The sequence below is a fragment of the Mesorhizobium sp. M4B.F.Ca.ET.058.02.1.1 genome (assembly GCF_003952505.1).
Classification (GTDB): Bacteria; Pseudomonadota; Alphaproteobacteria; order Rhizobiales; family Rhizobiaceae; genus Mesorhizobium.
Window position 1 is genome coordinate 1,227,527 of the sequence record NZ_CP034450.1, and the last position, 55,692, is coordinate 1,283,218.

The following is a 55,692-nucleotide window of genomic DNA, read 5'->3' on the forward strand; positions in this document are numbered from 1 at the left end:
ATCGAGCCGACATGGCGCTCGTAGAGGCCGGCGACCACCTCAGCCACCTCGTTGCCCTTCGGAGTCAACGAGACGCGGACCGAACGACGGTCGATGCGCGAGCGCTGGTGGTTGATGAAGCCGAGGTCGACCAGCTTCTTCAGGTTGTAGGAGACATTCGAGCCGAGATAGTAGCCACGCGAGCGCAGTTCGCCGGCGGTCAGCTCCGAATTGCCGATGTTGAAGAGCAGCAGCGCCTGGATGGCGTTGATGTCGGAACGGCCGTTGCGGTCGAACTCATCCTTGATTACGTCAAGCAGGCGGCGGTGCAGGCGCTCCACCAGCTGCAGCGATTCCATGTAAAGCGAACGGATCGCCTCGCGGCGGTCGTCGGATACGGTGGCGGTCTTCGCCGCCGGACGCGAATTGATCATTGTCTTTGCCTCTCGTTTGTCGCCCGGTGATTTTTTTGTTTTTCACCTTGATCGCGACACTATCGAATACTCATAAAATTCGACTTAAACGCCAAGGCTAACAAGAGCTTACCGGTAAGAGGTTTCGAAAGAGGCTTAACGAACGGTCACCCCAGCAAGGACAATTAACCTAAAGATTTAGCCACCGGTTTCGGACGGGAATCGGCATGCCGGGATCGGGCCGCGGCGACGGGCGATCTACCGCCGGGCCCGCAGCTTCTGCAGCCAGATCGCAACCCGGAAGATAATGTAGAGCACCGCCACCGTGGCGTGCGAGGCGATGATCAGCGGCCGATGGCCGAACAGATCGGGAAAGCCGGCATACATGACGATCTCGGTCGCCGCGCAGATGAACCAGATCACCGGCCCCCAGGAGGCCAGCATCCACAGGCCCGCGGCGGCGAAGGGAAAGAACACGGCGAGCATCACCGCCGCCACCTGCCAATGCACCGGCATCAGGTCGAAGCGCCAGAGCGCGCCCGGGTAGAAGCCGATCAGCCGGATCCAGTAGAGGATGCCAAACAGCAGGCAGTAGCCGGCGATGACGCGCTGGAACCAGGCGAAAATGATCTCGGTTGTCGAGGGCTGCAGCACGACGCGCCTGGAGGTGACTTCGCTCACAGGTCGAGCTCCCGCTCGCCGAGGGGCGCGAAATAGGCATCGACATCGGCGAAGCTCACCGCGTCGAGACTGGCCGGGCGCCAGCGCGGAGTCGAGCCCTTGTCGATGATGGCGGCGCGGATGCCTTCGTAGAAGTCGTGACCGGCCAGCATGCGGTTGAGGATGCGGAACTCCATCTTCATGCACGCGTCCATCGACATGGTCAGCCCGGCGCTGATCTGGCGCCAGGCCACGTGCAGGCTGGTCGGCGAGCGCGTCCTGATCGTCGCGAGCGTCGTTGCGGCAAACTCGTCGGAGGTTGCGGCCCGATCGAGGCTGGCGATGATATCGGACAAAGACGGTTGCGCGAAATGGCGGGCGATCGCTTCCAGCACCAACCGGTCCGTCTCACGCCTTGCCGGGACGAAAAAGCTGCGCAGCACCGATTCCGGGTCGCCGGTGGCGCAGAGCCGGTCGAGGAAGCCGGCCTGGTCCTCGGCCTTGATGGTGTGGGTGGCAAGCCCCGACCACAGCGCGTCGCCGTGGCGAATCCGGGTTCCGGTCAGCGCCAGATACATGCCGAAACTGCCGCCGAGGTCCGGCAGTAGGTGGCTCGCACCGACATCGGGGAAGAAGCCGATGCCGACCTCCGGCATGGCGAACTGGGCGTTCTCGGTCAGCACGCGCTGCGAGCCGTGGAAGGAAATGCCGACGCCGCCACCCATGACGATGCCGTCGATCAGCGCGACATAGGGCTTCCTGAAGGCGTTGATGCGGGCGTTGAGCCGGTATTCGTCGGCAAAGAAGTCGACCGGCGGCCGCCCGGCACGGCCGGCCTCATAGATGTGCAGGATGTCGCCGCCGGCGGAGAACGCCCTGCCCTCGGCCTTGACGATCACGACATCGACGCCGTCATCGCGCTCCCAGGCTTCGAGCGCCTTGCCAAGCGCCTTGACCATGGCGTGCGTGACAGCGTTGAGCGCCTGCGGCCGCGTCAGCGTAACGACGCCGGCCCTGCCCAACCGCTCGAAGCGAATTTCGTCGCCTCCGCCAAAATCCATCGTAAGAGAATCCTCCCCCGCGCCTGCGGGATTTGAAGTGCTAAGCGGCGACTGGGCGAACGTCAATTGTCGGGCGCGGGCAGAGATGACTGCGCTCGTTCGAATTGCCACAGGCTGCCTACCACACGAAGGGGATCAACGCCTTGGTTCGCCTGGCATAAGCAGGAAATTCATTGGGGAACTGCACCGCAAGGAGCCGGTCTTCGGCGCCGACGCGCCAGAGAAAAAGCGAGCCCAACAGGATAAGCAGGAAGATAAAACCGCCGCCCACCACGATCGCTGATCCGATACCTGCGACCATGCCGCCTGTGTACATGGGATGACGCACGTAGCGGTACGGGCCGGAAGTCACAAGTTCATGGTCCTGCTTGGCCGAGACGGTCTGGCTCCAGTTGCGGCCAAGGCTTTGTCGCGCCCATACCAGGAATGCCATGCCAGCAAGGGTGACGACGACACCAATGCCGGCTAAAGCCGGGCCCACGGGCGCGAAGTTGACGAATGCGAACGCCCGCAGATGCGGAAGCAGGAAGGCCACTATCACAGCGAACAGCAAGGCGAAGCTTTGCAGCAAATGCGGCCGTGTATCGCGCTTCACACCCGCCGCTTGAATGGTGAGATAGACGATCAGCAGGATCCAGGCGGCATAGATGAGCCAGATGAAGATCATTGCTCGCTCCTTCGATTGGCCATGCCGGTCCAGCGTGGCGCACGGATGCCCCATGCCGGCGGCCATGCGGCGCAAAGCAACCGACTTGGCCGCTGTTGGCGCCCGGTGCTAGAAGATGGCCACGTTGAACTGGATGGCAAGACATGACCGGGCCTTCTCGTCTCATGGCTGCAACGATCTGCCTGATCGCTCTTTGCCTCATGTCTGGTGCTGCTCTGGCCGCGACGGAAGCGCTCTACCAGTCGCAGACGATCGTCACCGGCACCGGCGAGGTCAACCGGAAGATCGGCTTCAGGGATTGCCTGGACAAAGTGCTTGTGAGGGTCTCGGGCGATCAGCGGCTGCCGGGCAAACCGGAGATGGCGGCGCTGCGCGACAAGGCAGGCGATTTCGTCGAATCCTTCCGCTACCACGACCGGCTGGAAGGCATCCCCGTGCATGACGAGCAAGGCACGCATGACCGGCCGCACGACCTCACCTGCCTCTACAAGCCCGCTGTGATCGACAAGGTGCTGGCCCAGCTTGGCAGCAAGCCTTGGCTCGGCGAGCGACCGACGGTCGCGGTTTTCCTGATGGCCGAGCAAGGCACGCGGCATTTCGCGCTGAGCGCCGATGACGAGCGCGGCGAGGCGATGCGCGAATCCTTCATCAACGCCACGGGGCCGCTGCTGATGCGCATCGCCTTCCCGCCGGGGTCGATGATTTCCGGGATGGACGAGAAGGCGCTGCACACCACCGACATGGCCACGCTCGACGAGCTGGCGAGGAAGGCCGGCGCCGACCAGGCGCTCGCCGGCAGCATCGTATGGAGCGACAAGGACCTGGGCTGGATCGCCGACTGGCGGCTGGCCGATGGCGGCAAGACCTATCGCTGGCAGGTGCGCGGCGTCAGCTTCGACGAGGCGTTCCGTGTCGCCATGCGGGGCGCGGCGCAAGTGCTGTCGGGCAATGGGCAGCCCTGAGAGGTCGGCGCTGCCCCCTTCTCCCCGTCAACGGGGACAAGGAAGGCTGGCACAATCGTGTCGCATTGGTCTGTCGGGAGACCGCGTGTTAAAACCGGTCAAACGAGAGTTGACGCGATGAACAAATTCACCCCCGCAAAGCCTGCCGGCGCGCGCAGCGTCGACGAGATCACCGGCAGCCGGCGGCTGAGGCGCATGCGCAAGGCCGACTGGTCGCGGCGCCTGGTGCAGGAGAACCGTCTTTCGGTCGACGACCTTATCTGGCCGATCTTCGTCGTCGACGGCAAGGATGTGCGCGAGCCGATCGCCGCAATGCCCGGCGTGTTCCGCCTGTCGCTCGACCTCGCGGTCAAGGAGGCCGAGCGTGCGGCCAAGCTCGGCATTCCGGCGATCGCCACTTTTCCCAATGTCGAGCTTTCGCTGCGCGACCAGACCGGCTCGCACATCCTCGACCCGGAAAACATCATCAACCGCGCCACCCGCGCCATCAAGCATGCGGCGCCGGAGATCGGCATCATCACCGACGCCGCGCTCGATCCGTTCACCAGCCATGGCCATGACGGCATCCTGCGCGACGGCATTATCGTCAATGACGAGACGGTTGCGCAGGTGGCGGCGGCAGCCGTCATCCAGGCCGCGGCCGGCGCCGACATCATCGCGCCGTCGGACATGATGGACGGCCGCATCGGCGCCATCCGCGACGCGCTCGACGCCAACGGTTTTCAGGACGTGGCGATCATGTCCTACGCGACGAAGTTCGCCTCCGCCTTCTACGGCCCGTATCGCGAGGCGGTGGGCACGGCCGGCCTGCTCAAGGGTGACAAGAAGACCTACTATCTCGACCACGCCAATTCCGACGAGGCGCTGCGCGAGGCCGAGCAGGACCTCGCCGAAGGGGCCGACATGCTGATGGTGAAGCCCGGCCTGCCCTATCTCGACATCATCCGCCGGCTGAAGGACGAACTGCAAATGCCGACCTTCGCCTACCAGGTGTCGGGCGAATATTCGATGATCAAGGCGGCCGCCGCCAATGGCTGGATCGACGGCGAGAAGGCGATGCTGGAATCGCTGCTTGCGCTGAAACGCGCCGGCTGCGACGGAATCCTCACCTATTTCGCGCCAGAAGTGGCGGCGATGCTGAAGGGATAGCCGACATTGCTGCGGGGGCTGGGCAAGCATCTCAAATCATTGTTCGTTGCCACCCCACGCGGCGATACTACTACGCCGGGCTATCACGCCTACGTCACGCTCCATGACTGGATTGTGCCGAGTTCCAAGCTGTCCAGTGCTATCGGGCCGCTTTCGGGAAAGCATCAATCCGCGCTCGACACCGCATGGGCCGAACTGGAGAACGGCCTGGCGGGCTGGAGGACGAAACATCTCATTCAGGCGGCTGATCTCGCCGCGGAAATCCGCAACGGCCCGTCGGCGCCCGACCTCGCCAATACCGTTGTTTCCATTCTCGTCGATCACTCCGGATCGATGCGCGGCCAAAAAATGCTCTACGCCGCCGCTTCCGTCGACATTGCACAGGAGTTCCTGAGGACGCTAGGCATCAAGGTCGAGCTCCTGGGCTTCACCACGCGCGCCTGGCGCGGTGGGTACTCACGGCAGACCTGGGATGCAGATGGCCGGCCCAAAAATCCGGGCAGGCTGAACGACCTGCTTCATATCGTTTATCGGGAGGCCGACGATATGCGTCAGGGCAGTATCGGTCATGCTCTCAAGGTGATGTTGCGGCCGGACCTGCTCAAGGAAAATATCGACGGCGAGGCCATCGAATGGGCAGCCGACCGGCTGCGGAAACGTCCCGAGCGCCGGAAAATACTGCTCGTCGTGTCGGACGGGGCGCCGGTCGACGATTCCACGCTTCACGCAAATGGCCCTCGCTATCTCCAAGACCATCTCTTTCAAGTGGCGGTGCAACTGGAGACAGCCGGAGACGTTGAGTTGCTGGCGGTTGGTTTTGGTTCCTATGTCGACAACTCCTATCGAGTGTCAACGAATTGCGAGGCACCCGATGAGCTCGGCAGAACCATGTTGATGGCATTGCAGCGCCAGCTTGTCGCCGGTGGAACGATGTCTGCCGGTGACACGGCGGACGAGGTTGGTAGTTCGCCGTCGCCGAACTGATCATTCTCCTGAACTTGCCGGGGCGCGATCCGCATCCATCCGCGCACCAGATACCGCTTGCAATACGCAATCAGTTAGACTAACCACTAACTGCTTGCAAAATACAACTGGTTATGAAGGAGGTAGCATGTCCAAGCTTCGCGTCAGTGCATTCACCCTGTCGCTTGACGGCTTCGGCGCCGGTCCGGATCAGGATCTCGCCAACCCGCTCGGTATCGGCGGCGAGAACCTGCACAAATGGATGATCGGCACCCGCTTTTTTCGCAAGATTGTGATGGGCAAGGACGGCGGTACCACCGGCACGGACGACGCGTTCGCCACGCGCAGCTTCGAGAATGTCGGCGCCTGGATCCTCGGCCGCAACATGTTCGGCCCGATCCGCGGCGAATGGCCGGACGAGACCTGGAAGGGCTGGTGGGGCGACAACCCCCCTATCACGTGCCGACCTTCGTGCTGACGCATCACAAGCGGGCGCCGATCGCCATGGAAGGCGGCACGACCTTTTACTTCGTCACCGACGGCATCCACTCGGCGCTGGAGCAAGCCAGGGAGGCGGCTGGCGGCAAGGATGTGCGGGTCGGCGGCGGCGTTTCGACCATCCGACAATATCTGCACGAGAAGCTCATAGACGAGATGCACCTAGCGGTATCGCCGGTGCTGCTCGGCAAGGGCGAGCATCTTTTCGCCGGCCTGGACATGCCCGGCCTTGGCTATCGCTGCACCGAGCAGGTGGCAACGCCCCTCGCCACGCATGTGGTGATTGAGCGGGCGTGATTACAGCTCTTTCTCCCCGTTCACGGGGAGAAATGCCCGGCAGGGCAATGAGGGGCCGCGCTGCCGGTTGAAGATTGGCGACAAGCCGCTGACGGCGAACTAAGGCTCAATTGCTGACGTCGGCGCCGCCCCTCATCCGCCCTTCGGGCACCTTCTCCCCGTAAACGGGGAGAAGGAAAAAAGATGCTCAATACTTCTCCGGCACGTAAAGCTCGCGCGGCAGCACCTGGCGCTCGTATTCGGGATTGAAGACGCGCTCGGGCAGCGTGATCTCCTCGTGCGGAACCTCCTCATAGGGAAACTGCTGCAGCAGATGGTCGATGCAGTTCAGCCGGGCGCGCTTCTTGTCGTTGCCCTCGACGATGAACCAGGGCGCCTCGGGGATGTTGGTACGGGCGAAGGTCTCTTCCTTGGCCTTGGTATACTGCTCCCACCGCACGCGCGACTGCAGGTCCATCGGCGACAGCTTCCACTGCTTCATCGGGTCGTGGATGCGCATCAGGAAGCGCATCTGCTGCTCCTCGTCGGTGATCGAGAACCAGTATTTGACCAGCGTTATGCCGGAGCGCACCAGCATGCGTTCGAATTCCGGCACGTCGTGGAAGAATTCCTCCACCTGGTCCGGCCCGGCAAAGCCCATCACCCGCTCGACGCCGGAGCGGTTGTACCAGGAGCGGTCGAACAGCACGATCTCGCCGCCGGCAGGCAGATGCGGCACGTAGCGCTGGAAATACCACTGCGACTTCTCGCGCTCGGTCGGCGCCGGCAGCGCCACGACGCGGCAGATGCGCGGATTGAGCCGCTGGGTGATGCGCTTGATGACGCCGCCCTTGCCGGCCGAGTCGCGGCCTTCGAAGATCACGACGACCTTCTTCTTGTGGTAGGCCACCCAGGACTGCAGCTTGATCAGCTCGGATTGCAGCCGCAGCAGGTCACGGAAATATTGCTGCCGCTCGATCGAAGGCGGATGCGAATCCTTGTAGATCTTGGCGATCTCCAGCGACAGCGCCGGCTCCGATAGCTCCAGTTCGTAGTCCTCGTCGAGCGTGTCGGCGAGTTCGGCTTCCAGCCAGTCCCTGGCTCCGGAATTCGATTTCAGTTCGTTCATCGTGCTGCTCCGCGTGCCAGCCTGCCATGTGTGGTGGGATGACACCCTGCTGCCGCGCGCCATCCTGAGCCGACTTCAATAAAGGCCGGCAATGACGGTTTTATTGCAATACCGTCGCTTGAGATTTGAACGACCGCTCGCCGCGACAGGGCGACAAACCGGTGAACTTGTCCTACAAATATGCGTTCTCATTCGGGCAGCCCGCTCGTGGCGCCTCTCCCAATGCAATCGCGAGGATCTCAAATGGAATACCGCACACTCGGCCGTTCCGGGCTGAAGGTTTCGACGTTGACGCTCGGCACCATGACCTTCGGCGGCGCCGGCGCCTTCGCGGCGGTCGGCAAGACCGACCTCAATGAAGCGAGCCGGATGATCGATCTCTGCATCGATGCCGGCATCAACCTCATCGACACCGCCAATGTCTATTCGAACGGGATTTCGGAAGAGATCATCGGCGAGGCTCTGGGCGGCAAGCGCAAGGACGACGTGCTGATCGCCTCCAAGGCGCGCATGCGCATCGGCAAGGGTCCCAACGACGAGGGCCTGTCGCGCCATCACCTGATCCGCGAGTGCGAGAAGAGCCTGAAGCGGCTGAAGACCGATGTCATCGACATCTACTTCCTGCACGAATGGGATGGCGTGACGCCGCTGGAGGAGACGATTGCCGCGCTCGACACGCTGGTGAGCCAAGGCAAGATCCGCTATGTCGGCTGCTCGAACTATTCCGGCTGGCAGGTGATGAAGGCGCTCGCCATCAGCGACAGCAGCCACCAGCCGCGTTTCGTCACCCAGCAGATCCACTACACGCTCGAGGCCCGCGAGGCCGAATACGAGCTCTTGCCTATCGCGGTCGACCAGGGGCTCGGCGTGCTGGTGTGGAGCCCGCTCGCCGGCGGATTGCTCAGCGGCAAGTACGACCGCAACAGCCCAACCGCCCGCCAGCTCGGCGGCTGGTCGGAGCCGCCGATCCGCGACCAAGACCGGCTGTGGCAGATCGTCGACGTGCTCGTCGACATCGGCAAGGCCAGGGGCGTATCGGGCGCGCAGGTGGCGCTCGCCTGGCTGCTCGGCCGGCCGGCCGTCTCGTCGCTGGTGATCGGCGCCCGCAGCGAGGCGCAGCTCAAGGACAACATCGCCGCCGCCAGCCTGACTCTGTCCTTCGACGAGCGTGCGCGGCTCGACGCCGTCAGCCGGCCGCCGGTCCTCTACCCCTATTGGCACCAGCAGCTGACGGCCAAGGGCCGCTTCGGACCGGCCGACCTGGTGCTCGACCGCAGCGATATCTGAGGGGCCGCAACGGGTCAGCCGGCGATGAAGCGCCAGACTTCGGGATCCGGTTTGACCTGGCCGCTCAGCACGAAATATTTGTAGAGGACGAGCAGCGAGATCGCCTGTTCGTCCCGCTCGTTGCGGAATTTTCGGCAATAGGCGTTGGCGGCGGCGACGATGCGTTCGGCCTCGGCCGGGTGCCTTTCGAAATGACGCACCTTGTCGGCGAGATCGGAGAAGTCAGGCGCCAGCTGCACATAGTGGACACCGGCCCTGACCTCGCTTTCGGTGAACCAGGTCTCGTAAGTCGGTGGCGGCATCAGGCAGAGCGAGTTCGAGCTCATGATCCATTTGAGGTTGGTCGCGACATCGTTGCCTTCGAGCGAGACAATGTAGCGGTAGCGCCGCTGCTCATCGATGGTGAGATAGGGTTTTTGGTATTCGGCCTTCGCGTCCTTTTTCGGCGTCCCGACATCGCAGATCGGCAAGTGGCGCACCGCATCGAGGAACCGCGTGCGGATCGGGTTGTTGAGATCGCCGCGCCAAACCACCAACGGACGCTTGTCGGCGAAGGGCTGCCGGTCGGCGGGCATCTGGAAGTGGCGGAACTTGTCCAGCTTCATCAGCACCGCATTGCCGTTGCCGTCCATGATCGGCCGGTCCTTGACGATCGCCGGCATCTTGGGAACGTCGATGACATCGCCAAATTCGAGGTCGATGAGCAGCACCGGATCAAAATAGCGGGCAAATTCCTTGAGGTCGTAATAATACATGCTCGGCGAGAACGGCAGCCGGCTGACCGGCACCGCTGCCGGGCTCGGCACAAAGGGCTGCTGCAGCCTGTTATAGAAGTTCACCCGCTCGCGGACCGAGCCGTCCGACCGCCGTGCCTGCTCAAGCCATCCCCTCAGCCGGTGGCGGAACAGCGCCTGCGGAGCGAGGTCGCGCGCGAAGTTGCGCGCGTAGTAAAACACCTTGGCTGCGGTTCGGAGAGGCGTGGCCATCGTTGGTCACCTGGACTGGGGGCAAAATGCTCTTAGCATCAGTCCGTCGAACTTTCACACTGCAAACTGCACGGCACCGCCGGCCGGCCGAGAGCCGGCTGGGTTGGCGGGCGCAATGCCGCGCAAGCCATTGTGCGGGTGACGGTTCAGTCCAGGGCGATGGTCGCGATCACGCGGCGACGACGGCGAAGCCCCGGGCCCGCAGGCCGCGCCGGTCGTCGCGCAGCGACGTCACCAGCCGGTTGCGGCTGCCGACGATATGGGCTGAAAGCAATCGCGCCGCCGCTTCCGCATCGCCCACCCGCACAGCCGCCAGTACGGCATGATGCTCCGCCCATGCGCGGCCGAGTGCCGCCTCGTCGCGTACCTCCAGCCAGCGCGCGCGGGAGAGCCTGGTCATCGCATCGCGCACCGCCCGAAACAAGAATTCGTTGCCGGAGAGCCTGGCCAGCTCGATGTGGAAATCCATGCCGATGCGGCGCCATTCCTCGCGCGGAGTGCCTGCATCGCAGGACTCCAGCATCGCCTCGATGGCGTCGACGGCGCTTCTGTCCTCCAGCAGGCAGGTCAGCCTGACGGCGGCCACCTCGACCGCCTCGCGATAGACGGCGATTTGTTCGAGTTCGGCCAGATTGATGGGCGAGACCGTCCAGCCGCGCCCGTCGCGGCAGATCAGCCCTTCGGTTTCCAGCCGCAGCAGCGCGGCCCTGACCGGCGTGCGCGAGGCGGCGAAGCGGCTCTCGATCCAGCGCTCGGTCAGGCGCTCGCCGGGCCCGATCTCAAGACCGAGGATCATCTCGCGAAGCTGCCGTTCGACGCTCTGCATCTGCGACATGGCGGTTCCGTTCGTATGGCCGCATTGACAGCGGCAGGGTTGAGGTCCATGACGGATACCAGCTTGGTATCCCAAATTGGTATCCGTAACAACCCCACCATGGCACGGGCATGAGATGAGCAAGAACGGCAGCGAACAGGGCGGCTACAACGTCCACTGGCGGCGCAATCTCGCCGTCTGCTTCGCGGGCTCGTTCAGCACGCTCATCGCCATGACCTTGCTGCTGCCCTTCCTGCCGCTCTATGTCGAGCAGTTGGGCGCCGAGGGCCATGCCGCGATCGTGCAATGGTCGGGCATCGCCTACGGTGCCACCTTCTTCGCGGCCGCCCTTGTGGCGCCGCTGTGGGGACGGCTGGGCGACCGCTACGGCCGCAAGCTGATGCTGGTGCGTGCCAGTTTCGGCATGGCGATCTGCATGTCGCTGACCGGCATGGTCGAAACCGTCTGGCAACTGGTTCTGCTGCGCCTGCTGATCGGCTTTGCCGGCGGCTATTCGTCGGGCTCGACCATCCTGGTCGCCATGCAGACACCGAAGGAGCGTTCCGGCTGGGCGCTGGGCGTGCTCTCGGCCGGCATCACGGCGGGTGGCCTGGTCGGGCCGCTGCTGGGTGGCGCATTGCCGCCGGTGATCGGCATCCGCGCCACCTTCCTGCTGTCGGGCGGCGTCATCTTCCTCGCCTTCCTGGCGACGACCTTCCTGATCAAGGAGACCCCTCGCCCGGCGGCGGCCAAAACTGGAGCTGCGTCAAAGCCGAAAAGCGGCTGGTCGCAGATCCCCGACAAGCGCCCGGTCGTCGCCATGCTGGCGACCGGCATGCTGCTCGCCTTCGCTACCATGTCGATCGAGCCGATCATCACTGTCTATGTGCAGCAGCTGATCGAGGACGAGAGCCGGGTGACCTTGGTCGCCGGGGTGGTCATGTCGGCGGCGGCGCTCGGCGCCATCCTGTCGGCCTCGTGGCTGGGCAAGCTCGCCGACCGCATCGGCCACTGGAACGTGGTGATCGCCGCGCTTGCCATCTCGGCCCTGCTGTTGATCCCACAGGCCTTCGTCACAGAGGGCTGGCAGTTGATCGGTCTGCGCTTCCTGATGGGTCTGGCGCTGGGCGGGCTCCTGCCCTGCATCACCAGCGTCATCCGCCACAACGTGCCGGACGGCGTCGGCGGCAATGTGCTGGGCCTGTCAATCTCGGCGCAATATGTCGGCCAGGTGGCCGGGCCACTGCTCGGCGGCTTTGCCGGAGGCCATTTCGGCATGCGCTCGGTATTCCTGGGAACATCGCTGCTGATGGCCGGCGGCGCGGCCTACAACTGGATTGTCCAGTCGCGGCGCACGCGCAACATACTGGCGCAAGCCGGCAGTTCCTGACACGTTCGCCTTTTGCGGATAAACCCACCCGATGAACGGCAAGCTGAAGGACTGGGCGCGCACGATCAAGCAAGACGTGCACGCGATCTATCTCGCGGCCGGTGATGCCCGTACGCCTTGGTATGCGAAGGTGCTGGCGCTATGTGTCGCCGGCTATGCCCTGTCTCCAATAGACTTGATTCCCGACTTCATCCCGGTGCTGGGATATCTCGATGACGCAATCATTGTGCCGCTCGGCATCCTGGCCGTGCTGAAGATGATTCCACCGGAGGTCATGGCAGAACATCGAGCCGCTGCCGCGCTTGCGGGAGAGCGCCCGGTGAGTCGGGTAGCCGCAGTCGTCATCGCTTCCGTCTGGGGCGCATCTGCCACACTGGCGGCCTGGCTCGGCTATCGCTACTTCATCGGCTGAGTTCGCGACACCATCCGCGCTTTCACTACATCGGTCGTATGGCAGGAGGCACCCCCATATGGGCACAACTGAACAAGCAGCTAGCGGAGGCAGCCGCATCTTCGTTCTTGCCGGCGGCCTCTGCGGCGCGGCGGGCGTGGCGCTGTCGGCCGCGGCCGCGCATCTGGGCGGCGGCTTCGTCGGCACGGCGGCGTCTTTCCTGCTCATGCACGCGCCGGTCTTCCTCGCCGTCGGGCTGATCGGCGCCGACCGCGCCCTGCGAATCGCAAGCCTGGTCCTGCTTTTCGGGCTGGTGCTTTTCTGCGGCGATCTTCTCGCCCGCGACTTCCTGGGTTCGCGGCTGTTTCCGATGTCGGCGCCGATCGGCGGCACCCTCCTGATTGCAGGCTGGCTGGCGATCGCCGGTTCGGCCCTCGTCCTGCGTCGCGCCTGAGACCGGCGCTCAGTCCTGCCGGCGCTCGCGCCTTGCCAGCCATTCGCGACTGCGCACGGCCGGCCCTGTGAGGCGCCGCCGCTCCGGCCGCTCGGACGCCGGAGAGATGCCCCAATAGTTGCGATAGATATCCTCGAACAGATGGTTCATCGGATGCATAGCTTTGTTCCTCTGAATTGAATCGATCCAATCGATCGACGTGAAAAAGACCGACCGCTCAGCCGCGCTTGCGATCCACGATAAAGCGCGGCTCGCGCCTCCATGGACTTGCCTTGCCGCGGCGCTTCTCGCTGAGCGCAGCCGAGGCAATGCCCCAATCGTTGCGGTAGACGTCCTCAAACAGAAAGTTGACCGGATGCATCGCACCCTCCTTCCAAACTCGCTCCAATCGGCCGAATTGCCAACTTGGATCGATTCAAACATAGGCCATCCGACCTGGGAGTCAAGCGGAATTTGAATCGATCCAAGAAAAATGATATTGGACCGGAGATCGATCCCCGTCCATGTAGTGCGGCGTGGGAGGTCCGGGAGAACAGACATGGCATCACTCATCGAAGGCCAGGCACGCCCCATCCGGCTGGCCGATATCGCCAAGGCGGCCGGCGTCTCGCATGGCACGGCCTCCAACGTCTTCAGCCGCCCGGAGATCGTGCGCGCGGAAGTGCGCGAGCGGGTCAAGGCGGTGGCCGAGGCGATGGGCTATGCCGGACCCGACCCCAAAGGCCGGCTGCTGCGCGCCGGCAAGGTCAATGCGATCGGCGTCGCATCGACCGAGCCCCTCTCCTATTTCTTCGACGACCCTTTCGCGCGCGTGATGATGGCCGGTATCTCCGAGGCATGCGACGCCACAGGTGCCGGCATTGCGTTGGTATCGGCTCAAAATGACGAAAAACTCGCCTGGAACATCCAGAGTGCCCTGGTCGACGGCTTCATCCTGTTCTGCATCGAGGGAGGCCCTCGCCTCGTCGAGCTGACGCGCGAACGCAGGCTCCCCTTCGTCGCGCTCGCAGTCGGCTTCGATGACGACACCATCTCGATGATCGGTATCGACAACGTCGCCGGCGCAAGGCTGGCCGCGCGTCATCTCAGCGAACTTGGGCACCGCCGCTTCGCCGTTCTGTCGCTGCCTTTCGTTGACGGCAGCACCGGTCTTGTGACGCCCGGGCGGCTCGGGACGGCGCTCTACACCGCAACGCGCGACCGACTTGCCGGCTATTTCGAGGAGCTTTCCCGCTTCGGCATCGACACCACCAAGGTGCCGGTCTACGAGACCGAAAACGAGGCCGCCTCCACCAGGGCCGGCCTCGAAGCCATCTTCGCCAGCGGCGAGCCGCCCACAGCGATCCTGGCGATGTCCGACCGCATGGCCATGGTCGCGGTCGACTGGCTGACCGGGCGGGGTCTGAATGTCCCGGGGGATGTCTCGGTCATCGGTTTCGACGGCGTTCCGGACGGCCTGCTGTGCAGCCCTCGGCTCACCACGATCGCCCAGCCGATCGCCGAGATCGGCCGTCGGGCGGCGCGAATGATCCTCAATTTCGACGGCTCAGTGCGACGCGAGATGCTCGGTGTCGAACTAATCGTCAGGGCATCGACCGGACCGGCGAGGCCCTGACCGACCTCACCGATTCCCCGCCGCCATCGGCTGGACGCCGAAAGACGCACGCGCTGGCACCTCGCCGCGGGCCGGCTTCTTGCCCGATGAACCGATGCCGGACAGCCATTCGAGATAGAACGCGAGCGCGAACTGCATGGCGATGCCGGCCGATATCAGCAGGGTGTCATAGGCGAGGCCGCCCGGATTGATCAGCTTCAGCACCTGCGCCACCATGGCGAGAACCGTGCCGGTGATGAACACAGGCAACGAGCGCTTGCCGAGGATGGCGAGCGGATGGTCGGGGCTGGTGCGGAACAGGTTCGAGACAGCCGGCAGCGCGACGATGAGATAGCTCACCGCCAATATGTGCAGGAGCCTCGGCAGCGACAGGAATGTCTTGTCGAAGCCGGTCAGCACCACCGGCAGATCGAGCCAGGATATCCGGCCCCAGAGCGGACTGTGCACCCAGACGAGCGCCGTCAGTACATAGGCGGCGGCGGCTCCGAGCAGCCAGCGATTGACCGGAATCACGCCGCCGCGCCTGACATGCAGCATGGCGGCCAGGCCGATGTTGAACAGGAACTGCCAGGACAGCGGATTGAGGAACCAGAAACCGGGCTCCGGATAGTTGGGCGGCGCGATCTGCCAGATGCCGACGACTAGCCACAGGGCTCCCGACAGAACAAGCGCCGGCACCGGCCGGTAGCTGATCAAAAGCAGGAAGGCCGGCGCCAGCAAAAGCAGCACCGCGTAGACCGGCAGGATGTTGTTGTAGCCGAGCTGGTGACCGAGCGTGACGATGCCGACCAGGACTTCCGGTGTGTTCTTCATCAGCGGCTCGATGTTGATCAGTTTCAACAGCTCAGGCCGCCTGGCGAACACCGCGGCGGCGCAGAACAGCGCCATCACCGCCATGGTCGTGACGATATGGGCAACATAGAGGACGCCGGCGCGCCGCCACATCTTCAGCGTCGCCAGCAGCCGGCCTCCGGACTGGAATTTGCTGCCGTAGGCGAGCGCGACCGACATGCCGGAGATCAGCACGAAGGCTTCAGCCGCGTCCGAGAAGCCGAAATTCTTGTAGGTCAGCGTCTCGAACATCGTGCCGGGCACATGATCGATGAAGATGGTGAGCAGCGCGAGCGCGCGAAACACATCGATACGCGTATCGCGTCCGGGCGAAACTGGCATGGTCATCGACAAAAGGCCTCAAAGCTGGTCGTTCATTGGGGCAATGCGACCCCCGGCGCACCGCTTTGATTCCTCCCGTGGCGGAGTGTATCGGCGCAGAAACGGTCTGAAGTAAGCCTGGTTCAATCAACTTTCGCGGAGCAAGAAAATATTCCGTTTTGAAGCCGGCAAATCAACGAATCTATCATAAAATCAAAAGGATATAAGCGTGTCCGAATATACCGGCAAAACTGCCGTCCTGCGTGACTTGAGCTTCCCTTACCGCTTCACACAGCCAACAGAGGCAAGCGGCGAATGCCTGTTCCTGCTACACGGATCAGGTGTCGATGAAACCACGCTGGTGCCGCTGGCGAAACAGATTGCGCCGGATGCCGCACTGGTCGCCGCGCGCGGTCGAATCCCACAAGAGGACGGCTTTCGCTGGTTCGAGCGGATCACGCCGACCAGCTTCGAGCAGGCCAGCATCCGCACGGAAACGGACGCCTTCGCGACGTTCGTTGCCGAGGCGACGAAGCGCCACGGGCTCGATCTCTCCCGCGCAGCCTTCCTCGGCTATTCGAACGGCGCCAACCTGGTCTCGAGCCTGATGCTGCTTCATTCCGGTCTCGTCCGGCGGGCCGCGCTTTTGCGGGCCATGCCGGTGTTGGCCGAGACGCCGCCGACGGATCTCGGCGGCACAAAGGTGCTGATGATCGCCGGCGCCGCCGACCTCACTTACGGTCCCTTCGCGCCGGCGCTGGTGATGCTGCTAAGCCAGCGCGGCGCCACGGTCGACGCAAGGATTATCACATCTGGGCATGAGATCGGCGATTCGGATGCGACGATCGTCAGGCAATGGCTGGCGGATCCAACTGCTGTCGCGTGAGCCCGGTCAATTCCATCGAATCCTTCACCGGTGGCCAGCATTTCGCCATTTCGCACTCCAGCGACGGGCCACTCCCTCTTCCATTGTCCACAGCGCGGACATATCTCTGTCACGAACTGTCTATCGAGATACTGTTCACTGAGGGGGAGGTCTAGATGACCGACAAGAACAGCGTCACTCTGCTCGACGACACCTCGACATTGCCGGCAATCGTGGCCAATCCGTCCGAAGTGGCTCGGATTGAAGGCACGATCGACGTTGGCGACCGCGCAGCGATCTCGGTCTATGGCGACCGCGCCCAGCAGTCTGTCAGCGACTTTGCCGACAAGATCCTCGCCCAGATCCGCAACCGCGATCTCGGCGACACTGGCACGCTGCTCACCGATATCATCATGAAGGCCAAGAACCTCGACCCCGCCTCGCTGAAGGAAGAAGGGTTCCTGAGCAATTTGTTTTCCTCATTCAAGGCTCGGCTCGAACGCTTCAAGGAGAAATACGAGGACGTGGCGGGGCAGATTGACCGCATCGGACTGGAGCTCGACCGTCACAAGGATACGCTGAGGCGCGACATCGCCGTGCTCGACGACCTGCACGAGCAGACCAAGGACTCCATCCTCAAGCTGGATGCCTATGTCCAGGCCGGCAAGAAATTCGTCGACGACTACCGGGCCAACGAATTGCCCAAGCTGAAGGCCGCGGCCGAAGCCAAAGGCAGCGATGCCGGCGGCACGCTGGAGGCGCAGACCTATCAGGACACGGTGCAGGCACTCGACCGGCTGGAAAAGCGCATCTTCTACCTGGTGCAGGCTCGCCAGCTTGGCATCCAGCAACTGCCGCAGATCCGCATCGTGCAATCGGGTGACGAAACGCTGATCGAGAATTTGCAGGCGACGTCGGCGCTGACGGTGCCGGCCTGGAAGCAGAAGATGGTCATCCTGCTCGGCCTGACCAACCAGAAATCGGCGCTCGAGCTGCAGAAGACGGTGACCGACGCCACCAACGAGATGATCCGCCAGACCTCGAAGATGATGAAGGATCAGGCCATCTCGATCGAGGAGCAGGCGCAGCGCGGCATCGTCGACGTCGAGACGCTGGCTCAAGCCAACCGCGACCTGATCGACACCGTGCAGGGCGTGCTCAAGGTCCAGCAGGAAGGCCGCCAGAAGCGGGCGGACGCCGAAAAGCAGATGGACCAGATGACCGCGGACCTCAAGAAAGCGCTCACCCAGGGCTGACGGAGCCTCGATGCCGAAGACGCTGTCGTCCGTTCTCCTGCTGGCGGTCTCGCTGCTGCTGGCCGCCTGCAATTCGAGCAACGTCAAATTCTCGATCGTGTCCGGTTCCGAGAACACCGTTCTCGAGCCGATCGTGCAAGAGTTCTGCGCCAAGCAGGGCGCCACCTGCATCGTCTCTTATCAAGGCTCGCTCGACATCGGCCTTGGCCTGCAGAAGCCGGGCGGACTCGACCAGGATGCGGTCTGGCCGGCTTCGAGCGTCTGGGTGGACCTGTTCGATTCCGGCCGCAAGGTGCGCAACCTGACCTCGATCGCGCAGATGCCGGTCATCCTCGGCGTGCGCAAATCCAAGGCCGCCGAACTCGGCTGGGTCGGCAGGGACGTATTCATGAAGGACATTCTTGCCGCGGTGAAAGACGGCAAGCTGAGATTCCTGATGACGTCGGCCACGCAGTCCAATTCCGGCGCCAGCGCCTATCTCGCGATGCTATCCAGCGCGCTCGGCGGCAAGGAAGTAATCCAGCCCGGCGACCTCGACAATCCGAATGTGCGTGACACGGTCAGCGCCCTTCTGCAAGGCGTCGAGCGCTCGTCCGGTTCCTCGGGCTGGCTGGCCGACCTGTTCATCGACTCTGCGCGCAAGGGCACGTTCTACGACGCGATGTGGAACTACGAGGCGACGCTGAAAGAGACCAACGACAAGCTGAAGCAGATGGGCGACGAGCCGCTCTACGCGATCTACCCCGCCGACGGCGTTGCGGTCGGCGATTCACCGCTCGGCTTCATCGACCATGGGCGCGGCCCCGAGGTGGAGAAGTTCTTCACCGACCTGCTCGCCTACCTGCAATCGGACACGATCCGCAAGCGTATCGCCGATACCGGCAGGCGCCTGCCGCTCGGCGGCGTCGCGATCCAGGCGGCAGCCGAGCCGGACTGGAACTTCGATCCGGGCAGGTTGGTGACGTCGATCCGCATGCCGGAGCCGGCGGTGATCCGCACGGCGCTCAATCTCTACCAGGAGGCGTTGCGCAAGCCCTCGCTGACGGCGCTCTGCTTCGACTTTTCCGGCTCGATGGAGGACCAGGGCGAAAAGCAGTTGCAGGTCGCCGCCCAGTTCCTGTTCACGCCGGAAAAGGCCAGTGAAGTGCTGGTGCAGTGGACGCCCTCCGACCACATATTCGTGCTGCCTTTCGACAGCGTGGTGCGCGACACATTCGAGGCGGGCGGCGACACGGCCGGCCAGAGCCAGTTGCTGTCTGATGTGGCCGTGCAACGGGCCGGCGGCGGCACCGACATGTATGCCTGTGCGCAGCAGGCCCTGCAGAGGATCACCGCCACGCCGAACCTGTCGAAGTATCTGCCGGCCATCGTCATCATGACCGACGGCCGCACTGATGGCAGTCCCGACATGTTCCTTGCGCAGTGGCGCCAAGCGCCGGTGCGCGTGCCGGTGTTCGGCATCACCTTCGGCGATGCCGACAAGAGCCAGCTCGACAGTCTCGCCAAGGCAACCTCGGCGCGAGTCTTCGATGGCAGCGGCGATCTGGCCAGCGCCTTCCGCGCCGCCCGCGGGTATAACTGAGCCGATGCGCTGGCTGTTCGGGAACGACTGGAACTGGATCGCGGCGGGCGCGGTTTCGGCCGCGCTGCTGCTCGGCCTGAGCTTCCTCACCCACTTCCCGTTCCTGGTCTCGCTGGTGATTGCCGCGCTTGTCTTTGCCGGGCTGGTCTTCGTTCTGGCGCCGCGCCAGCTGTTCGAAGGCCTGGATCTCGGCTCGATCGGCGGCGGCCAGGTGGCGTTCGCGCGCGAGCTTCTGGCGCAGGCGCAGCCGGCTGCCGACAAGCTGGCGGCAGCCGCGAGTTCGATTGCCGACAAGGACATGAAAGCGAAGGTCAAGAACCTTTCCGACATCGCCGCCGATGTCATTTCCAGGGTCGAGGCGAAGCCCGCGAGCGCGCCATCCGTGCGCCGCTTCCTCACCTACTATGTGCCGCAAGCGGCGGAAGTGGCGGAAGGCTATGCGACGCTAGCGAACCGGCGCGCACCGAGCCAGGTGAGGCTGGCCAAGGTCGGCGCCGTCATCACCAAGCTGCAGGATGCTTTCGTGCACTATGCCGACAGCCTGGCCGACAGCGAGCTCGGCACGCTCGACGTGGACCTGCGACTCATTCAGGAGTCGCTGAAAGAGGACATTGGTCGCTGATGGCCATTTCACGCCGCGCTTTCGGATTGGGACTGCTGGGTGCCGCCGCTGCCGGCACCGGCGGCTATCTGACGCTGAAGGACCGCCCCGAGTTCCGCGGTTATCTCGGCAACCGCGCGCATCTGTTCGGCTTCATCGGCGGCGAAAAGCAGGCCTTCCTCGCCGATCCCGATGTCGTCAGGGCGCTCGGCGGCTATGGGCTGGAGCTCGACGCGCGCGTCGCCGGCTCGGTCGAGATGGTGCGCGAAACGGCGCTGCTGTCGCAGAAGCCGCAATTCCTGTGGCCGTCCTCCTCGATCATGGTCGACCTCGCCCGCAAGAGCGGCGTGGCCATCCGCAACGACCAGGTCGTGCTAAACTCGCCGATCGTGATCTACACCTGGGGGCCGGTGGTCGAAGGCCTGAAGAAAAGCGGGCTGGTGAGCGTTGCCGCCAAGGGCGGCTACAACCAGCTCGATCTGAAGGCGCTGCTCGACGCCATCCTCGCCGGCAAGACATGGTCGGACCTTGGCATCAACGAACTCTACGGCCGGGCACGCATCGTCTCGACTGACCCCAATCGCTCGAACTCCGGCTTCATGTTCGCCGGCCTCGTGCTCAGCCTGATGAGCGGCGACGTGGCAACGCAGGAACTGCTTGCCGAGCATGGCGAGCAGGCGAAGGCGATCTTCCGCAGCATGGGACTCAAATCGTCCTCATCGGGCAAGCTGTTCGATCAGTACATCGCCGGCGGCCTCGGCGCCGAGCCGATGGTGGTGGGCTATGAGAACCAGCTGGTGGAATGGGCGCTCGCAGATCCGGCGCGCTGGCAGCGCGTGCAGGCAGGCACCGGCGCCAAGCCGGAAATCCTCTACCCGCGCCCAACCGTCTATTCGGCGCATCCGCTGATCGTCATCGATCCGGCGGTCGACGCGCTGCTCGATGCGCTGAGCAGCCCGAAGCTGCAGGAACTCGCCTGGTCGAAGCACGGTTTCCGCGGGCCGCTCGGAACCGTTGCCGGCGACGCCGACGCAATTGCCGGCGTGCGGCCGGCCGAGATCGAAGCAGTGCTGCCGATGCCTTCGGCCGATGTGATGCTGTCGCTGCTTGCCCAGCTGGAAGGCTGAGCGGCGCCTATCCCTGCCCCATGCGGTTCCAGGCATCGAGCCCGGCGATCTTGTAGGCCTCGGCCAGGGTCGGGTAGTTGAAGGTATTGTTGACGAAGAAGTCGACCGTGCCGCCGAGATTTATCACCGCTTGGCCGATATGGATCAGTTCGGTGGCGCCCTCGCCGACGATATGGGCGCCGAGCAGCCGGCGCGTCTCGACCGAGAACAACAGCTTCAGGAAGCCTGAATTCACGCCCATGATGTGGCCGCGCGAGGTTTCGCGGAAGCGCGCCACGCCGACCTCGTAGGCGGCGCCGCTCTCGCGCACCTGCTCCTCCGACTGGCCGACCGTGGAGATCTCGGGCACGGCGTAGATGCCATAGGGAAAGGTTTCCGGCGGCGGCGGCAGGGTGACGCCGAAAGCATGACAGGCGGCCACCCTGCCCTGCTCCATCGAAGTCGAGGCAAGGCTCGGGAAGCCAATGACGTCGCCGGTGGCATAGATGTTGGGCACGCTGGTCTGGAACGTGTTCGCGTCGACCTTGATGCGGCCCCTGGAGTCGGACTCGATGCCGACCACGTCGAGGCCGAGGCTGCCAAGATTGCCGCTGCGGCCGGCGGCATAAAGCACGATCTCGGAGCGGATGGTGCGGCCATCGGCAAGGGTGACCTCGGCATAATCGGGCTTGGAGGTAATCTCCTTGACCGTGCTGCCGAGGCGGATCGTCATGCCGCGATCGCGCATCTGGTGGATGAAGTCGTCGACGATCTCGCGGTCGACGAAATCGAGGATGGTGTTGCGCGGCTCGACCAGCGTCACCGGCACGTCGAGGGCCGAAAAGATGGTCGCGTACTCGACGCCGATGACGCCGGCGCCGATCACGGTCAGCGTGCGCGGCAGCCGGTTGAGTTCCAGCATCTCGTCGCTGTCGAAGACGCGGGTCTTGTCGAACGGTACGTCGCGCGGCCGGTGCGGTCTGGTGCCGACGGCGATCAGCGCATTGGCGAAACCGACCTCGCTGTAATCGCCATTGTCGCTCGTCAGGCTGACCTTGTTGGGGCCGAGGAATTTCGCTGTGGAACGCGCGCTCTTGACGCCGTTGCGCATGAACTGGTGCTGCAGCACCTCGACCTCGTGGTCGAGCGTCTTGTGCAGCCGCTCGATGAGGTCGGTGACCGAGATGTCCTGCTTGACCCGGTAGCCGCGACCGTAGAAGCCACGCTCGCGCCAGCCTGAAAGGTTGAGCACCGTCTCGCGCAGTGTCTTCGACGGGATGGTGCCGGTGTGCACCGAGACGCCGCCGAGGCGACGCCCCCTGTCGACCACCAGCACCGACTTGCCAAGCTTGGCCGACTGCACCGCGGCGCGGCGTCCCGAAGGCCCGCTGCCGATGACCAGCATGTCATAGTCCATATTGCCCCATCCCCTCGGCGTCTTGCTGCGCCGCAGCAAGCTAACGCCATCCGAGCCGTGAATTCAACCGCTTCAGCGACCTCCGCACGTCGCAACCCGACCGACGATCTTGATTCCGCCATCGGCTTTCACCATTTCAATGGCGGATCGCCCGCACCCTATCGCGGGCCCGGTTACGAGGACATGACATGAACGCGCGTGTACTTGACGGCGAAATCATCACCAGCAGGCTCGACGACGTGCGCGCCTATGACGGCGTGCGCACGCGGCGCATCCTGGCTTGCATGATCGACTACCTGGTCATCGGGCTGCTCACCATCCCGTTCGCGATCCTGGTGTTCGTCTTCGGACTGCTGACGCTCGGCCTTGGCTGGATGCTGTTTTCGGTGCTCGTGCCGGCGGTCGCCGTCCTCTACATCTGGAACACGCTGGGCAGCGTCGACCAGGCCACCACCGGCATGAAGCTGATGGGCATCCGGCTCGACCGCCTCGACGGCAGCCGCATAGATGGGCTGACCGCCGTCGTGCATTCGGTGCTGTTCTGGGCCGGCAACGTCATTCTGACGCCGCTGGTGCTCTTGGTGACGCTGTTTTCGGACCGCAAGCGCACGCTGCACGACCTGGTGCTTGGCACAGTGGTCAGCCGCACCGACCACTAACGCCGCTCTCCGAAGGCCGGCGCGAGCGCTTATCCGCAAATATGAAGGACTTCGGTTGGCCGCCGCCTCATAATCCTGTTGAATTTTTCGCCAACCGGGCCAAAGGTAAGGCGATTCGCAGGAGCGTTTCCTAGACTCGATGACGCAGCATCCGACCCAGTCGCCGCAGTTCTTCCTGACCGCGCCGTCGCCGTGCCCGTATCTGGAGGGCCAGTTCGAGCGCAAGGTGTTTACCCACCTTGTCGGCGACAAGGCGCCCGAGATGAACGACCTGTTGACGCAAGGTGGCTTCCGGCGCTCGCAGAACATCGCTTACCGGCCCGCCTGCGAAACCTGCCGCGCCTGCGTGTCGGTGCGCATCCTGGCGCAGGAGTTCACCGCCAGCCGCAACATGAAGCGGGTGATCCAGCACAATGCCGACCTCGTCGGCGCCATGCACGACGCGCAGCCGTCGACCGAGCAGTATTCGCTGTTTCGCGCCTATCTCGACGCCCGCCACCGCCGCGGCGGCATGTCCGACATGACGGTGCTCGACTACGCCATGATGGTCGAGGACACGCATGTCGACACCAAGATCATCGAATACAGGCGGCGCGGCCCCGACACCTTCATCACCGGCAAGGGCCAGGGCGAGCTGATCGCGGTGGCGCTAACCGACAAGATGGCCGACGGTCTGTCGATGGTCTATTCCTACTTCAATCCGGACTTCGAGGACCGCTCGCTCGGCACCTTCATGATCCTCGACCATATCGCCCGAGCGAGAGCCATGGGCCTGCCCCATGTCTATCTCGGCTACTGGGTCAACGGCTCACGCAAGATGAGCTATAAAATGCGTTTCATGCCGCAGGAGCATCTCGGCCCGAAAGGCTGGGAACGCTACGACCACGAAGCGGTCACGCGCTGACTAACCCTTTCCAAGCCCGACCTAGAAGCAATTCCAGGAAAAGTGTGTAGCGGTTTTCCGTCCGGAATTGCGTAATCACTGCAAACTGTTTCAAGCAGCGGGATGCTGGTCTTGTCGCCGAACGGCGAGAGAATGCGCTGTCGCGCCGCCGGCTGTCCGCGCGAATTCATTGCGAGAATTACCGACATGTCCTCCCACCACGACCACCAGAAAGGCCTTCTGCTCACCGCCATTGGCGGCCTGACGCTGACCGTCGACATCCCGCTGATCCGGCTCGCCCATGGCGAGGCATGGACAATCCTGTTGCTGCGCACCGGCACAACTTTCCTTGCCGGGATTCTCATCTGGACGGTCTGGCGCTCGCTGAGCGACCGGGCGCCGCAACTCGTTCCCGGCCGGGCGGGGCTTGCGGTGGCGACGCTTTACGGGCTCGGCTCGATCGCCTTCATCACCGCCGTCTACAACACCTCGACCGCCGACCTCGTCTTCATCCTCGCCTTCACCACCATGTTCTCGGCGTTGCTGTCCTGGCTGTTCCTGAAAGAACGGCCACGGCCGCTGACGCTGGTGGCGCTGGCGGTGATGATCCTCGGCGTCGCCATCATCGTCGGCGACTCCATCGGCAGCGGATATCTGTTCGGCGACGTCATGGCCCTGTGCTCCGCGCTCTGCGTCGCCTGCGCGATCACCATCTCACGCGCCAGCGGCAAGGACATGGGCTTCACCTCGCTTATCGGCGTGGTGCTGCCCTTCACCGTCGCCGCCTTCATGGTCTGGAAGACCGGCTTTCAGGTGGATGCGCCGTGGTGGATCATCTTCAACGGCGCCGTGATCATGCCGGTCTCCTTCTTCTGCCTCGCCAACGGGCCGAAATACATCACAGGGCCGGAAGTGGCGATGTTCTACCTGTTGGAAACGGTGCTGGCGCCGGTCTGGGTCTGGATGATCTTCGCCGAGACCCCGTCGCGCAACAGCCTGATCGGCGGCGCGATGCTGATCGTGACGCTTGTCGGCCATTCGCTGTGGCAGTTGCATGAGGGGCGCAAGCGCCGCGCCACGCTGGCGGTCAGTCACCCGGTCTGAAGCTTCTTCTTTTCGGCGGCGATCTCGATCTGCGGCGGGCCGTCCTTGGTCTCCGCAAGCGCCGTGGCGGCGGAATCGTCCATCAGCTCGACCTCGCGCAGCCACTCGCGCCAGATCGCGACCAGGAGCGCCATCAGCACGGGGCCGATGAACAGGCCGAGGAAGCCCATTGTCTTGACGCCGCCGATCAGGCCGAAAAAGGTCGGCAGGAAAGGCAATTTGATCGGCCCGCCAACCAGCTTGGGGCGCAGCGTCTTGTCGACGATGAAGAGCTCGACCGCGCCCCAGGTGAACAGCGCCAGCCCCGCCATCAGAGAGCCGCTGGCGGCAAGGTAGATCGACACCAGGGTGAAGGAGAGCGGTGCGCCGCCGGGGATCAGCGCCATGATGCCGGTCAATGCGCCAAGCGTCACCGGCGACGGCACGCCGGCCAGCCAGTAGGCGACGCCGAGCACCACTCCTTCGCCGATGGCGATGATGGTCATGCCGGTGACGGTGGACGAGATCGTCGCCGGCACCACGCGCGAGATCCGCTCCCAGCGGGTCGGCAGGATGCGCTCGCCGAGGCGGTCGACCTGCGCGGCGAAATGTTCGCCATCGCGATAGGCGAAGAACAGCGCGATCATCATGAACAGCAGCGTCAAAAGCAGGCCGAAGGCGCTGCCGCCGGCGGCGAGCGCGCCGCGATAGATACTGCCGATATTGGCGCCGCTGACCAATTGGATCAGCTCGCCGATGCCGCCGGGATGGCCGAGATTGGTCGTCCACTGCTCGTTCAGCCACTCACCGATAATGGGCATGGTGGCGATCCATTGCGGCGTCACCGCGCCGTGGCGGTTGGTCTCGATCGCCCAGCCGACCCATTCGCGCAGCTCATTGATGGCGTAGGTGCCGGCAAGCGCGATCGGCACCACCAGGAAGGTGAGGATGAAGAGGATGGCGAAGGTTGCGGCAATCGTGCGGTTGCCGCCGACGGCGGTGAGCAGGCGCCGGTAGAGCGGCCAGCTGGCGAAAGCGATGACCAGCGCCGCCAGCACCGGGAACAGGAAACCGTGGAAGAAATAGACGCCGGCGGCGACGATCAGCACCAGCAGCCAGCGCGCCGCCGACAGCGGCGGGATGACGGCGGCCCTGAGCGGCGTCGACAGGCCGAACAGCCGCTGCCCCGGTTTCTGGATCTCAGCCTGCTTCAAACGTGCATTTCTCCCCTGCCCGGGTTGCTTATGCACCATCATAGTGCAGCAATCGTGACGATAGTCCAAATGATTGGGCGGAGGCTTTTCCTTCTCCCCTTGTGGGAGATGGTGGATCGGCGCGCAGCGCCGAGACGGATGAGGGGTGCTGGAAGAAACGCGACGTCAAGAGATTCAAGGATTTGAAGCGCTTACATTCGAGAGGCAGCGATCCTTCCAACACCCCCTCATCCGGCCGAGCTTCGCTCGTCCACCTTCTCCCACAAGGGGAGAAGGTTGGGCGCTTCCGCTACCCGAACTTCCCCGTCCTCGGGAAACCCTTCGGCACCATGCGGCCGGCGGCGGCGCGGGCGCCGATCCATTCGGCCAGTTCCTCGCGCGAGCGGGTGAAGGTGCGGTCGGCCGAATCCTGCCACGACAGACCTGTCTCCAGCGTGAACGGCTTGATGTCCAGGACGCCGCCATCCTTGTATTTCTGCAAGCGCACGCCCTTGCCGCGCGCCATCTCCGGGATCTCGGCAAGCGGGAACACCAGCATCTTGCGGTTCTCGCCGACGATGGCGAGGTGGTCGCCTGAGAGCGGAATGCAGCGCTTGGCCTCGTCGGGCGCCTTGACGTTCATCACCTGCTTGCCCTTGCGGGTGTTGGCGACGACCTCTTCCTCCGGAACGATGAAGCCGTTGGCGTCGTAGGAAACCAGAAGCAGCTTGCGCTTCGGATCGTGGACGAATGCGGTGACGATGTCCTGGTCGTTCTCCATGTCGACGATGATGCGGATCGGCTCGCCATGGCCGCGCCCGCCCGGCAGCCGGTCGGCGCCGATGGTGTAGAACTTGCCGCCGGTGGTGAAGACCAGGATCTTGTCGGTGGTCTGGGCGTGGAAGGCTAGCTTGAGGCTGTCGCCTTCCTTGAAGGTGAACTGCGAATGGTCGGTCAGATGACCCTTCATCGCCCGCAGCCATCCCTTCTCGGAGACGACGACGGTGACCGGCTCGCGCTCGATCATGGCGTGCGCGATGTCGGTCAGGTCGTGCTCGGGCGCGTCGGCGAACTGGGTGCGGCGCCTGCCGAGCTCGGTCTCGGGCCCGAACTTGTCGCGGATGCTGGTGACTTCCCACGTGATCGTCGCCCACTGCTTGGCGTTGGACGCCAGCAGCGCCTCGATCTGCTTCTTCTCGGCGGTGAGCCCGTCGAACTCCTTGCGGATCTCGATCTCTTCCAGCTTGCGCAAGGCGCGCAGGCGCATGTTGAGGATGGCTTCGGCCTGGGTGTCGGTGAGCGACCAGCGGGCCATCATCACCTGCTTGGGCTCATCCTCCTCGCGGATGATCCTGATCACCTCGTCGATGTTGAGGTAGGCGATCAGATAGCCGGCGAGAATCTCGAGGCGCTTCTCGATCTCGCCGAGGCGGTGCTTCGAGCGGCGGATGAGTACGTCGCGGCGATGCTCCAGCCATTCCTTGAGCACGCCCTTCAGCGACAGCACGTTCGGCACCTTGCCGCGCGACAGCACGTTCATGTTGAGCGGGAAGCGGCTTTCGAGCTCGGTCAGCTTGAACAGCGATTCCATCAGAATGCCGGGATCGACGCTGCGGCTCTTCGGCACCAGCACGATGCGGATATCCTCGGCGCTCTCGTCGCGGATGTCTTCGAGCAGCGGCAATTTGCGCGCCATCAGAAGCTCGGCGATCTTCTCGATCAGCCTGGCCTTCTGGACACCATAGGGGATCTCGGTGACGACGATGCTCCAGGTGCCCCTGCCCTGGTCCTCCTGGCCCCATTTCGCCCTGACGCGGAAGCCGCCGCGGCCGGTTTCATAGGCTTCGAGGATCGATGCGCGGCTATCGACGATGATGCCGCCGGTCGGGAAATCCGGGCCCTGGACGAAGTCCATCAGCGCGGTCACCGGCGCGTCGGGATTCTCGATCAGATGCAACGCCGCGTCGCAGAGCTCGGCGGCATTGTGCGGCGGGATCGAGGTCGCCATGCCGACTGCAATGCCGGACGAGCCGTTGGCGAGCAGGTTGGGGAAGGCGCCGGGCAGCACGACCGGCTCCTCGTCCTCCTCATTGTAGGTCGGGCGGTAGTCGACGGCATCCTCGGTGATGCCGGCGAGCAGCTCCGTCGCCACATCGGTCATGCGCGCTTCGGTGTAGCGCATGGCGGCGGCGTTATCGCCGTCGATATTGCCGAAATTACCCTGCCCGTCGACGAGCGGGTAGCGCATCGAGAAATCCTGCGCCAGCCTCACCAGCGCGTCATAGATCGACTGGTCGCCATGCGGATGAAACTTGCCCATCACCTCGCCGACGATACGCGCGCATTTAGCGAAGCCCTGGTCGGGGTTGAGTCTCAGCAGCCGCATGGCATGCATGATGCGGCGATGGACGGGCTTCAGCCCGTCGCGCACATCCGGCAATGCCCGGTGCATGATGGTCGACAGCGCATAGGCGAGATAGCGCTCCTCGAGCGCCTTCTTCAGATCGACCGGTTCGATATGGTCACCGCCGCCATCCGAAGGCGGCAAAAGCCTTTTTCCCATGGGTTTGCACTAGCCGAGCGGGTGATTCGCGGCAAGCGCCGGCTGGCCTAATCCGCGCCTCTCAAGCCCACGGGTGTGACGGATTTCACGGAATTGGCGACGCTCGCCGGCCAATTTGCGGCCCAACTGCAACATCGATTGCCCGCATGACGGCGCCAGCCAACATCAACCTGTTACACGCCCTGTCTATGGCAGGGCGATGCCGCATGGAAACCCGATCTTCATGACAAATTCACCGCTTCAAGCGATGAGGTCGGCCCGCCATTTGCCTTTCACCGTGATTTTCGACCATTGTGCCGGGAGACACCTTTTTCCCGTCCAGTTCGTCGCGGAATGGTGATGGCGCATAGGATCAAGAAGCAATTTCAGGACAACTCTCAGGGGACTTCGTGATGACATTCCAACGCTCAACTCTCAAGAAACTGGCTTTCTCGACCTTCCTGCTGACGCTGCCGCTCAATGCCGCCTTCGCGCAGGACACCGCCGTCGCCGATCGCCTCAAGGCGGCGCTTGCCGCCCAGGGCGTCGACATCTCCTGGACCGGGGTGAGTGGCGACGAGTCCAACATGGTGCTGCAGGGCGTGGCCGTGAAGCCGGCCGGCGAGAAGGAGCCGCTGACCATCGGCGACGTCAAGCTCGAAGGCGTCAGCGAAGCCGATGGCGGCTATGACATCGAAACCGTCTCGACCGCGGCCCTCGAGCACAGCAAGGACGGCGTCACGCTGTCGCTCAGCCCGTTCGTGATCCATGACATGACGGTGCCGGCCGAAGGCGCCACTGGCCCGCTCGGCTCGCTGATGATGTACAAGTCGGCCGAGCTCTCCAACATGACGGTCAAGGTTGCCGACAAGACCGCCTTCTCGATGGACGGACTTGCCATCGAGGTCAGCCCGCCGGAGGACGGCAAGGCGATGGAATTTTCCGGCACGACGGAAAAGTTCAATGCCGACCTGACCCTGGTCGAAGACCCCAAGTCCAAGGAGGCCATCGAAGCGCTCGGATACCAGAACATTTCGGGCAATATCGACATCGCCGGCACGTGGCAGCCGGCGGACGGCAAGATGGAGCTGTCGAAATACGACATTGCGGTCGACAATGCCGGCAAGCTCGGCATGACCTTCGGCCTCGGCGGCTATACGCTCGACTTCATCAAGTCGCTGCAGGAGATGCAGAAGAAGATGGCCGCGCAGCCCGAAGGCGCCGACAATTCGGCGCAGGGCATGGCCATGCTCGGCCTGTTGCAGCAGCTTTCGTTCAACAGCGCCTCGATCCGCTTCGACGACGATTCGCTGACCAACAAGGTGCTGGACTATGTTGGAAAGCAGCAGGGCATGTCGGGCAAGGACATCGCCAATCAGGCCAAGGCGATCGTGCCGTTCGGCATGGCCCAGCTCAACAATCCTGAGCTGACGGCCGAGGTAACGGCTGCGGTCGGCAAATATCTCGACGATCCGAAGAGTCTGGAGATTTCGGCCGAGCCACCGGCTGCGGTGCCGTTCGCGCTGATCATGGCCGGAGCGATGTCGAACCCGCTCGACCTGCCGAAGACGCTTGGCGTCAAGGTCAAGGCGAACGAGGACTGATCGGACTAGCTGCCTTCTCCCCGTGATACGGGGAGAAGGTGCCGGCAGGCGGATGAGGGGCAGCGCCGACGCCTGCAAATATGAAATTCAGTTTCTGACCCGATTGCCTGTCAGAAGGCTTCAGCTGCCACGACCGCTCGCAAATCACCGACGTCCGCGCTGCCCCTCATTGTCCTGCCGGACATTTCTCCCCGTATAGAGACGGGGAGAAAGAGCAGTTGCAACGCTGCCGTCAGTCCTTCTTTGCCACGGCGACGCGCAGCGACAGTTCGCGCAATTGCTGCGGCGTGGCTTCCGCGGGCGCGTTCATCAGAAGGTCGTAGGCCTGCTGGTTCATCGGGAACATGGTGACCTCGCGCAGGTTCTTGGCGCCGACCAAGAGCATCACGATGCGGTCGATGCCGGCCGCCATGCCGCCATGCGGCGGCGCACCATACTGGAAGGCGCGATAGAGGCCGCCGAAGCGCTCCTCGACGGTGGCGCGGTCGAGTCCGACCGTCTCGAAGGCCTTGACCATGGTCTCCGGCAGATGGTTGCGGATGCCGCCGGAGGCGATCTCGAAGCCGTTGCAGACCATGTCGTACTGGAACGCCTTGATGCCGAGCAGATCCTCGCCGCCCAGCGCCTCGATGCCGCCCTGCGGCATGGAGAACGGATTGTGGGCGAAGTCGATCTTCTTCTCTTCCTCGTTCCATTCGAAGAACGGGAAGTCGACGATCCAGCAAAGCTCGAAACGGTCGCGGTCGACGAGGTTCAGTTCCTCGCCGGCGCGGGTGCGCGCGGCACCGGCGAAGGAGACGAATTTCTTCGGGTCGCCGGCGACGAAGAAGGCGGCGTCGCCGTCGGCCAAGCCAAGCTGCTGGCGGACCGCCTCGGTGCGCACCTCGCCGATGTTCTTGGCGATCGGACCGGCGCCTTCGAGCTTGTCGCCTTCCTTGCGCCAGAAGATGTAGCCGAGGCCCGGCTGGCCCTCGCCCTGCGCCCACGAATTCATGCGGTCGCAGAAGGCGCGGCTGCCGCCGGTCTTGGCCGGAATGGCCCAGACCTCGGCCTTCGGATCATTGGCCAGGATGTTGGCGAACACCTTGAAGCCGGACTCGCGGAAATGATCCGATACGGCCTGCATCTCGATCGGGTTGCGCAGGTCCGGCTTGTCGGTGCCGTAGGTGCGCATCGCCTCGTCATAGGGGATGCGGCGGAATTTCTGCGTCACCGGCTTGCCGGCGGCGAAGCTCTCGAACACTTCGCGAAGCACCGGCTCCATGGTCGACAGCACATCGTCCTGCTCGACGAAGCTCATTTCGAGGTCGAGCTGGTAGAATTCGCCGGGCAGACGGTCGGCGCGCGGATCCTCGTCGCGGAAGCACGGCGCGATCTGGAAATAGCGGTCGAAGCCCGAGACCATGATCAGCTGCTTGTACTGCTGCGGCGCCTGCGGCAGGGCGTAGAAGGTGCCGGGATGGATGCGCGACGGCACCAGGAAGTCGCGCGCGCCTTCGGGCGAGGACGCGGTCAGGATCGGCGTCGAGAATTCGGTGAAGCCGACCTCGCCCATGCGCTTGCGCATCTCGGCGATGACCTTTGTGCGCGCCACGATGTTCCTGTGCAGCGTCTCGCGGCGCAGGTCGAGGAAGCGGTATTTAAGGCGGATGTCTTCCGGGTAGTCAGGCTCGCCGAACACCGGCAGCGGCAGTTCCTTGGCCGCCGACAGCACCTCGATCTCGCGCGCGAAAATCTCGATCTCGCCGGTCGGCAGGTTGGCGTTCACCGTCTCCGGCAGGCGCGCCTTGACCTCGCCGTCGACGCGGATGACCCATTCGCCGCGCACGGTCTCGGCGATCTTGAAGGCCGGCGAATCCGGATCGGCGACGATCTGGGTCAGGCCGTAATGGTCGCGCAGGTCGATGAACAGTAGGCCGCCATGGTCGCGCACGCGATGCACCCAGCCCGACAGCCGAACGGAATTTCCGACGTCGCTCTTTCTCAATTGGGCACAGGTATGGCTGCGGTAACGATGCATTGTCATGGATGAAGTCCGGATGCTGATTGCGGACCGAAGGCCCGCCTCGAAAATTGGCGCGAAAAGCGCATGGGAGGCCGGTTTTGTCAAGGCAAGCGGTCACGCGGTAGTGTCTCGGTTGAAATTGCAGAGCCGGTTGACAAAGGCCGCAGGCGGTCGCTCCATTAGATGTTCCTAAGATGGAGGCAGCGATGGCGTACACGTATCGGTGCAAGGACTATCCCGGGATGGAAGCCTGTCCGGGGAGGTTTACGGCAGAAAGCGCGGAAGAAGTCATGCAGCACGTTGAGCTTCACGCGAAGTCCGCGCATGGGGAAGACCCAAGCCAGTGGTCCACAGAGGATCGGCAACAACTACAAGCGATGATGATCGCCAGCTAGTTTTTGGACTGAGACGCCACCAGCCACACAGGCGTGCCGCTTTGGCCTCTCACGCGAAATGGATTTCAGCACCCTGGCGTTCGAAATCGGCGAGGATCGCGGCCGGCGCGGTCTTTTCGACCACCAGATGGCGGATCGCTTCGGGCTTGGCGACGCGGTAGGGCGCCGCTGTCGCCAGCTTGTCGTTGGTGACGGCGATGACAAGGCCGGCGCTGTTCCTGGCCATAGCGCGCTTCACCTCGGCCTCGGCCGAATCGAAGGCCGTCACGCCGCGCGCGGCGTCGAGGCCGCAGGAGCCCAGGAAACATAGATCGGCGCCAAGCTGCGAGACGGCCGCCAGCGTATCGGCGCCGACGCAGGTTCCGAGGTCGCGGACGAACCTGCCGCCGAGCACGATCAACGCGACCGACGGATGATCGGACAGCGCCGAGGCGACATCCAGCGAATTGGTGGCGATGGTCAGCTCGAGCTCGCGCGGAATGGCCCTGGCTATCGCCGCGTTGGTGGTGCCGCCATCTATGAACAGACTCTGTCCGGCGGAAAGCAGCCTCACTGCCGCGCTCGCCAGCCGCATCTTCTCCTCGACCGCGTGCCCGCTGCGCTGGCTGACTGTTGCCGCGGCCAAAGGTGCCGATGCGACCGCGCCGCCATAGACGCGGCGGCACTTGCCCGCTTTCGCCAGCTCCCTGAGATCGCGGCGGACCGTATCCTCGGAAACGCCGAAGTGGCTCGCCAGTTCTCCGGCCAGCACCCTCCCCTCGGCCGCAAGACGGTCGCGGATGATCTGCTGTCGTTGATCGGTCAGCATTGCATGATCCTGTTTTTGTTCTGCACGTTCTTGCATGTTTTGCACGTTTGTGCAAGGAGTGAGCCTTGTCGGACTGCTGGACAAGCCAGCCGTCGACCCACTTTCATTGAAAGCACCACGATGCGTTTTGGTCTCAGCCTTGCCCCTCAACACCGCGTCTATGCCGGGTTCGCGATCTATTCCTTCGCCATGGGCAACATCTTCCCGCGGCTCCCCGACATCAAGCGCGCCATGGAGATCGAGGACGGCACGCTCGGGCTCAGCCTGATCGGAACGCCGATCGGCACCTTGACGGCGCTGACGCTGGCGGCGCCGGTGCTTGAACGCGTCGGCTTCCGCCGCGCGCTGCTCGGCTTGGTGCCGCTCATCGCGCTCGCCTATGCCATCGCGGTGCACGCGCCGGGACCGCTTGCGCTGTTCCTGATGCTGCTTCCGGTCGGCCTTATGATCGGCAGCGTCGAGATCATTCTCAACGTCGAGGCTGACAGGACCGAGTTCCTGCTCGGACGCCGGATCATGAACCGGGCGCACTCGTTCTGGAGCATGGGCTTCTTCGGTGCCGGGCTGTTCGGCGGCGCGCTCGCGCATCTCGGACTGTCGCCACAACTCCATCTCGCCGTCGTCGTGCCGATGGTGGGCCTGTCGATGATGCTCTTTCTCGGTGGCTACGAGCCGGCGCCCGCCCGTCAAACCGGCACCGGCGATGCCGCGCCCATGTTCGCGCGGCCGACATTGCCGATCCTGGTCCTCGTCGCGGTGACACTGTCGGCGATGCTGCTGGAAGGCGCCAGTATCGACTGGTCGGCGATCTACATGCGCACCGTGTTCGACACGGGTCCCTTCGTCGCCGGCTGCACGGTGGCGCTGTTTGCGTTTTCGCAGGCGACGACGCGCTTCTTCGCCGACAGTTTCGTCGACCGCCATTCGCCAAGCGGCGTGGCACGCGTGCTGCTGGCGACAATGGCCGCGGGCGTGCTCATCGTCTTTTTCTCGCCTGCGCCGGCTGTCTCGATGCTGGGTTTTGCGCTTCTGGGCATCGGCACAAGCGCCATCTTCCCGCTGGCGATCTCCGCCGCCGCGCAGCGCACGGACCGCTCCGCGGCGATTAACGTCGCGGCGTTGTCGCAGATCTCCTTCGTCGCCTTCCTGCTCGGCCCGCCGCTGCTCGGCTTCGTCTCGGATCATTGGGGCATCCGCTCGGCCTTCGGCATCGGCATCCCGTTCATCGTGCTCAGCCTGCTGACCGCCGGCTCGCTTGGCCGGCGGCCGGCCAAGTCGGCCGCGCCGGCGGACGAAGCGCCCGATCCGGCGCGGAAGATGCTGCCGCAAGCCGGCGAGGCGTGAGCGGCACTTCCGTTGTCAGCCGATGCGCTCGCACACGTGTGGCGCGTCGCGGCTGCCACCCTTTACAGCGATGCGACAGCCCCGATTCCCCGGCGGACCGCCTCGCGGTAAGCCAGGTCGGCCGCCACCATGTCCTCCATGGCAACGCCCATTGCCTTGTAGACGGTGATCTGGTCGGCGCTAACCCGGCCCGGCCGCGCCCCGAGCAGTATATCGCCAAGTTCGGCTCCGGTTTCCGGATCGATGCCAGCCAGTTCACAGGAACCGACCGGCGTCGGGGCAAATGCATCGCTTGTCTCGACGAAAAGGCTGGCCTTGCCGACAAGCTCGACCGGCAATTCGCCACCGGGTGGCGCGACGCCGACCGACGAGACATGCGTGCCGGGCCGCACCCATTGGGCCGAAATCACCGGCTCAAAGGAATGCGTTGCCAGGCAGACAACATCCGACGAGCGCACCGCGGCCTCGATATCGCTGACGGCAACAATACCCGGATGTAGCGCCGCAAGCGCCTGCGCATCCGCGAACTCCTTCGAGACAATGCGGATCTCGGCGAAGTCGCGGACCAGTGGCAGAAGGCGCAGGTGCTGGCCGGCCTGGACGCCGGCGCCCACCACAGTCGCGACCTTGACGTCGCGCCGGGCCAGTTCGCGCACCGAGAGCACGGCCGAGCCGGAAGTGCGCACGGCGGTGATGTAGGTGCCATCCATGACGCAGACCGGCAATCCCGTCTGCGGGTCGAACAGATGGATGGTGGCGAGATGGCTTGGGATGCCTCTGGCGATATTGCCCTCGAATACGTTGACGATCTTCACCGTCAGATGCATGCCCGCCATCCAGGCCGGCATCGCCGGCGAATAGCCGGCCTGCGGAATGTCGAGCTGGGGCCGCGCCGGATTGACGACCTTGCCGCCAGACAGCGCCTGGAAGCCGTCCGCCAGTACGTCGAGAAGCCGGCGGAGGTCGATGCAGGCTTTCACCTCGGCCTCGCTCAATATGCGCACCGGCGTGTCACCCTTGGCGTGGGCGTTGCGGTAGTTCGAAATGGCTGATGTCATGGGGTCTTGCCCTGGTCTGGTTGAGTTGCCCATGAACGATATTGCCACCTGACAGCGTGATGAAATATGCTGTTTTGACCATTTCCGCGTGACTATCACGCAATACTTGGCCAAAAAGTGTGAGTACTGAAATGGACGATCTCGACCGTATCGACCGCTCGTTGCTGCGTTTGTTGCAGGAGGATGGCCGCCGCACCACGCTCGACCTCGCCCGCCGGGTCGGGCTGTCGCCGACGGGCGCCTCGCAGCGCATCAGGCGGCTGTTCAGCGAAGGCTTCATCCGGGCGGTGCGGGCCGTCCTCGACCCGGCCAAGATCGGCAAGGCGCAACTTGTCTTCATCGAGGTTCGGCTCGACCATACAGCGCCGCATGTCTTCGACCGCTTCGCCGAGGCTGTGTTGCGGGCGCCCGAGATCATCGAATGCCACATGGTGGTTGGCGGCTTCGACTACCTGGTCAAGGCGCGCATCGCCGACATGGCAATGTTCCAGGATTTCCTGCAGCGGGTCATCCTGCCGCTGCCGGGGGTCCGGGAAACGCACACCTACGCTTCGATCGCCAATGTGAAACCCGACGCCTTGTTGCCGATCTGAATTGGCGCAGAGGCACGCGTTCCAAGACGCTTGTCATTCCGTGACCGCAATCGACGCCTCTCCGCGCTGAAACTCCAGCGAGAGCGCCGCGGGTCGCCACTGGCCCGCTGCTCTCCCGGAATTGCCGCTGGCATTGGCGGTGGCGATGGTCCAAGAAGGATCCCCAACATGTGATTGCCTTCCCCTCATGTCCTCGATCCGCCCGCTTATCCCGCTCCTCATTGCCGCCGGTATCCTGCTCGGCGGCAATGGACTGCAGGGCACGCTGATCGCGCTGCGCGGCGCGCAGGAGGGCTTTTCCGCCCCCGTCATCGGCCTTATGGGCACTTTCTATTTCGCCGGCTTCCTGCTCGGCTGCCTGGCCGTTACCCGCATCCTGAAGGCAGTCGGCCATGTCAGGACCTTCTCGGCGCTCGCCGCCACCGCCTCGGCCGGCACGCTGCTGCTTGTGCTGGTCATCGATCCTATCATGTGGTGCGCGGTGCGCTTTGCCGGCGGGTTCTGCTTCGCCGGCCTGTTCACCGTGATGGAAGCCTGGCTCAACTCCGGCGTCACCAACAAGGACCGCGCGCGCGTGCTTGCCATCTACCGCATGGTCGACATCGGCTCGGTCACCAGCGCGCAGTTCCTGATCCCGATCTTCGGCGCCGGCGGCTTTGCCATCTTCGCCATCATGTCGATGATGATCACGCTGTCGCTGGTGCCGGTCTCGCTCGGCGACCGCTCCAACCCGACGCCGCCGGAAGACGTCAAGCTCGACCTGCCGCGCGTCTGGCGCATCTCGCCGCTCGGCTCGATCGGCTGCATCGCGGTCGGCGTCACCAATAGCGCCTTCCGCACGCTCTCGCCCGTCTATGCCGAGCAGATCGGCATGTCGGTCGCCGATGTCGTGACCTTCGTCAGCGTCGGCATCTTCGGCGGCGCTCTCATCCAGTATCCGCTCGGCTATCTCTCCGACCGCCGGGACCGGCGCTCGGTGCTGCTGGCGACAACCTGCTGCGCCATGGTGGCGGCATTGGCACTGGTGTTCGTGGCCGGCGCCGACCCATTCCTCAACTTCGTCATCGTCTTCATCTTCGGCAGTTTCGCCATGCCGCTCTTTTCGCTGTCCGCGGCGCATGCCAACGACCGCGCCGACAAGGGCGAGTTCGTGCTGATCAACGCGGCGCTGATGCTGTTCTACTCCTTCGGCGCCATCGGCGGCCCGTTCGCGGCCTCGGCGGCGATGCAATATTTCGGACCGGGCGCCCTGTTTGTGTTCAGCGCCGTCGTCTATGCGGTGCTGATCCTCGTCATCCTCTACCGCATGCAGGTGCGCTCCGGCGTGCCGGCCGACAGACGCAGCCCTTTCACCGCGCTCTTGCGCACATCGACGGTGTTCGCGCGGCTGGCGCGGCGCAGCGGCGATTCCGATGGATCGAGCGAGCCATGACCTTGCGGCGGCTTGACGAAAGCGCCCGCGGCTGAAATTGAAAGGGACCTAATTTGTTCTTAAAAGCGATTTGATGCACGTCATCACCACCCAAGCTGAGCTCGAGAGCGCCATCGCCGCGTTCGAAAAGTCGGAATTCGTCACCGTCGATACCGAGTTCATCCGCGAGACGACATTTTGGCCGATCCTGTGCCTGATCCAGATGGCCTCGCCCGGCCTGACCGCGCTGATCGACCCGCTCGCGCCCGACATCGACCTGAAACCGTTCTTCCGGCTGATGGCCAACGAGGCCGTGGTCAAGGTCTTCCACGCCGCGCGCCAGGACATCGAAATCATCGTCCATCTCGGCGATCTCATGCCGCACCCGGTGTTCGACACCCAGGTGGCGGCGATGGTCTGCGGCTTCGGCGACAGCGTCTCCTACGACCAGCTGGTGCAGCGCATCACCGGTGCCCGGCTCGACAAATCCTCGCGTTTCACTGACTGGCGCCACCGGCCGCTCTCCGACAAGCAGCTCGACTACGCGCTCGCCGACGTGACCCATCTGATTGAGGTCTACAGGAAGCTCAGCGCCGAGCTCAAGCGCGAGAACCGCGCCCATTGGCTCAACGAGGAAATGGAGGTGCTGACCTCGCGCCAGACCTACGATCCGCACCCCGAGGATGCCTGGAAGCGTCTGAAGATGCGGCTGCGCAAGCCGCAGGAGCTGGCGATCGTGCAGGCGGTCGCCGCCTGGCGCGAACGCGAGGCGCGCGAGCGCGACGTGCCGCGCGGCCGGGTGCTGAAGGACGATGCCATCTATGAGATCGCGCAGCAGGCGCCGCGCGATTCCACCGCGCTCGGCCGGCTGCGCACCACGCCGAAAGGTTGGGAGCGCTCGGCGACCGCAACGGCGCTGCTGGGCGCCGTCACCACCGCGCTTGCCCTGCCCAGGGAGGCGATGCCGAAGCTGCCGAAGACGTTCCAGCCGCCCGAAGGTTCGAGTGCCGCGGCGGAGCTGCTCAAGGTGCTCTTGCGCATGATCGCCGAAAAGGAAGGCGTCGCCTCGAAGGTGCTCGCCTCCAGCGACGATATCGACCGCATCGCGGCCGAGGGCGAGGATGCCGATGTGCCGGCTCTTCAGGGCTGGCGGCGGGCGGTGTTCGGCGAACAGGCGCTGAAGCTGGTGCGCGGCGAGATCGGCATTAAGTTCGACAAGCGCAAGATTGCGCTGTTCGACCTGTAGCATCTTCCCTTCTCCCCAAGATGGATCGCCGCGCAGCGCCGAGACGGATGGCTGGAAGAAATGCGATGTAGCAAAATCGAGCGATTTTAAGCACTTGCGTCGCCAGCGCCTCACTCCGTCCGACACCCTCATCCGACCGAGCCTTGCTCGGTCACCTTCTCCCACAAGGGGAGAAAGTGAGCCAAGGTCGATTCAGCCCGCCCCAAGAAGGTGCAACGCGAACAACACCCAGGCCAGCAGTAGAACCACCGCGCCGAAGAAGAAGACGGAGCTGCGGTGGCGCAGGTTGTTGCTGCTGAGATGCACCCAGGCGTGGGCATAGCGCGACAGGATGAATATCCACGCCAGCGTAAGCGTCAAATAGTTGACGCCGTTGGTCACGAACAGCGCCAGGCACAGCGCGTGAAACAGCACCGGCAATTCGAACTGATTGATCAGATTGTTGGCGACGGTGACGCAGGAGGCCGGCTCGGTGGTGCGGACCTTGTACTGGCCGACCTTTGCCTCGCCTGACTTGACGGCAAAGTACCGGCGCCGGGCCATCACGAGATAGACAATATAGACCAGCAGAACATGCGCCAGCATCGGCCAGAAGATCGCGGTCTGGCTCACGGCCGCTCGCCGCCCTGCCCGGCCTGCCGCTGATCCGCCAGGTAGAAGACCGCAATGACTCCCACCGGGATCCCCAGCAGCGCGAATTTGGTGACGGTCAGGGCCGAAGCGAAGGCGAGCGAATCGGGATTGGCCGACTGGAAATCGGACAGCAGCCGCGCCACGGCGAGATTCTGCGCGTAGTCGGCCAGCGTATAGGGCAGCACGAGCACGAGGGCCAACAGCGACTGGGCGGGGGCGGCCATCGTCCGGAATTTGGCCAGCCGGCGCCCGGTGACCAGGAGGAGGCTGAGCAGGGTCAGCGACAGGAGCGCCGGGAACAGGAGGTCGAAGGTCAGATAGTGCCAAACGAGGATGATCTCGCCGCCGCGCCGGCCAAGCGCGGTGAGCCAGGCCATGCCTTCATCCGGGGTGAAGCCGGCAAGGCGCATGTCGAGCGACGGCAGTCCGCCGCTCAAGCGGCGGAAATAGAAGAATTCCAGCAGGGTCATGGCGACAAAGACCGCCAGCGTGACGAACGAGAGCGCTGCGGTGTGGCGCGACAGCCGAAGCGCTGTCGCCGTCAGGTTGCGCCAAAGCCTGTAACGATCCCGTTGATCAGGCTCGGCGGCCTGATCAAATTCCGCCCGGATAGTTCGGGCTTTCGCGGGTGATCGTGACGTCATGGGCGTGGCTTTCACGAAGTCCGGCGTTGGATATGCGCACAAAGGTGGCGCGTTCGCGGAAATCGGCAAGATCGCGGCCACCGACATAACCCATAGCGGCTTTCAGGCCGCCTGCAAGCTGGTGCAGCACGCCAGCCACAGGTCCTTTGTAGGGAACCTGCCCTTCGATGCCTTCCGGGACCAGTTTCAGCGTGTCGCGGACCTCGGCCTGGAAGTAGCGATCGGCCGAGCCGCGCGCCATGGCGCCGACCGAGCCCATGCCGCGATAGGCCTTAAACGAGCGGCCCTGGTGCAGATAGACCTCGCCCGGGCTCTCGTCGGTGCCGGCCAGCAGCGAGCCGATCATGGCGGCGCCGGCGCCGGCGGCGAGCGCCTTGGCGAGATCGCCCGAATATTTGATGCCGCCGTCGGCAATCACCGTCACGCCCTTTTTGTGCGCCGTCTCGACCGCCGACATGATCGCCGAAAGCTGCGGCACGCCGACGCCGGCGACGATTCGCGTGGTGCAGATCGAGCCTGGACCGATGCCGACCTTGACGGCGTCGGCGCCGGCGTCGATCAGCGCCTGCGTGCCTTCCGCAGTGGCTACGTTGCCGGCCAGGATGCGCACCGAATTCGAAAGCTTCTTCGCCCGGGTCACCGCGTCCAGCACGCGCTGCGAGTGGCCGTGCGCGGTGTCGATGACCAGAAGATCGACGCCGGCATCGATGAGGCGTTCGGCACGCTCGAAGCCGTCATCGCCGACGCTGGTGGCGGCGGCGGCGCGTAGCCGTCCCTGCGCATCCTTGGTGGCGTGCGGGTTGAGCTGCGACTTCTCGATGTCCTTGACGGTGATCAGGCCGACGCAATTGCCCTTCCTGTCGACGACGACCAGCTTCTCGATGCGGTGCTTGTGCAAGAGCCGCTTGGCCTCGTCCTGGTCGACATTCTCCTTCACCGTGATCAGGTTCTCGCGGGTCATCAACTCATAGACCTTCTGCGAGGGATCGGAAGCGAAACGCACGTCTCGGTTGGTCAGGATGCCGACCAGCCGGCCGACCGTATGGCCGCCGGTGCCGCCGTTCTCGACCACCGGAATGCCCGAAATCGAGTAGGTGCGCATCAGCGCCAGCGCGTCGGCGAGCGTGGCGTCCGGACCGATGGTGACGGGATTCACCACCATGCCGGATTCGAACTTCTTCACCTGGCGGACCTGCTCTGCCTGCTCGGCCGGCGAGAAATTGCGGTGGATGACGCCGATGCCGCCGGCCTGGGCCATGGCGATAGCGAGCCGGGCCTCGGTGACGGTGTCCATGGCGGCCGACAGGATCGGCACGTTGAGGTCGATGTCGCCGGCGATGCGGGTGCGGATGTCGGTCTCGCCGGGCATGACCTCGGAATGACCGGGCTGCAGCAGCACGTCGTCAAAGGTCAGCGCCAGCGCGCCGGTGGACGTTTCGATGATTTTTGCCATGGCCAGTCCTTCGAACACGAAAAAGCCTGGGGAATACAAAAAAGCGCTGGACCGTTATGGACAGCGCCGACTCGTTTCTTCCCTTTCAGGATTGGCGCTGGCTGGTAACACGTCGCGATGACATTGAAAAGACGATGATTGCATGTCATCGCAAGTGCTGGGTTGCCCCTGATGGCGGCCACGAAGGACTGCGGTCGCATGACCTGATCGCAATTGCCCGCTTTTTGGGTGGCGGCGGCACAGCGATCAGAACCGGTGAATGCTCGATCTCTTCGCCGGCGCGGGCGGGTGCTCGACGGGGCACCCTGTTACATTTTGATCTAGGGTTGCGTCGGAACGTTGATTGGCTCGACTGACCTGATGCCGATGACATATGGCCACCAGGGGTTGCGGTCGCGCAAAAGTGACAGCAATTTAATGCGACACTCGGGCCAATGCGTGATAACCGCCCGGGCATGCCGGCTCGCCCCCAAGCCAGGCTCCAGATTCGTGAAGACAAATCAGGGCGTTCCCTTGAACCGCATCATCCCGCTCATCCTGGCGGTCGCACTTTTCATGGAGAACATGGATTCGACCGTGATCGCGACGTCGCTGCCGGCGATCGCCGTCGACATCCACACCAGCCCGATCGCGCTCAAGCTGGCGCTGACCGCCTATCTGGTGTCACTGGCGATCTTCATTCCGATCAGCGGCTGGATGGCGGACCGGTTCGGCGCCAAGAACGTCTTTCGCGCCGCGATCGGCGTCTTCATCGTCGGCTCGGTGGCTTGCGCCATATCCAATTCACTGCCGGCCTTTGTCGTCTCGCGCTTCCTGCAAGGTATCGGCGGCGCGATGATGACTCCGGTCGGCCGCCTGGTGCTGGTACGCGCCACGCCGAAGAGCGAGCTGGTCGCGGCGATGTCCTGGCTGACCGTGCCGGCCCTGGTCGGACCGCTCGTCGGTCCACCGATCGGCGGCTTCATCACCACCTACTTCACCTGGCACTGGATCTTCCTGATCAATGTGCCAATCGGGCTTATCGGCATCTGGCTCGCCACCCGCTTCCTGCCGGAGACCGAGCCCGCCGAGACGCCGCCGCTGGATTTCCCCGGCTTCGTGCTGAGCGGGCTTGCGGCATCGGGCGTCGTTTTCGGCCTGTCGGTGGTCAGCCTGCCGGCCTTGCCGCCGATCGCCGGCTTCATCACCGTGGCGGTCGGGCTGGTGTCGGGCGTGCTCTATCTTCTGCATGCCAGGCGCGCTGAAAATCCGCTGCTTGCGCTGGATCTGTTCCGCAACCAGGTGTTCCGCTCCTCGGTGCTCGGGAGCTCGCTGTTTCGCATCGGCATCGGCGCGGTGCCGTTCCTTTTGCCGCTGATGTTCCAGATCGGTTTCGGGCTGACGCCATTCCAGTCGGGCATGATCACCTTCGTTTCGGCGATCGGCGCCATCGGCGTGAAATTCGTCACCGCGCTGATCTTCAGGCTTGCCGGCTTCCGCCGGGTGCTTATTTCGGGCTCGCTGATCGCGGCCGGGTCGATCGCCATCTATGGGCTGTTCACCCCCGAAACGCCCTATGCGCTGATGCTTGTCATATTGCTGGTTGGCGGCTTCATCCGCTCGATGTTCTTCACCGGCGTCAACGCGCTCTCCTATGCCGAGGTGTCGGCCGAAGATACCAGCAAGGCAACGCCGATCACGGCGGTGTTCCAGCAGCTGTCGATCGCGCTCGGCGTGGCGCTGGCCGGCGGTATCCTGGAAGTCTCGACGTCGATTCATGGCGGGCCGCTGACACTCAGCGACTTCCATGTCGCCTTTTTCATCGTGGCGGCGGTGTCGGCGGTGGCTTCGCTGACGTTCATGCGGCTGGCGTCCGATGCCGGCAACGCCGTGTCGGGGCATGGCAGGCTGGCAACACCGAAGACGCTGGAACCGGCGAGGTCGCCGGGGGAGTGAAGCGCCACTCCTTCTCCCCCTGTGGGAGAAGGTGGATCGGCGCGCGGCGCCGAGACGGTTGAGGGGTGCGCCACGGATCGCCGTCTTTGCCAAGCCGGATTACCCCTCATCCGGACCGCTGCGCGGCCACCTTCTCCCACAGGGGAGAGGGGAAAGGCGCTAGCCCTTAAAATCCTTCGCCAGCAGATAGAGCTCCACCGATTCATCCCGCGAGGCCGGCGGCTTGACGTGGTGGACCGAGCGGAAGTTCTGCTTCAACACAGACAGCAGCTCGTTCTCCGCACCGCCCTGGAAAGTCTTGGCGAGGAAGTGCCCGCCGGGCTTCAACACCGAGAGCGCGAAATCGGCGGCCACTTCGCACAGATGCATGGTACGCAGGTGATCGGTGCGGCGATGGCCCGTGGTGGGCGCCGCCATGTCCGACAGGACGACGTCCGGCTGGCCGCCAAGCGCCTCCGACAGCTTCTGCGGCGCCTCGGGGTCGAGGAAATCCATCAGCAGCACCGGGGCGCCCGGCACGGCGTCCATTTCCAGATAGTCGATGCCGACGACATGCGGGTTCTCCGCCGTCGACTTCGTCCGCGCGGCCGCCACCTGGCACCAGCCCCCGGGGGCGGCGCCGAGGTCGATCACCTTCATGCCCGGCTTCAGCAGATGGTGCTTGTCGTCGATCTCGATCAGTTTGTAGGCAGCGCGGGATCTGAATCCGTCCGCTTTCGAGCGCTGCACATAGGGATCATTCATGTGGCGCTCGAGCCAGCGGCGCGAGGATTCCTTCAGGCCGCTCTTCTTCTTGATCCGGGTCTTCAGCACCCGAATGCCGCCACCCGGCTTTTCCGGCTTCCTTGCCATTAGCGACCCCGCCCGTCGCTGCGCCAGACGCCGTCATCGGCCATCAGCTCACTCAAGATGCCCTCGCGCAGGCCCCGGTCGGCGACGCGCAGCCTCTCTGACGGCCAGACTCCGCGGATCGCCTCCAGGATGGCACAGCCGGCGAGCACGAGATCGGCGCGGTCGGCGCCGATGCAAGGGTTGGCGACACGCTGCTGAAAATCCCAGCCGACCAGTTTCTCGACCATGCGGTCGACGCTCTGCCGGTCCATCCACAGGCCGTCGACCCGGCGGCGGTCATAGCGCTCAAGTTCGAGATGGACGCCGGCGAGCGTCGTCACCGTGCCCGAGGTGCCGAGCAAGTGGAATTTCGGACTGGCGAGAACATGCGCGAGCCGGTCGCGTCCATCGAAGGACTTCAGCCGCGCCGCCACGTCCTCGACCATTGCGGCGAAGGTCTTGCGCGTCACCGTGCGGCCGCCGAAGCGCTCGGCCAGCGAAACGACGCCGACGGGCAACGATGTCCAGGAGACGATGTGGTTGGCGAGCCGCGGCGAGCGATGGCCGGTAAGGTCGATCAGCGCAATCTCGGAGGAGCCGCCGCCGATATCGAACAGCACCACGCCCTGCGTGTCACGCTCGACCAGCGAGCCGCAGCCCGATACCGCCAGCCTGGCCTCGGTCTGGCGGTCGATGATCTCCAGCTTCAGCCCCGACTCGCGCTCGACACGATCGAGGAACTCGACACCGTTTTCGGCCGCGCGGCAGGCTTCCGTCGCGATCAGCCGCGCCTTCCTGATCTTGCGGTTGCGCAATTTCTCGCCGCACACCTTGAGCGCCTCGACGGCGCGGTCCATCGCCGCCTGACCAAGCCGACCGGTTGCGGTCAGCCCCTCGCCCAGCCTGACGATGCGCGAGAAGGCGTCGATGACGCGGAACTGGCCGTGGCGCGTCGGCACTGCAACCAGCAGGCGGCAGTTGTTGGTGCCAAGATCGAGCGCGGCGAAGACAGGCAGTTCCTGCTGCGGCGGGCGCGGCCCGCTTTGCATCGGCCTGCCCTGTGCGGCGGGCGGAGGCGGCGGGACTGGCGCTGGCAGCGGCTGCCCGGCTGGCGCACTGGCGGCGGGCGCCGATTGCCCCGCAGTCGCGGCATGATTGTCGTCGCGGGCGAAAACCTTGCGCCCACGCCTGCGTTTGCGGCGCTTGCGGCTCTTGCTTTTCTGCTGCTGGGCGTCGCCCGGGGCATGCCTGCCGCCCGGCCCCGCATGGCGATCATGATGCCGCCCCGCGGATGGGCCCGCCGAATCGGGCGGCGAAGCCCTGGACACGCCCACTTCCGGCGCGCGAGCGCCGGTGTCGTGGTCTTCCACTGTCGTTCCTTCCGGCACCGCGCGAACCGGGAACGGACGCAGCAGGCGCTTTTATTGTTTCAAGTTGCCGCCAGACTAACAGCGCCACGCGGGATCACCAAGAGCGCATGCGGCGAATTTTGCCGATGCCGCGGCTGCGACGGCTTCGCAGTTGAATAGCCGGCTTCAATCAGGCATGTCTCAAAAGAGGGACCGAGAGGGCCGGGCAACATCAACCAATGAGCCGCAACGCATGATGGCAACGCCATGAACTGGAGGCGTTATTTCTGGCCGGTCGTCGGCATCGCGGCGGTGGTGTTCTCGCTGTGGCTGCTCATCCACGAACTGCGCGGCATCTCGCTCGACGACGTTTGGGCCGGCATCGTCGCGATCCCCGCGCGCGGCTGGATATTGGCGGCGCTGAGCTCGGTGATCGCCTACGCTTCGCTTGCCGGTTACGATCACATCGCGTTGCTCCACATCGGCAAGAAAGTGTCGTGGCTGTTCGTCACCTTCTGCTCCTTCACAACCTACGCGCTGTCGCACAACATTGGCGGCTCGGTAATCTCGGGCGCCGTGATCCGCTATCGCGCCTACGGCACCAGGGGGCTGACCGGTCAGGATGTCGGCGTTCTCGTGGCGATCTGCTGGATCACCTTCGTGCTGTCCAGCATCTTCCTCGGCGGGCTCGTGCTGGTGCTGGAGCCCGAGGTCATCGACCGTTTCTCAGGCGTGCCACATCACCGGGCGGCGAGTGCCGCCGGGCTAGCCATGCTGATTCTGGTCGGCGCCTACATCTTCGGCAGCTGGCTGCACCTGAAGCCGCTCAGGATCGGCGGCTTCCAGCTGCACTATCCGGCGCTGCCCATCGTGGCGCGGCAGTTGCTGATCGGTCCGGTCGAACTGCTTGCCGCCACGGCAATCATCTTCTTTGCCCTGCCGGCCACCGGCAATCCCGGCTATTTCGTCATCCTCGGCGTGTTCCTGGTATCCTTCTCGGTGGCACAAATCTCGCACGCGCCGGGCGGGCTCGGCGTCTTCGAGGTGGTCTTCCTCGCCGGCCTCTCGCACATGGACCCGGTCGGCGTGCTGGCCGCGCTCCTGGTGTTTCGCCTGTTCTACCTGATTATCCCACTGCTGATTGCGCTTGGCGTGGTGCTGTTCTTCGAGCATTCGCAGCTTGGCCGCAGCGAGAGCTGAGCCGGGCTTCCCAGCCACTCCCAGCAAGAGTGAGCAAAAGCTGCGATTGAAACGCGGCGCGGGGTTGACTATTTTCCGGCGGCGGCTACAAGGCAGCGCTCGCGGCGCTTGAGCCGCCCGCTTCGCACGGTTACCGACCGCGCCTGCTGGGGAATAGGTTAACGGTAGACCCACGGACTCTGACTCCGTTAGTCCTGGTTCGAATCCAGGTTCCCCAGCCACTTGAAATCATTGACAAATTCGGATTTTTAGGCGCAGCGGCGAGAATGGCCGCGTACCCATGGCGTACCCACTTTTTGGCATACCCCGGTTCGTGCTATTGGACGGCCATGCCCGCCCCCCGCTTCCAGCAGATGATCGAGCAGCTTCACGCGACCGGCCTGACCTGCAGGCAGATCGCCGAGGCCGCGAAGTTGTCGCACTCGACGGTGCACCGGCTGGCGACCGGCGAGGCGCGCGCGCCCGCCTACTCGACGGTTCGCCAGATCGAGCGGCTGTTCGCCGCAAAAAACTTTGCTTCGAAAGAGGGCGACCGATGAGCCTGCGCCAGATGGTGGCCGATTTGCGCCAGTGGGGCATCGACACCGGGATGATCGCGGCGGGCCTGCGCTGCGGGCGCACCAGCGTCCTCAACCTCGCCCGCATGGACGACGCAGGCGGCAGCGCCGAGCTGGTCGCCAAGCTCGAACGGCTGTGGCGGCGTCACCGTATCACCAGCGGCGCGCAGGACGACAGGGGCGCTACGGGTTGAGAGCGAGCGACTTGCCGCCGCCTTTGTCGCTTTGAGTGAGGGTTACGAGCGGACTCCTCACTGCCTCCTCGTCGGGGCTGGGCGCTACAAACGTAGCGGCCACCTCTCTATCTCCAAGCAGAATATCCTCTGCAACGAGACGCGCGTGGGCCGCGACGGCATCCAGACCGCCTCCCTGCCGACAAAGGGTCATTGACGTTCCCGATTCGGCAGACGATGGTGTCGGATCTCAATCTGCAATGAGGACGAACACCACCAAGGGAGGGGAGTGACCATGAAATTGACCATAATCGCCAGCGCATTACTGCTCGCCACAGCCGCTCACAGCGCACAGCCCTACACTCTGACGGCGAAGGAGAGTCAGATAGCCGAACTCAGCGCGACGAATTACGCCAAAGAAAAAGACGCGACATTCGTCTCCTGCTCCAACCAGTGTACCAGAGACGATCACCACGTCGCCTGCGTCATCGCCGACAAAAGCGGCGCGAAGTCCGAAGTGCAATGTTCGTACAAGACGCCGGGCTGTCTGACGCAATAGGTAATTCACCCGCTCCGGCCGCCATAGGCCGTTAACCACTGCAGTTTGCCCCCGGCGGGACATGCGGTAGAGCACGGTCCTTGCCTTCGATGGGGAAAGATACCGTCCGCTGATCGCGCCGCCTTATGCGGGGTCAGTTCACCGTCGCGTCGGGCGGTCGCGTCTCGACAGGGCGAGCTTCGATCCGGTCCACCCATTTCCTGATCAGCGTGAACGTCTCTATCGGCCCGATCAGGCGCTGCCGGATCGCGCGGCGTCGGGTTCATTTTTCCCCGGCAGTCTGGCGCGAAGAGCGCGCGTTTCTGTTAGTTTTGGCATGTTGCGGTTTTCCCCCTTGGCTTGCCGCGTACCCATGGCGTACCCAGCAAGTCACAATTATCCGCAAGTAACCGCAACTGACAAGAGGAAAATCCCAGTAATAACAAGTATCCGCAACAATAACCGGATCGCGGCTGACGCGCTCTGACTCCGTTAGTCCTGGTTCGAATCCAGGTTCCCCAGCCAGATATCTGCCGTGCCAGCTTTGGGTATCCGAGAGCTCGGGTGGTGCGTTCTTGCAGCAACGCTCTACGCGGTGAGATGTGGAACTGCTGAACCTTTCACAGGCTTGCGGCAGGCCGCATCGATTTGTCAGGCCGAAAGCCTGATCGGCCGACCGGGCGCGATGCGGCTTGCGGCTGCGACGATGGCGTCTGCATCGATGCCAAAATGGCGATAAAGATCGCCGATGGTGCCGGTCTGCCCGAAATGCTCTACTCCGAGAGGCACCGTGCGATGTCCGGCCACGGCCCCGAGCCAGGACAATGTCGCCGGATGGCCGTCGATCACCGTGATCAGCGTGCAATGCGCCGGCAGACGGGCGAGCAGCCGCTCGGCGAGGCTCATCGCCGTGGCGTGACCACGCGCCCTTGCGCGCCGGGCGGCCGTCCAGCCGGCGTTCAGCCTGTCGGCCGACGTCACCGCGAGCACGCCAATGTCGCGTCGATCGCCTCCGATGCGGCCGGCTGCCGCGATGGCCTCTGTCGCGACCGTGCCCTGATAGGCGATCACCACCTCGGCATTCGATCCCGGCTCGCGAAGCCAGTAGGCGCCGTCGATCACGCCCTCGGCGAATCCTGGATCGCTGCGGTGCTGCGGTTGCTCCATCGGGCGGGTGGAAAGCCTCAGATAAACCGACCCGCCGGTCTCATCGCGCAGCCAGGTGCGTTCGTTCGGATCGCCCTCGCCGTCACGCTGGAGATAGTCGAAGCTCCAGTCCATGATGATCGACAGTTCATCGAGGAAGGCAGGCTCGAAAGAGGCCAGCCCGTCCTGCGCCATGCCGATAAGCGGCGTGCCGATCGACTGGTGCGCTCCCCCTTCCGGCGCCAGCGTCACGCCCGATGGGGTGCCGACCAAGAGAAACCGGGCGTCCTGATAGCAGGCATAGTTCAGCGCATCGAGGCCGCGCGCGACGAAGGGATCGTAAACCGTTCCGACCGGGATCAATCGTTCACCGAACAGGGAATGCGACAATCCCGCCGCGCCTAGCATAAGCATCAGGTTCATCTCGGCGATGCCTAACTCAACATGCTGGCCCTTGGGCGAGAAGGCCCATTTCTGCGTCGAAGCAATACGCTCGTCGCGGAACGTGTCGGCGCGCGCCGCGCGGGCGAACAGACCGCGCCGGTTGACCCAGGGGCCGAGATTGGTCGAGACGGTCACGTCCGGCGCCATGGTGACGATCCGGTCGGCCAACGGCCCGCCTGCCTTGGCGATCTCGTCGAGGATCTTGCCGAAGCCGGCTTGCGTGGACAGCATCCTATCCGACAATTTCACTCTGTCCGGACGCGGCAAGGCCGGCGCCTCGAAACGGCGCCTGCCCTTGGCGAAAAACGGAACACCGGACAGGAAGGCGCGCAGGCCCGCTTCGTCGGGCACGGCAGCAAATGGCTTCCACTCCGCGCCCTCCGGCACGCCCATGGCGCCGCGAAAGGTCTCCATCTGCGCCGGCGTCATCAGGCCGGCATGGTTGTCCTTGTGCCCGGCCAGCGGCGTGCCCCAGCCCTTGATCGTATAGGCCAGGAAAACCGTCGGCCGGTCGTCGTCCGCCGCATCGAACGCCTCGCAGAGCGACGGCAGGCAGTGTCCGCCAAGGTTTTCCATCAGCACTGCGAGTTCGGTGTCGCTGCGGCGGTCCAGTAGTTCCGTGATCGCACCCTGATCGCCAAGATCGTCCATGAGCCGTTTGCGCCAGGCCGCACCGCCCTGAAAAGTCAGAGCCGAATAGAGTGCGTTGGGGCAGGCATCGATCCAGTCACGCAGGGCCTCTCCACCCGGTTCGGCAAAGGCCGCGCGTTGCAGGGCGCCATATTTGAGACGGGCCACCCGCCAGCCGAAAGCGGAAAAGATCGCCTCAATGCGGTGCCAGAGCCCTTCACGCACCACGCCGTCAAGACTCTGGCGGTTGTAGTCGATCACCCACCAGACGTTGCGCAAGTCGTGCTTCCAGCCCTCCTGCAAGGCCTCGTAGATGTTGCCTTCGTCCAGTTCCGCGTCTCCGATCAGGGCGACCATCCGGCCTTCCTTGCCGGCCCAGTCATGGCCGCGCAGATAGTCCTGCGTCATGGAGGCGAAGATCGGGAAGGCCGCACCGAGGCCAACCGAACCGGTCGAGAAATCGACATCGTCGACATCCTTGGTGCGCGACGGATAGCTTTGCACGCCGCCATAGCCGCGGAAATTCTTCAGCTTCTCCAGGGGCAGGTTGCCCATCAGATACTGGACCGCGTGGAACACTGGGCCGGCATGCGGCTTCACCGCTACCCGGTCCTCGGGGCGCAGGGCGTGGAAGTAAAGCGACGTGATGATCGCCGCCATCGAGGCCGAAGAGGCCTGATGGCCGCCGACCTTGACCTCCCCCTCGCCCTTGTCGCGCAGATGATTGGCGTTGTGGATCGTCCAGCAGGACAACCACAGAAGCCGGCGATGCAGGGTTTCCAGATGGGCGAGGTCGATCATAGCGAACTCCGATTATGCGGCGAGCGACGCCGGCATCTGCAGCGCCTGCGTGAGGTCCGCCAGGATATCCTCGACCTCTTCCAGCCCGACGGACAGCCGGACCAGCCCCTCGGAAATGCCGTGGGCGGCACGCTCTTCGGGCGTATAGGTCGAATGGGTCATGGAGGCCGGATGCTGGATCAGGGTTTCGGCGTCGCCCAGGGAGACGGCGCGCCGGATCAGTTCGAGGCGGTTCATCATCGTGCGACCTGCCGCCAGTCCGCCCTTCAGCTCAAAAGCGATCATCGCTCCGAAGCCGGGCATCTGCCGCTTGGCAAGGGCATGCTGCGAAGAACTTTCCAGCCCGGGATAATAGACCTTGGCCACCGCCGGGTGGCTCTCCAGCATTCGTGCCACCGTCATGGCACTTGCGCAATGCCGTTCCATGCGCAGCTTCAGCGTCTTGAGACCGCGCAGAACCAGCATCGCATTGAAGGGAGCCATGACCGCGCCGGTCATGTCCTTCATGCCGACCAGGCGAACCTGCGTCATGTCTTCGGCCCTGCCGACAGCGATGCCACCGACGAGATCACCGTGCCCGCCCATATATTTGGTAGCGGAATGCACGACGATATCGGCGCCGAGTTCGATCGGCCGGGTTAGCACCGGTGTAGCGTAGGTGTTGTCGACGATCACCTTGGCGCCGTGCGCCTTGGCGATCGCGGAGACGGCAGCGATATCGACGAGCCGCATGTTCGGATTGGCCGGTGTTTCGAAATAGACGATCCGGGTCCGGGGCGAGAGCGCGCCACGCAACGCTTCCGGATCGGTCAGGTCCGCATGAGTGATGGTGATGCCGAATTTCGCCAGGCCGTGGCGCATGAAGGCGAAGGTGCAGCCGTAGAGCGTGTTGTCGGTGATGATCTCGTCGCCGGGAGACAGGAAGGTCCAGAACACCGAGCAGATGGCGCCCATTCCCGAAGCCAGCGCAACTCCCGCTTCGGCGCCTTCCAGGTCGGCGCAGCGGCGCTCGAGGAGATCGAGCGTCGGGTTCGAGATGCGCGAATAGATGTGCCCCGGCGCCTCGCCGGCAAAGAGTGCGGCTCCTGCCTCGGCGCTGTCGAAGGCATAGGTCGAGGTCAGGTGCAGCGGCGGCGTGAGTGCACCCTCATGCTGCGCCGGATCATGGCCAAGGTGAATGGCGCGGGTGGCAAAACTGGCGGGCTGGCGGGGGTTCATGGCGACCTCATGGCTTGGGACGGCCTGAATCTTTGCATCGAGCGCCTGGCAGGTGCTGCCAAATAATGCCACTATGCCTCACAAAATTGGAATATCACGATTGTCCAATCCCAAAATGAAACAAATAGATGCCAAGGATCGCCAGATCATCCGGGAGCTGCAGCGCGATGGCCGGCTGACCAACCAGGACCTGGCGGCACGCGTGAACCTCTCTCCGTCCCCGTGCCTGCGACGGGTGCGCCTGCTTGAAGAGGCTGGCGTAATCGTCGGCTACTCCGCGGATGTCGACACGCGGGCCTGCGGTTTTCAGATCACGGCCTTCATCCGCATCGCCCTGCAACGGCATGAACGCGAGGCCGTCGAGCGTTTCGAGAAGCGCATACATGACGCGGACGAGATCCTCGACTGCTTCCTGCTAACCGGAGAGGCGGACTATCTCCTGCGTGTCGTCGTGGCGGACCTCGACGAATACGAACATTTCGTCCGCAACCGCCTGCACGGCATTCCGGGCATTGGGTCCATCACGACGAGCCTCGTCTACGGCACCGTCAAGTCGTCCCGGGTCTTCCCTCTATAGTGCCATTGGCGTCAGGTCCCGTCTCGGCACTGATGCTGGACGGCAACGAGCATCCACTACCTCGCTCCCTCATTAAGCACTCGCAATTTCGACTGGAGGAGCAAGACAGAAAGTTCGAAAAGCTTCCAGGAACCCCAGCCAGCTATCTGCCCTCCCTTCACGCCTTCGTTGGCTTGGACACCGCCGCAAGCCGGGTGCTATGCGCTTACATTAGCAATCAACGATATATTAACAGCTATGATGCAGCCTTTCCGTATCGGGCGACGGGAACCAACCCTCCCCCATCGACGATCCGGCATCTTATGTGTGCCGCGACGTTCGACCGATGCGGAGCAAAACGCATGAGTGTCGAAACAGCACTGGCGCAGCTGCTGCGCATGATTCACGGGCGGGCTCTGAATTTGGCGACGTTGCCAGACGATGAGAGAGATCTGCACTACGATCGCATCCGCCTGTCATGTTGCGGGGCCGCCGAGCAGATTGGCCAAAGCCCCGACAAGGCAGCCATCACGGCAAACAGCGTGGTCGAATTTACCCGCGCAATGGTCGGGATCATCGAGACAGGCCGCGGGCCAGGCGCTGAGCGAAGCGCCAATCGGCCACGGGGTGAGAGTTCGAAAGTGTGGCCGGGACGGCCGCACTAGGCGTGGTGGCCCTCGCTTTCATAGCGCCGGCTCTCGAAGGTCGACGCTTCACGGACGTCTAGAATCGGGCCCAGGCTGCGATCAAGCCGAGAGGTTCAGCTTGGACCTGGCCTTGGCCTTGAGGCTGCCTCGCCGCGCAATCAGGTGATTTGTCAGCAATTTCTCGTCGATCGGTTCCGACATGAAAAACCCCTGGGCGCCGTGGCATTGTTCGGCGATCAGGAAAGCCAGTTGTCCTTCGGTTTCCACCCCCTCGGCCATGACAGTCAGGCTGAGAGAGTTGGCCAGCGCGATAATTCCTCCGACAACGTCCTGCTTTTTCCTGGACGATTCCAGATCGTTCAAGAACGATCGATCGATCTTCAGCTGATTGAGGTCGAGATCGGCAAGGTAGCCGAAACTCGAATATCCGGATCCAAAATCGTCGAGCGCCAAACTGACCCCGAGATTGCGAATTTTCGACAATGTGTTCAACGCATCCTTGCTTTGGATGAAAACCCCTTCCGTGATTTCCAACTGCAGGCGCGACGGCGGCAATCCCGTTTGCAGCAGCACCTCCGCGAGGTGCACGAAAAATCCATCGTCCTGCAGGGTCTTGCCCGAGACATTGACCGCGCAGATGAAATCGGCGGCGGAAATCGACATCCACTGCACTGCCTGCGCGCAGGCCTTGCTCAGCACGATCTTGTCGATTTCCAGGATCAAATCACTCCGTTCCGCGGTCGGAATGAATGAGTCAGGCAGGCGCACCGTTCCCGAAACGCGGTCGCGCCATCGGACCAGGGCTTCGGCGCCGATCATACGCCCCGTCGCCAATTCGAACTGTGGCTGCCAAACCAGAAAATACTCATCGGCGTTCAGCGCTTGCTTGATCGCCGCCTCCTCGCCCAGCTGCGCATCAATCTGGCTGAGGATAGCAGGCGAGAACGTCACAAAGCCGGACCGTCCTTCCGCCTTCGCGGCATAGAGCGCGCTGTCGGCGTTGCGCAACAAGGTGGAGATATCCGAGCCATGATCCGGGAAAGACGCCATGCCGATGCTGGCGCCGATGCGCACCTGGTGACCGTCCAGATCGGCAAACCGGTTCAGCTGCTCGCGCAGACGATGGCCGAGATCGTCCGAATGCCCGATCGCCATGACGGCGAACTCGTCTCCTCCCAGGCGGACGGCGGCCACTTCGCCTGGCCGTTCGACCGACTGCAAGGTCTCGGCAACGGCCTTCAGCAGCAGATCGCCAATGTGATGACCGAACGTGTCGTTGACGCTCTTGAAGTGATCCAGGTCGATCAGGAACAGCCGGAGCGGCTTGCCGGCCAGCCTTGCCCGCTCCAGCAGCCCGTCTCTGTTGGCGGACATCCAGGCGCGATTCTTCAACTCGGTCGTCGCATCGCGCCAGGCGAGAAATTCCAGCTTGCTGATGGT

At 64.0% G+C, this 55,692-nt stretch carries 54 protein-coding genes, 1 tRNA gene and 1 pseudogene (2 of these 56 only partly in view); 32 read left to right on the plus strand and 24 right to left on the minus strand.

What is annotated here, in order from left to right; genetic code table 11:
* The 4 genes from EJ073_RS06240 to EJ073_RS06255 all read right to left on the minus strand — a co-directional run.
* Positions 1-413, minus strand: partial view of a winged helix DNA-binding protein gene (locus tag EJ073_RS06240; protein WP_126054949.1) — the 5' portion only. It extends 103 nt beyond the left edge of the window; the window shows 413 of its 516 coding nt (coding positions 1-413); it begins with the start codon at positions 411-413; its stop codon lies off the left edge, out of view.
* A 237-nt stretch (positions 414-650) separates the two neighbouring features.
* Complete coding sequence (locus EJ073_RS06245) at positions 651-1,073, minus strand: DUF6163 family protein (RefSeq protein WP_126054950.1); 423 nt, start codon at positions 1,071-1,073, stop codon at positions 651-653.
* Entirely contained in the window at positions 1,070-2,113 is a 1,044-nt protein-coding gene (locus EJ073_RS06250; RefSeq protein ID WP_126054951.1) for an enoyl-CoA hydratase/isomerase family protein, read from the minus strand. The genes EJ073_RS06245 and EJ073_RS06250 overlap by 4 nt, the downstream gene beginning before the upstream one ends.
* 118 nt (positions 2,114-2,231) lie before the next feature.
* Entirely contained in the window at positions 2,232-2,780 is a 549-nt protein-coding gene (locus tag EJ073_RS06255) for an isoprenylcysteine carboxylmethyltransferase family protein (RefSeq protein WP_189347833.1), read from the minus strand.
* Between the two features lie 143 nt (positions 2,781-2,923).
* Here EJ073_RS06255 and EJ073_RS06260 point away from each other — a divergent pair, with 143 nt between their 5' ends.
* The 4 genes and pseudogenes from EJ073_RS06260 (at position 2,924) to EJ073_RS06275 (ending at position 6,649) form a co-directional block, all read left to right on the plus strand.
* Positions 2,924-3,742, plus strand: coding sequence for a DUF2066 domain-containing protein (locus EJ073_RS06260; RefSeq protein WP_126054953.1), 819 nt, complete (start codon positions 2,924-2,926; stop codon positions 3,740-3,742).
* Positions 3,743-3,859: 117 nt separating this feature from the next.
* Positions 3,860-4,891, plus strand: coding sequence for a porphobilinogen synthase (hemB, locus tag EJ073_RS06265; RefSeq protein ID WP_126054954.1), 1,032 nt, complete (start codon positions 3,860-3,862; stop codon positions 4,889-4,891).
* A 6-nt stretch (positions 4,892-4,897) separates the two neighbouring features.
* The gene (locus EJ073_RS06270) at positions 4,898-5,875 is read left to right on the plus strand and encodes a cobalamin biosynthesis protein CobT (RefSeq protein WP_126054955.1); all 978 of its coding nucleotides are present in this window, start codon (positions 4,898-4,900) and stop codon (positions 5,873-5,875) included.
* A gap of 127 nt (positions 5,876-6,002) precedes the next feature.
* Positions 6,003-6,649, plus strand: a pseudogene (locus tag EJ073_RS06275) (dihydrofolate reductase family protein).
* A 187-nt stretch (positions 6,650-6,836) separates the two neighbouring features.
* Here the strand turns inward: EJ073_RS06275 and ppk2 are convergent.
* Positions 6,837-7,757, minus strand: a complete 921-nt coding sequence (gene ppk2 / locus EJ073_RS06280) for a polyphosphate kinase 2 (protein ID WP_126054956.1) — start codon at positions 7,755-7,757, stop codon at positions 6,837-6,839.
* Positions 7,758-8,000: 243 nt separating this feature from the next.
* Here ppk2 and EJ073_RS06285 point away from each other — a divergent pair, with 243 nt between their 5' ends.
* The gene (locus EJ073_RS06285) at positions 8,001-9,044 is read left to right on the plus strand and encodes an aldo/keto reductase (protein ID WP_126054957.1); all 1,044 of its coding nucleotides are present in this window, start codon (positions 8,001-8,003) and stop codon (positions 9,042-9,044) included.
* Between the two features lie 14 nt (positions 9,045-9,058).
* On the opposite strand, the gene EJ073_RS06290 is transcribed toward EJ073_RS06285, so the two are convergent.
* A complete protein-coding gene (locus EJ073_RS06290; protein WP_126054958.1) occupies positions 9,059-10,030 on the minus strand; it encodes a glycosyl transferase family 90 in 972 nt (323 codons plus the stop codon).
* Between the two features lie 169 nt (positions 10,031-10,199).
* Positions 10,200-10,865 carry a GntR family transcriptional regulator gene (locus EJ073_RS06295; protein WP_126054959.1) on the minus strand — a complete coding sequence of 222 codons (666 nt, stop codon included), beginning with the start codon at positions 10,863-10,865 and terminating at the stop codon, positions 10,200-10,202.
* A 115-nt stretch (positions 10,866-10,980) separates the two neighbouring features.
* Between EJ073_RS06295 and EJ073_RS06300 the strand changes: the two genes are divergently transcribed.
* The 3 genes from EJ073_RS06300 to EJ073_RS06310 are packed head-to-tail and all read left to right on the plus strand — an operon-like array spanning position 10,981 to position 13,079.
* Entirely contained in the window at positions 10,981-12,234 is a 1,254-nt protein-coding gene (locus tag EJ073_RS06300) for an MFS transporter (protein WP_126054960.1), read from the plus strand.
* A gap of 31 nt (positions 12,235-12,265) precedes the next feature.
* A complete protein-coding gene (locus EJ073_RS06305; protein ID WP_126054961.1) occupies positions 12,266-12,646 on the plus strand; it encodes a YkvA family protein in 381 nt (126 codons plus the stop codon).
* A gap of 58 nt (positions 12,647-12,704) precedes the next feature.
* The gene (locus EJ073_RS06310) at positions 12,705-13,079 is read left to right on the plus strand and encodes a DUF423 domain-containing protein (protein WP_126054962.1); all 375 of its coding nucleotides are present in this window, start codon (positions 12,705-12,707) and stop codon (positions 13,077-13,079) included.
* A gap of 9 nt (positions 13,080-13,088) precedes the next feature.
* Here EJ073_RS06310 and EJ073_RS31415 read toward each other — a convergent pair whose 3' ends face one another.
* Together EJ073_RS31415 and EJ073_RS31420 are read right to left on the minus strand one after the other, a co-directional pair.
* Positions 13,089-13,238, minus strand: coding sequence for a hypothetical protein (locus EJ073_RS31415; RefSeq protein WP_189363066.1), 150 nt, complete (start codon positions 13,236-13,238; stop codon positions 13,089-13,091).
* 58 nt (positions 13,239-13,296) lie between these two features.
* Positions 13,297-13,440, minus strand: coding sequence for a hypothetical protein (locus EJ073_RS31420; RefSeq protein ID WP_189347756.1), 144 nt, complete (start codon positions 13,438-13,440; stop codon positions 13,297-13,299).
* Positions 13,441-13,617: 177 nt separating this feature from the next.
* Between EJ073_RS31420 and EJ073_RS06315 the strand changes: the two genes are divergently transcribed.
* Positions 13,618-14,694, plus strand: a complete 1,077-nt coding sequence (locus EJ073_RS06315) for a LacI family DNA-binding transcriptional regulator (protein ID WP_126054963.1) — start codon at positions 13,618-13,620, stop codon at positions 14,692-14,694.
* 6 nt (positions 14,695-14,700) lie between these two features.
* On the opposite strand, the gene EJ073_RS06320 is transcribed toward EJ073_RS06315, so the two are convergent.
* The gene (locus tag EJ073_RS06320; protein WP_126054964.1) at positions 14,701-15,873 is read right to left on the minus strand and encodes an OpgC family protein; all 1,173 of its coding nucleotides are present in this window, start codon (positions 15,871-15,873) and stop codon (positions 14,701-14,703) included.
* 202 nt (positions 15,874-16,075) lie between these two features.
* Between EJ073_RS06320 and EJ073_RS06325 the strand changes: the two genes are divergently transcribed.
* The 5 genes from EJ073_RS06325 (at position 16,076) to EJ073_RS06345 (ending at position 21,277) form a co-directional block, all read left to right on the plus strand.
* Complete coding sequence (locus EJ073_RS06325; protein WP_126054965.1) at positions 16,076-16,732, plus strand: alpha/beta hydrolase; 657 nt, start codon at positions 16,076-16,078, stop codon at positions 16,730-16,732.
* Positions 16,733-16,887: 155 nt separating this feature from the next.
* The gene (locus tag EJ073_RS06330; RefSeq protein ID WP_126054966.1) at positions 16,888-17,967 is read left to right on the plus strand and encodes a toxic anion resistance protein; all 1,080 of its coding nucleotides are present in this window, start codon (positions 16,888-16,890) and stop codon (positions 17,965-17,967) included.
* 10 nt (positions 17,968-17,977) lie between these two features.
* On the plus strand, positions 17,978-19,549 hold the full coding sequence (locus EJ073_RS06335) for a substrate-binding domain-containing protein (RefSeq protein WP_126054967.1): 1,572 nt from the start codon (positions 17,978-17,980) through the stop codon (positions 19,547-19,549).
* Positions 19,550-19,553: 4 nt separating this feature from the next.
* On the plus strand, positions 19,554-20,171 hold the full coding sequence (locus EJ073_RS06340; protein ID WP_126054968.1) for a 5-bromo-4-chloroindolyl phosphate hydrolysis family protein: 618 nt from the start codon (positions 19,554-19,556) through the stop codon (positions 20,169-20,171).
* Positions 20,171-21,277: a substrate-binding domain-containing protein gene (locus tag EJ073_RS06345; RefSeq protein ID WP_126054969.1), complete on the plus strand. Its 1,107-nt coding sequence runs from the start codon at positions 20,171-20,173 to the stop codon at positions 21,275-21,277. The genes EJ073_RS06340 and EJ073_RS06345 overlap by 1 nt, the downstream gene beginning before the upstream one ends.
* 7 nt (positions 21,278-21,284) lie before the next feature.
* On the opposite strand, the gene sthA is transcribed toward EJ073_RS06345, so the two are convergent.
* Positions 21,285-22,673, minus strand: coding sequence for a Si-specific NAD(P)(+) transhydrogenase (gene sthA, locus EJ073_RS06350; protein WP_126054970.1), 1,389 nt, complete (start codon positions 22,671-22,673; stop codon positions 21,285-21,287).
* A 188-nt stretch (positions 22,674-22,861) separates the two neighbouring features.
* Between sthA and EJ073_RS06355 the strand changes: the two genes are divergently transcribed.
* From EJ073_RS06355 to EJ073_RS06365, 3 genes are all read left to right on the plus strand, one after another.
* Entirely contained in the window at positions 22,862-23,332 is a 471-nt protein-coding gene (locus tag EJ073_RS06355; protein WP_126054971.1) for an RDD family protein, read from the plus strand.
* A 139-nt stretch (positions 23,333-23,471) separates the two neighbouring features.
* On the plus strand, positions 23,472-24,236 hold the full coding sequence (locus EJ073_RS06360; RefSeq protein WP_126054972.1) for an arginyltransferase: 765 nt from the start codon (positions 23,472-23,474) through the stop codon (positions 24,234-24,236).
* Positions 24,237-24,422: 186 nt separating this feature from the next.
* Positions 24,423-25,319: an EamA family transporter gene (locus tag EJ073_RS06365; protein WP_126054973.1), complete on the plus strand. Its 897-nt coding sequence runs from the start codon at positions 24,423-24,425 to the stop codon at positions 25,317-25,319.
* Here EJ073_RS06365 and EJ073_RS06370 read toward each other — a convergent pair.
* Positions 25,307-26,512 carry an AI-2E family transporter gene (locus EJ073_RS06370; protein ID WP_126054974.1) on the minus strand — a complete coding sequence of 402 codons (1,206 nt, stop codon included), beginning with the start codon at positions 26,510-26,512 and terminating at the stop codon, positions 25,307-25,309. The genes EJ073_RS06365 and EJ073_RS06370 overlap by 13 nt on opposite strands.
* A 289-nt stretch (positions 26,513-26,801) precedes the next feature.
* Positions 26,802-29,054 carry a DNA topoisomerase IV subunit A gene (parC, locus tag EJ073_RS06375; protein ID WP_126054975.1) on the minus strand — a complete coding sequence of 751 codons (2,253 nt, stop codon included), beginning with the start codon at positions 29,052-29,054 and terminating at the stop codon, positions 26,802-26,804.
* Between the two features lie 392 nt (positions 29,055-29,446).
* On the opposite strand from parC, the gene EJ073_RS06380 reads away from it, so the two are divergent.
* Complete coding sequence (locus tag EJ073_RS06380; protein WP_126054976.1) at positions 29,447-30,637, plus strand: hypothetical protein; 1,191 nt, start codon at positions 29,447-29,449, stop codon at positions 30,635-30,637.
* 232 nt (positions 30,638-30,869) lie between these two features.
* On the opposite strand, the gene aspS is transcribed toward EJ073_RS06380, so the two are convergent.
* Positions 30,870-32,657, minus strand: a complete 1,788-nt coding sequence (gene aspS / locus EJ073_RS06385) for an aspartate--tRNA ligase (RefSeq protein ID WP_190233863.1) — start codon at positions 32,655-32,657, stop codon at positions 30,870-30,872.
* Between the two features lie 227 nt (positions 32,658-32,884).
* Here aspS and EJ073_RS06390 point away from each other — a divergent pair, with 227 nt between their 5' ends.
* The gene (locus EJ073_RS06390) at positions 32,885-33,037 is read left to right on the plus strand and encodes a DUF1059 domain-containing protein (RefSeq protein ID WP_245455686.1); all 153 of its coding nucleotides are present in this window, start codon (positions 32,885-32,887) and stop codon (positions 33,035-33,037) included.
* A 49-nt stretch (positions 33,038-33,086) separates the two neighbouring features.
* Here the strand turns inward: EJ073_RS06390 and EJ073_RS06395 are convergent, their stop codons facing one another.
* Positions 33,087-33,845, minus strand: a complete 759-nt coding sequence (locus EJ073_RS06395) for a DeoR/GlpR family DNA-binding transcription regulator (RefSeq protein WP_126054979.1) — start codon at positions 33,843-33,845, stop codon at positions 33,087-33,089.
* A 120-nt stretch (positions 33,846-33,965) separates the two neighbouring features.
* Between EJ073_RS06395 and EJ073_RS06400 the strand changes: the two genes are divergently transcribed.
* Positions 33,966-35,189, plus strand: a complete 1,224-nt coding sequence (locus EJ073_RS06400) for an MFS transporter (protein WP_126054980.1) — start codon at positions 33,966-33,968, stop codon at positions 35,187-35,189.
* Positions 35,190-35,251: 62 nt separating this feature from the next.
* Here EJ073_RS06400 and EJ073_RS06405 read toward each other — a convergent pair whose 3' ends face one another.
* Entirely contained in the window at positions 35,252-36,247 is a 996-nt protein-coding gene (locus tag EJ073_RS06405) for an ornithine cyclodeaminase family protein (RefSeq protein WP_245455477.1), read from the minus strand.
* A 131-nt stretch (positions 36,248-36,378) separates the two neighbouring features.
* Between EJ073_RS06405 and EJ073_RS06410 the strand changes: the two genes are divergently transcribed.
* From EJ073_RS06410 to rnd, 3 genes are all read left to right on the plus strand, one after another.
* Positions 36,379-36,840, plus strand: a complete 462-nt coding sequence (locus EJ073_RS06410) for an Lrp/AsnC ligand binding domain-containing protein (protein ID WP_126054981.1) — start codon at positions 36,379-36,381, stop codon at positions 36,838-36,840.
* 187 nt (positions 36,841-37,027) lie between these two features.
* Positions 37,028-38,272, plus strand: coding sequence for an MFS transporter (locus EJ073_RS06415; RefSeq protein WP_126054982.1), 1,245 nt, complete (start codon positions 37,028-37,030; stop codon positions 38,270-38,272).
* 73 nt (positions 38,273-38,345) lie between these two features.
* The gene (gene rnd, locus EJ073_RS06420) at positions 38,346-39,497 is read left to right on the plus strand and encodes a ribonuclease D (protein ID WP_126054983.1); all 1,152 of its coding nucleotides are present in this window, start codon (positions 38,346-38,348) and stop codon (positions 39,495-39,497) included.
* Between the two features lie 192 nt (positions 39,498-39,689).
* On the opposite strand, the gene EJ073_RS06425 is transcribed toward rnd, so the two are convergent.
* The 3 genes from EJ073_RS06425 to guaB are packed head-to-tail and all read right to left on the minus strand — an operon-like array spanning position 39,690 to position 42,227.
* Positions 39,690-40,109, minus strand: coding sequence for an MAPEG family protein (locus EJ073_RS06425; RefSeq protein WP_126054984.1), 420 nt, complete (start codon positions 40,107-40,109; stop codon positions 39,690-39,692).
* A complete protein-coding gene (locus EJ073_RS06430) occupies positions 40,106-40,774 on the minus strand; it encodes a hypothetical protein (protein ID WP_126054985.1) in 669 nt (222 codons plus the stop codon). Before EJ073_RS06430 ends, EJ073_RS06425 begins: the two co-directional genes overlap by 4 nt.
* Positions 40,725-42,227, minus strand: a complete 1,503-nt coding sequence (gene guaB, locus EJ073_RS06435) for an IMP dehydrogenase (RefSeq protein WP_126054986.1) — start codon at positions 42,225-42,227, stop codon at positions 40,725-40,727. The genes EJ073_RS06430 and guaB overlap by 50 nt, the downstream gene beginning before the upstream one ends.
* A gap of 56 nt (positions 42,228-42,283) precedes the next feature.
* On the opposite strand from guaB, the gene EJ073_RS06440 reads away from it, so the two are divergent.
* A complete protein-coding gene (locus EJ073_RS06440) occupies positions 42,284-42,583 on the plus strand; it encodes a hypothetical protein (RefSeq protein WP_126054987.1) in 300 nt (99 codons plus the stop codon).
* 157 nt (positions 42,584-42,740) lie between these two features.
* Positions 42,741-44,162, plus strand: coding sequence for an MFS transporter (locus EJ073_RS06445; RefSeq protein WP_126059093.1), 1,422 nt, complete (start codon positions 42,741-42,743; stop codon positions 44,160-44,162).
* A gap of 159 nt (positions 44,163-44,321) precedes the next feature.
* Here the strand turns inward: EJ073_RS06445 and EJ073_RS06450 are convergent, their stop codons facing one another.
* Together EJ073_RS06450 and EJ073_RS06455 are read right to left on the minus strand one after the other, a co-directional pair.
* The gene (locus tag EJ073_RS06450) at positions 44,322-45,014 is read right to left on the minus strand and encodes an RlmE family RNA methyltransferase (RefSeq protein WP_126054988.1); all 693 of its coding nucleotides are present in this window, start codon (positions 45,012-45,014) and stop codon (positions 44,322-44,324) included.
* A complete protein-coding gene (locus EJ073_RS06455; protein WP_126054989.1) occupies positions 45,014-46,363 on the minus strand; it encodes a Ppx/GppA phosphatase family protein in 1,350 nt (449 codons plus the stop codon). Before EJ073_RS06455 ends, EJ073_RS06450 begins: the two co-directional genes overlap by 1 nt.
* A gap of 246 nt (positions 46,364-46,609) precedes the next feature.
* On the opposite strand from EJ073_RS06455, the gene EJ073_RS06460 reads away from it, so the two are divergent.
* The 5 genes from EJ073_RS06460 to EJ073_RS06480 all read left to right on the plus strand — a co-directional run bounded on the left by EJ073_RS06460 (position 46,610) and on the right by EJ073_RS06480 (position 48,831).
* Positions 46,610-47,542, plus strand: a complete 933-nt coding sequence (locus tag EJ073_RS06460; RefSeq protein WP_126054990.1) for a lysylphosphatidylglycerol synthase domain-containing protein — start codon at positions 46,610-46,612, stop codon at positions 47,540-47,542.
* 147 nt (positions 47,543-47,689) lie between these two features.
* Positions 47,690-47,763 (plus strand) — tRNA-Gln (locus EJ073_RS06465).
* Between the two features lie 132 nt (positions 47,764-47,895).
* Entirely contained in the window at positions 47,896-48,081 is a 186-nt protein-coding gene (locus tag EJ073_RS06470) for a helix-turn-helix domain-containing protein (RefSeq protein WP_127406369.1), read from the plus strand.
* Positions 48,078-48,293, plus strand: a complete 216-nt coding sequence (locus tag EJ073_RS06475) for a hypothetical protein (RefSeq protein WP_126054992.1) — start codon at positions 48,078-48,080, stop codon at positions 48,291-48,293. Before EJ073_RS06470 ends, EJ073_RS06475 begins: the two co-directional genes overlap by 4 nt.
* Positions 48,294-48,567: 274 nt before the next feature.
* Positions 48,568-48,831 carry a hypothetical protein gene (locus tag EJ073_RS06480; RefSeq protein ID WP_126054993.1) on the plus strand — a complete coding sequence of 88 codons (264 nt, stop codon included), beginning with the start codon at positions 48,568-48,570 and terminating at the stop codon, positions 48,829-48,831.
* 630 nt (positions 48,832-49,461) lie between these two features.
* Here the strand turns inward: EJ073_RS06480 and EJ073_RS06485 are convergent.
* Both EJ073_RS06485 and EJ073_RS06490 read right to left on the minus strand, forming a co-directional pair.
* Positions 49,462-51,831, minus strand: coding sequence for a 1-deoxy-D-xylulose-5-phosphate synthase N-terminal domain-containing protein (locus EJ073_RS06485; RefSeq protein WP_126054994.1), 2,370 nt, complete (start codon positions 51,829-51,831; stop codon positions 49,462-49,464).
* 12 nt (positions 51,832-51,843) lie between these two features.
* Positions 51,844-53,049, minus strand: coding sequence for a methionine gamma-lyase (locus EJ073_RS06490; RefSeq protein ID WP_126054995.1), 1,206 nt, complete (start codon positions 53,047-53,049; stop codon positions 51,844-51,846).
* A 115-nt stretch (positions 53,050-53,164) separates the two neighbouring features.
* Here EJ073_RS06490 and EJ073_RS06495 point away from each other — a divergent pair, with 115 nt between their 5' ends.
* On the plus strand, positions 53,165-53,626 hold the full coding sequence (locus tag EJ073_RS06495; protein ID WP_210211271.1) for an Lrp/AsnC family transcriptional regulator: 462 nt from the start codon (positions 53,165-53,167) through the stop codon (positions 53,624-53,626).
* 341 nt (positions 53,627-53,967) lie between these two features.
* Positions 53,968-54,270, plus strand: coding sequence for a hypothetical protein (locus tag EJ073_RS06500; protein ID WP_126054996.1), 303 nt, complete (start codon positions 53,968-53,970; stop codon positions 54,268-54,270).
* Between the two features lie 81 nt (positions 54,271-54,351).
* Here the strand turns inward: EJ073_RS06500 and EJ073_RS06505 are convergent, their stop codons facing one another.
* Positions 54,352-55,692: the 3' portion of a bifunctional diguanylate cyclase/phosphodiesterase gene (locus EJ073_RS06505; protein WP_245455688.1), read on the minus strand. Its footprint extends 525 nt past the window's final position; only the last 1,341 of its 1,866 coding nucleotides appear in the window; its start codon lies beyond the right edge, outside the window — the gene reads right to left on this strand; it ends in the stop codon at positions 54,352-54,354.

What these genes read in the sequence shown, in the direction of transcription:
- EJ073_RS06250 (WP_126054951.1), bottom strand. Translation starts at nt 2,113, where the DNA reads ATGGATTTTGGCGGAGGCGACGAAATTCGCTTCGAGCGGTTGGGCAGG.
- EJ073_RS06255 (WP_189347833.1), bottom strand. Translation starts at nt 2,780, where the DNA reads ATGATCTTCATCTGGCTCATCTATGCCGCCTGGATCCTGCTGATCGTC.
- EJ073_RS06260 (WP_126054953.1), top strand. Translation starts at nt 2,924, where the DNA reads ATGACCGGGCCTTCTCGTCTCATGGCTGCAACGATCTGCCTGATCGCT.
- hemB (WP_126054954.1), top strand. Translation starts at nt 3,860, where the DNA reads ATGAACAAATTCACCCCCGCAAAGCCTGCCGGCGCGCGCAGCGTCGAC.
- ppk2 (WP_126054956.1), bottom strand. Translation starts at nt 7,757, where the DNA reads ATGAACGAACTGAAATCGAATTCCGGAGCCAGGGACTGGCTGGAAGCC.
- EJ073_RS06285 (WP_126054957.1), top strand. Translation starts at nt 8,001, where the DNA reads ATGGAATACCGCACACTCGGCCGTTCCGGGCTGAAGGTTTCGACGTTG.
- EJ073_RS06290 (WP_126054958.1), bottom strand. Translation starts at nt 10,030, where the DNA reads ATGGCCACGCCTCTCCGAACCGCAGCCAAGGTGTTTTACTACGCGCGC.
- EJ073_RS06295 (WP_126054959.1), bottom strand. Translation starts at nt 10,865, where the DNA reads ATGTCGCAGATGCAGAGCGTCGAACGGCAGCTTCGCGAGATGATCCTC.
- EJ073_RS06300 (WP_126054960.1), top strand. Translation starts at nt 10,981, where the DNA reads ATGAGCAAGAACGGCAGCGAACAGGGCGGCTACAACGTCCACTGGCGG.
- EJ073_RS06305 (WP_126054961.1), top strand. Translation starts at nt 12,266, where the DNA reads ATGAACGGCAAGCTGAAGGACTGGGCGCGCACGATCAAGCAAGACGTG.
- EJ073_RS06310 (WP_126054962.1), top strand. Translation starts at nt 12,705, where the DNA reads ATGGGCACAACTGAACAAGCAGCTAGCGGAGGCAGCCGCATCTTCGTT.
- EJ073_RS31415 (WP_189363066.1), bottom strand. Translation starts at nt 13,238, where the DNA reads ATGCATCCGATGAACCATCTGTTCGAGGATATCTATCGCAACTATTGG.
- EJ073_RS31420 (WP_189347756.1), bottom strand. Translation starts at nt 13,440, where the DNA reads ATGCATCCGGTCAACTTTCTGTTTGAGGACGTCTACCGCAACGATTGG.
- EJ073_RS06315 (WP_126054963.1), top strand. Translation starts at nt 13,618, where the DNA reads ATGGCATCACTCATCGAAGGCCAGGCACGCCCCATCCGGCTGGCCGAT.
- EJ073_RS06320 (WP_126054964.1), bottom strand. Translation starts at nt 15,873, where the DNA reads ATGACCATGCCAGTTTCGCCCGGACGCGATACGCGTATCGATGTGTTT.
- EJ073_RS06330 (WP_126054966.1), top strand. Translation starts at nt 16,888, where the DNA reads ATGACCGACAAGAACAGCGTCACTCTGCTCGACGACACCTCGACATTG.
- EJ073_RS06335 (WP_126054967.1), top strand. Translation starts at nt 17,978, where the DNA reads ATGCCGAAGACGCTGTCGTCCGTTCTCCTGCTGGCGGTCTCGCTGCTG.
- EJ073_RS06340 (WP_126054968.1), top strand. Translation starts at nt 19,554, where the DNA reads ATGCGCTGGCTGTTCGGGAACGACTGGAACTGGATCGCGGCGGGCGCG.
- EJ073_RS06345 (WP_126054969.1), top strand. Translation starts at nt 20,171, where the DNA reads ATGGCCATTTCACGCCGCGCTTTCGGATTGGGACTGCTGGGTGCCGCC.
- sthA (WP_126054970.1), bottom strand. Translation starts at nt 22,673, where the DNA reads ATGGACTATGACATGCTGGTCATCGGCAGCGGGCCTTCGGGACGCCGC.
- EJ073_RS06355 (WP_126054971.1), top strand. Translation starts at nt 22,862, where the DNA reads ATGAACGCGCGTGTACTTGACGGCGAAATCATCACCAGCAGGCTCGAC.
- EJ073_RS06360 (WP_126054972.1), top strand. Translation starts at nt 23,472, where the DNA reads ATGACGCAGCATCCGACCCAGTCGCCGCAGTTCTTCCTGACCGCGCCG.
- EJ073_RS06365 (WP_126054973.1), top strand. Translation starts at nt 24,423, where the DNA reads ATGTCCTCCCACCACGACCACCAGAAAGGCCTTCTGCTCACCGCCATT.
- parC (WP_126054975.1), bottom strand. Translation starts at nt 29,054, where the DNA reads ATGGGAAAAAGGCTTTTGCCGCCTTCGGATGGCGGCGGTGACCATATC.
- EJ073_RS06380 (WP_126054976.1), top strand. Translation starts at nt 29,447, where the DNA reads ATGACATTCCAACGCTCAACTCTCAAGAAACTGGCTTTCTCGACCTTC.
- aspS (WP_190233863.1), bottom strand. Translation starts at nt 32,657, where the DNA reads ATGCATCGTTACCGCAGCCATACCTGTGCCCAATTGAGAAAGAGCGAC.
- EJ073_RS06390 (WP_245455686.1), top strand. Translation starts at nt 32,885, where the DNA reads ATGGAAGCCTGTCCGGGGAGGTTTACGGCAGAAAGCGCGGAAGAAGTC.
- EJ073_RS06395 (WP_126054979.1), bottom strand. Translation starts at nt 33,845, where the DNA reads ATGCTGACCGATCAACGACAGCAGATCATCCGCGACCGTCTTGCGGCC.
- EJ073_RS06400 (WP_126054980.1), top strand. Translation starts at nt 33,966, where the DNA reads ATGCGTTTTGGTCTCAGCCTTGCCCCTCAACACCGCGTCTATGCCGGG.
- EJ073_RS06405 (WP_245455477.1), bottom strand. Translation starts at nt 36,247, where the DNA reads ATGACATCAGCCATTTCGAACTACCGCAACGCCCACGCCAAGGGTGAC.
- EJ073_RS06410 (WP_126054981.1), top strand. Translation starts at nt 36,379, where the DNA reads ATGGACGATCTCGACCGTATCGACCGCTCGTTGCTGCGTTTGTTGCAG.
- EJ073_RS06415 (WP_126054982.1), top strand. Translation starts at nt 37,028, where the DNA reads ATGTCCTCGATCCGCCCGCTTATCCCGCTCCTCATTGCCGCCGGTATC.
- rnd (WP_126054983.1), top strand. Translation starts at nt 38,346, where the DNA reads ATGCACGTCATCACCACCCAAGCTGAGCTCGAGAGCGCCATCGCCGCG.
- EJ073_RS06430 (WP_126054985.1), bottom strand. Translation starts at nt 40,774, where the DNA reads ATGACGTCACGATCACCCGCGAAAGCCCGAACTATCCGGGCGGAATTT.
- guaB (WP_126054986.1), bottom strand. Translation starts at nt 42,227, where the DNA reads ATGGCAAAAATCATCGAAACGTCCACCGGCGCGCTGGCGCTGACCTTT.
- EJ073_RS06440 (WP_126054987.1), top strand. Translation starts at nt 42,284, where the DNA reads ATGGACAGCGCCGACTCGTTTCTTCCCTTTCAGGATTGGCGCTGGCTG.
- EJ073_RS06450 (WP_126054988.1), bottom strand. Translation starts at nt 45,014, where the DNA reads ATGGCAAGGAAGCCGGAAAAGCCGGGTGGCGGCATTCGGGTGCTGAAG.
- EJ073_RS06460 (WP_126054990.1), top strand. Translation starts at nt 46,610, where the DNA reads ATGAACTGGAGGCGTTATTTCTGGCCGGTCGTCGGCATCGCGGCGGTG.
- EJ073_RS06470 (WP_127406369.1), top strand. Translation starts at nt 47,896, where the DNA reads ATGATCGAGCAGCTTCACGCGACCGGCCTGACCTGCAGGCAGATCGCC.
- EJ073_RS06475 (WP_126054992.1), top strand. Translation starts at nt 48,078, where the DNA reads ATGAGCCTGCGCCAGATGGTGGCCGATTTGCGCCAGTGGGGCATCGAC.
- EJ073_RS06480 (WP_126054993.1), top strand. Translation starts at nt 48,568, where the DNA reads ATGAAATTGACCATAATCGCCAGCGCATTACTGCTCGCCACAGCCGCT.
- EJ073_RS06485 (WP_126054994.1), bottom strand. Translation starts at nt 51,831, where the DNA reads ATGATCGACCTCGCCCATCTGGAAACCCTGCATCGCCGGCTTCTGTGG.
- EJ073_RS06490 (WP_126054995.1), bottom strand. Translation starts at nt 53,049, where the DNA reads ATGAACCCCCGCCAGCCCGCCAGTTTTGCCACCCGCGCCATTCACCTT.
- EJ073_RS06495 (WP_210211271.1), top strand. Translation starts at nt 53,165, where the DNA reads ATGAAACAAATAGATGCCAAGGATCGCCAGATCATCCGGGAGCTGCAG.
- EJ073_RS06500 (WP_126054996.1), top strand. Translation starts at nt 53,968, where the DNA reads ATGAGTGTCGAAACAGCACTGGCGCAGCTGCTGCGCATGATTCACGGG.